The following is a 57,671-nucleotide window of genomic DNA, read 5'->3' as shown; positions in this document are numbered from 1 at the left end:
GATAAGCAGCGCCAAGCTTTTAATTGGAGCCAAGCTGAATTAGTGCATTGGATCAATGGTGATGGTAAACCCCTCGATGGTGTGTTGATAAAACCGACCAACTATCAAGCGGGCGAGCGTTATCCTGTGCTGGTGTACTACTATGAATTGATGACCGACAGACTGCATGCCTTTCCGCAAATGAAGGTTAACCACAGACCTAACTTCGCTTGGTATGTGAATAACGGTTATGCGGTATTTTTGCCGGATATTCGTTTCGATATTGGTTATCCCGGTGCCAGCTCAGTACAAACATTGACCTCGGGCGTGCAAAAGCTTATCGATATGGGCGTTGCCGATGCTAACGCCATTGGTTTACAAGGACATTCTTGGAGTGGTTATCAAACGGCCTTTGCCATCACCCAAACTAAGATGTTTAAAGCCGCGGTGGCGGGGGCGCCAGTGGCGAATATGACCAGCGCCTACAGCGGTATTCGCCATGGCACCGGCATTGCACGCCAATTCCAATACGAAACAGGCCAAAGCCGCATAGGTGCAAGTTTATTTGCAGCGCCACAAAAATACATTGAGAACTCGCCCGTGTTTTATGCCGATCGCATTAAAACACCATTGATGATCATGTTTGGCGATAAAGACGATGCAGTGCCTTGGGAGCAGGGTGTTGAAATGTACTTGGCGATGCGCCGTGCGGGTAAAGATGTGGTGTTTTTACAATATGAAGATGAGCCACATCATCTGAAGAAATACCCTAATAAGCTCGATTACAGCATTCGGATGATGGAATACTTCGACCATTATCTTAAAGGCAAACCCGCGCCAGCCTGGTTAAGCCAAGGCGAAGCCTATGTCGAATATAAAGCCGATGATGAGTAATCGTCTGTTTTAGGTTTATCTATAAGCAAACGCCACCGTAAGGTGGCGTTTTTTATGGCAAAAACGGCGCGAGCTAGCTCATTGAAGTAGTCCTTTTATCCCCTTGGAATTACCATGGCTCACCTGTTTAGCATTAGCGTAGTCTGTATGTTTTAAAGAAATATGTGTCTCGCTTTGGGACAAAAGCGATTAATCTTTTTATCTATTTATGGAGTTTATTGTCATTGTTTCCCCAGTGACTCGCCGTGAATATATCCCTATAGGCTCGACGGCGACATCCATGTCGCCAACGGTCACTGGTACCCCAATGCCAATTTTAACTACCCATTTGCGATATGGACGTAAAAAGCAAAGGGACAAAACCTTGCTAGATTATTCACCCTTCTTAGCCTGATTCGGATTAGCTCTTCTAATAGCAATGCTTCGTTTGGCAACAAACCAACCAATACTCAATATCTCCAGTCGGAATACGCATAACAGGGGCATGAATCAGTTCTCTGGAGATTTGATTAAAAAACCGTCCCAGAATAGCCGCAAACGGGGGATTGGGACGGGGTTTAGCGGCTCGCGTGAATCAGTCTGGTGTAGAGTGATTCACGGGCTCAGTTTTGGAACAGAATGAATTAAGCAAAGTAATCCAATTTAGGAATAAATTCACATGTGATATCGCATTGATGTGCGTAACCTTCCAATTCACAATTTCAGCGCGTTCTTTGAATCTTCGCCATCGTATCAACGAACTTTTCTGGGCACTCAAGCATCGGAGTGTGAGATACACCTTTTAACTCTATCAACTTGAGTGACTTAAATGCTGACTTGAAGCATTGCCATGTATGCAACGGTGCAATACTGAAATCTAATGAGCCATTAATCACTGTCAAGTTTAGGTTATTTGACAATATAGTTAGGTCTATATCGCGAAATAGTTCACCCCATAGTTTATCAAGTAATACCGTATTAGTTTCTACTCCCATCCAAAGTTCCAATTCATCAAATTTTGGATCAGCCCATCTCATAGGACCTAATCTTCGACAAATATGAACAAACTTTCGTTCAGGTTCATTAGTAATGTCGCTCTCAAGCATTGCCATATTTTTTTCTAGTAACTTCCGTCGCTCTTCAGATGCATTTTGGGACCAATGGGCGAACTGTTTTTCTTGCATGCCCCTCGATAAACTTGGTGCAGCACCAACTACAATGACTTTATCAATAATAAGGCTTGTCTGGTTTGCAAAGTGAATAGCCATATACGCATGTCCTGAATGTCCGAACACAGAGGCACTCTTGATATTGAGATGCTGACAGATATGCTCAATGTCGCTAGAAATTACCTCCAAATTTATAGGGCTATCAACACCATCATGTAAGGCAAAACCTCGGTGGTCTAGATACAGACAGGTAAAATGATTGTGTAATGTCTGTGGCATAACTTTCTTGTAATAGTCGACACAACCAATCACAAGTAGGTTTGGGCCTTGACCAAACTGCTCTACCTTGAGTTGATAGCCATCACGTTCAAAAATCATTTGATTTGTATTATTCATATTTATTTGTCTCGCTAAGTCTTTATTACTATACCCCATGAATTATCCAGATAAATAGCTTAATATTGGATTAAGAAATTGAATTTATGGGATAATGAAAATGGATCGAATAGACAACGCTTGGCTATACTCGTTTATTTCTGTGTACGAACAGAGCAGTTTTACCAAGGCATCTGAGCGTTTACTCATTCCAAGTTCAACAGTCAGTAGGCATGTGCAATTACTTGAAACTGAAATTGGCAATAAGCTGTTTTATCGAACAACACGGAAAGTCACTCCAACGCCGAATGGTGAAATGCTTTACCGTGAGATCCAAGCTCCTCTTCGCCAGTTAAATCATGCATTGCAGAGTATTAGCGCATCGACTCAATTGACAAACGGTAGTATTCGATTAAGCACACCTGACATCCCATTTATCGGCGATATCCTTGCCGACTTTGCTTACCACTATCCTAATATTTCTCTTTTTTGTGAACACAGCACCTCGATGGAGAGTGCACTCAATAATGACCCTGACATTATCATTAGCTTTGAACGAGGTAGACTAGATGAAAGTGATTGGGTGTCTAAGCCTCTATGTGAATGGGAAAGTGTGATTGTTGCTTCCACTGCTTGTCTTGAAAGATATGGAACGCCGAAGACCATTGAGGATCTACGAATTATTCCATGCATATCGAGCTACAAGGCCTTTGGTGGCAATCCTTGGATATTCCAAACGTCAGATAAACGCAGTACGCAATCATTAGAAGTAGAATCGAAAGTAAATGTTGATGGTGGTTTCATTGCTAAAGCTTCAGCGATGCGCGGATTAGGTTTCGTTGCGTTACCTAAAGTTTTTTGTACTGAGGAGTTGAATCGAGGTCTGTTGATTGAACAGCATTTAGATTGTCAATTAGCACCGTTAACCATATATATCCATCATCGTTCCATCACCTTTCATACTCATCTTATAATGTTACTGGTGAATTTTATGCGTCAGCAGGTAAATGCATAACTCACTTTGGGCAAAGCTTTGTTAGCCCAAAGCTCATGAAAAATGATCGCGTTCGCGCGTGAATCAGACTAGGCAAGTATGATTCACAGTAACGATTTTTGAACTCCCTCATGGTCAGGTCATACTTTTGGGTATCCATTACTTTATGTATCTCTAACTATCAGACCAAGCAAGAGCTAGCCTTCTCGCCGTGGCAAGCTTTGGGGCAAAAGTTATCTGCTAATAAAAGTAGCGTCTACAGCAAATCAAATTGAAAACTAACCACATCAACAGTTTCACGACTCCTTTAATGAACTAAATAGCTGTTCCGAATAGTAGATCACTGCACTCGTAAGGTTTCTATAAGGGATACGGAACATGCATCGTGCGCTGAGTCTTGTTACTTCAGGCTTTGGTGCCAGATTACACGCATGCCTTACGCCACATGGATTCCGGCAGAATGTAGCACTATTAGGATCAGTTATTTAGAGTACTATTAGACAAAGTAACAAAATGAATAAAAGGCTAGCGATGGGATCCATAGCTAGCCTTAGATAACAAACACCACCTTCCTTAGGCTATTGTTTGCGCACTAGTTTATCCGCGAGATAATCAGCTAATTCAGAAAGAGGGACGTGAGTAATAACGTTATCTTTACGGCACTTAACTGAAACCCTATGTTCAGCCTCCTCCTTATCCCCAACCGTTAAGATATAAGGCACTTTTTGTTTGTGAAACCGTTTCATTTTGCGAGCAACTGAGTTTTGGCTGATATCAACCAGCACTCGCATCTCTCGTGCTAAACATAGTTCGACTAACTGACGGACAAATTGGCTGTTTGACTCATTTACTGAGGCAATAGCAACAGGTACAGGATGCAACCAATCCGGCAGGTTACCCTGTGAGACTTCCAAGAGAATCCCTAGCCAACGCTCGATAGAGCCATACATAGCTTGGTGCATAATCACTGGCCGTTCGCATTCCCCTTGTTCATTGATGTAGTGAACATCGAATCTTTCAGACAAATTAAAATCAAACTGGATAGTGCCACACTGCCAGCGTCTTCCCATAGGATCTGTCAGTGACAGTTCAATTTTAGGACCATAGAAAGCCCCTTCACCAGCTTGATACTCGGCATCGAAACCCTCAATCTGACAGGCTGAATCCAATAGCTTTTGTGCTCGGCACCATTGCTCATCGCTGCCTAATGCCTTCTCAGGTTTAGTCGATATTTTTACGTCTAAATTATGGTAGCCGTAATCAGCATAAACCTGTTTTGCCCGTTGAAGAAAACCACGTATCTCCTCCTCTGCCTGAGACCAACAGCAAAAAACATGGGCATCATCCTGAGTGAACTGGCGTGCGCGCAGGCAACCATTTAACGAGCCAGAGGATTCATTACGGTGCACCAAGCCAAACTCAAATAGTCGCAGTGGCAAATCTCTATGGCTATGTACTCCGCGCTTAAACAGCAAAATATGGGCAGGACAAGACATGGGCTTTAACACATATTCATCGATGTTTTCCTTTCCGCCACCGAAAAACATGTTCTCTGCAAACATGTCCATATGCCCAGACGTTTGCCATAACGCCTTCTTCATAAAAACAGGCGTGTTCACCTCCTCAAAACCATTGCGGCGATACACGCGCCTCATGTGCTCTTGAATATCTCGGAATAATGCCCAGCCATTTGGGTGCCAAAAAATCATGCCTGGTGCCTGTGGTTCGGAGTGAAACAGGTCAAGTTGTTCTGCAATTTCGCGATGTGTTTTCATCATTCTCTCCTGAGTTAAATCTGAGCGAAATACAAAACCAAGGTATAAAAAAACCCTCTGGCGATATCGCTCAGAGGGTTTTTTTAAAGACGCAAAAAACTACCCCCCGAGAATTCTCGTGGTGGTAGTGGTGGTGTTAATTGCGCTTGCGTATATTTTGTTCATGCGCCAGTAATAACAAATCATCGCTATCGCGGCAAGCATTTTGTTTAGAAATACAGAGTATCGCGTTAGCTTCTAGTCACTGCCTCCCATAAAACATAGAGGCATAGCACATCAAGCCATTCTGCTAAGTCATCAGGCATTGGGGCCGTTGGATCACTTTTTAGAGCAATGTATTGAGTTTCGAGTTCGTCATGTCGAGTCGCAAATGAACCTGAATACTATGTGGATCATTACTAAAATTAGGTCAACCCCACAGCACCGAACAGTACAACTTGAGTCGCAGATAAATTGAAAAGGGGCAATTGCTTTTTAGCTGAACGACCGCTAGAGGGATAGTTAGGATTGGCATTGTTGTACCTGTGACCTTTTAAAACATCTAGGTTTTAGTAGAGCCCTTATGGATGCTTCTTGTGAAATAACAGGGTGGCGTGTCACAGGGGAAAATGACGCACACCTGACGATAAAGTTCTCTCGCTTTCAAGCTGTTCTGTAACATAAATGGCAATGTATTGATTTACATTGCCATTTTTGGAAATAGCTTAATAAGCTTTTGATATTTAGCTTAGGGATGATGGTGATATCAGAGCAAAATCAATTTTTGCTTGAGCTTTCGACCTCTTTGGCGGTGCGTCTAACAATATCTGTGCCGGCTTCGAGATACTGTTTATAGGTATCATCGCCCCAGGCCACGAGTTTATTGTCTTTAAAAATCAGCGGGGTGCATTCTTCTTTGCTGGTCACGCCATCGGATTTTTCATGGTGAGTACGATAAAAGAGCACTTGTAGCTGGCTATCCTTAAGGGATTTGGCCTCTGTAAAATCGGCCTTACCAAATAGGGTTTTGACGGCGGAAATATCTTGCCCGAGTGTTAAATCGTTTAATTTCTGGCTGTTATAGACTTGCCTATCTTCCCAATCCATTTCATCTGGAGTGGGCTCATATACGAGCACCACTACGGCGACGAAGGCGACATAGGCGGCAAATATGCTACCAATAATAACCGAGGTTTTTGATTTCATTGAATCTAATTCCTTTGCATATCCAATGTGTTATTTGGCAAATGAATAAAATACGCCTTTGATGACCTGAGGTAAACGGCTTTATTGCAACTTAGTGTTAACAAGAGGCGCTAGTCGACGGGTGGCGTATGAATAGGGCTATTGACCCGAAAATCTTTTAAGTTGATGTTTAAGGGTAAATCGGTTTGTAGTTGGGCTAACTTATAACTGAGGCGTGCTATATCTCGGCCTTCTGCCAATTTTTTTGCTTGTTTGGCGCCGAGATTGGACAAAGAGGAAAACAGTGTCGCTAAGGTTCTAAAGGTTCGGAGTAACTCGGCGGCCGATTTAGGGCCAATACCTGCGATACCGGGGATTTTATTGCCGCTATCACCAGCCAGTGCCATTAAATCGAGAAATTGGTTGCGATCGACTCCCAGTTTTTGTTCAAGCTCAGCGATGTTGAGATATTGCTGATTAAAGTGATCCCACTGGCTGATCCGCGGATGATTGAGTTGGCTAAAACCTTTATCCGTCGACACAATAATGGCTTCACCTTGGGCTTTGGCGGTTTTCATTGCAAGGGTGGCGATAACATCATCGGCCTCAGCAGCGGCATAAATTGATTGGATTTGTAAACTGTTAAGGTGTTCTTGCAATGCCGTTAAGCCCGCCGCCAGTGGCTCAGGCATAGGTTTACGGCCCTTTTTATAATCAGGGTAGAGCTGTTTACGCCAAGAGATCTCATCCCCATCCCAGACGATAGCGACATGGGTTGGGTGGTGAATGCGCAGCAGTTTAGTGCAGGCGACACTCACACGCTCCGTTAAACTGTCCATATCGTTCTCATCTGGGATCGCCGCATAAATCCGGCGGACTAAGTTGAGACCATCGATAATTAAAAACTTATTCATTGGCGGTTTTTGTTTTACTTCACGATTTGATAGCAGGGAACATAAGCGCTTCCCGGCAGTTTCATCCTATGCTGGGCGACAAAGGCCCCCAGCAAATTATCCATCAACTCCATTAAATGCGGATCCCCTTTAATGTGGAAGGGACCTAATTGCTCAATTTGCTTGATGGTGTCAGATTTTACATTACCCGCTACGATACCCGAAAAGGCTTTGCGCAGGTTGGCTGCAAGCTCCGCTTTGTTGGTTTGAAAATGTAAATTTAAGTTTGCCATTACCTCATGGGTGGGAGTGAAGGGCAGTTGAAATTCTGGCTCAATTTTTAGCCCCCATTGATATTGGTAAGCATCTCCTGTGGCACGGCGATGGTTTTTCACTTGCTCCATGCCTTGCTTCATCACCCGAGCGACTTCGGAAGGATTATCAATAATGATTTGGTATTTTTGTTGCGCTTCAGGCCCTAAGGTTGCAGCGATAAACTCATCAATTTTAATAAAATAATCTGCGCTTTCGCTGGGGCCAGTTAATACCAGTGGGAAGGGCGTTTGTTGGTTTTCTTTATTGAGCAAAATCCCCAGTATATACAGCAGTTCTTCGGCTGTACCCGCACCGCCGGGGAAGATAATAATGCCGTGACCTAAGCGTACAAACGCTTCTAGGCGTTTTTCGATATCGGGCAAGATCACCAACTCGTTAACGATTTGGTTAGGCGGCTCGGCGGCGATAATACTTGGCTCAGTGAGACCAATATAACGAGCATTTTTAATCCGTTGTTTAGAGTGACCAATCGCTGCGCCCTTCATCGGGCCTTCCATTGCGCCAGGGCCGCAACCAGTGCAAATATCTAATTCCCTTAGGCCGAGTTGATAACCGACTTCACGGGTATATTGGTATTCGATGGCATTAATGCTGTGTCCGCCCCAGCAAACCACTACATTAGGATCTTTCATGGGCGCAATGGCGCGGGCATTACGCAAAATATCAAACACGACGTTAGTAATGTGGCTAGCATTTGTTAAATTGATATGTTTTAGGGTGTCGTATTTGTCGCTGATGTAGAGAATATCTCTGAGCACCGAAAATAAATGCTCTTGGATCCCAATGATAATTTGGCCATCAACAAAGGCTTGTTCCGGTGGATTGATAAGCTCGAGCTTAACCCCGCGTTCACGTTGCAGTACATTGATGTCGAAGTCGTGATATTGCTCGAATAGTGCTTTAGAATTGTCGGTCTTTAAACCCGCGGCGAGTACCGCGAGTGAGCAGTTACGATACAGTTGATATAGGGCGCTTTTGGCGCTTTTTTTGAGGCGATCAACTTCAAGTTGTGAAAGCTGATCCATGCTGCCCTTAGGGCTGACTTTTACTATCATTTATCACTCCTTCGTATCGACAGGAGTGATAAGAAGCGACGTATAGTCTGACTTAGTTATACGTCAATCACGACCCTGTCTCTGCTTTCATGTTTTGCTTTGTAGAGTGCTGCATCGGCGCGCTCAAAGGTTTCGTGTATGAGCTCATTGCCCATGACTCGTGCAGCCCCTATAGATACTGTAACTGTAATCCGCTGATTTTTAAATTTAAATGGAATATTTTTTACTTTTTCTCTAACTCTGTTTAAAAGTTGAGCGATATCGTTATCGTCAATATCTGGCAAAATGAGCACAAATTCTTCACCGCCGTAGCGGGCGACAAACTCGGTATCCCGTAAAGAATTTTTTAATGCCATGGCGATGACCTGTAGGGTTTTGTCCCCGGTACTGTGGCCAAAACTGTCATTGATGCTCTTAAAGTGATCGATATCTGCAATCGCAATCCATAGCGGAGATTTATGACGTTGATAATTGCGATACTCAAGCTCCATGCGTTCTTCTAGGGCGGCACGGTTAGGTAATTGAGTTAGGCTGTCCAGCAGATTGAGCTTTTGTTGTTCGAAAAGTCGTTCTTTATAGGTATTGGCCTCGTTGCTCAGCTCGTTAAGCTCTTTGCGCATGGTTTCCATCGATTTACGCAGTAAGGCTTGCTCCCGTTGTTCTAAGGCTTCTTTGCGGGCGAGTGCGGAGCGAATCGAATTGAGCTGTTCGGTTAAACGTGCTTTGAGGTCGACAATATCGTCGGTATCGATAATGGCTTCACCCACATTATCGACTCGAGAATTGATTTCACGATTAAGCTGGGTTTTGAGTTGGAAACTACGCTGGTTGTGATTATAGGATTCACTAACGACTTCCCGCACTGCTGCTAAGGCATCGTTTAAGGCGTAGAGAAATTCCTGAGAGGCGGATTTTTCCCGTGCAATATTATCGAGCAGCAGGGATAAAATCGTTTGATAAGCCTCCAGTAAATTATCGATTTCAATATCGGATGCTAGCATTTCTTTAATGACAAGCACTTGATCGCGTTGATCTTTACGGAATTCAATTTCCGAGATCATTTGTGCCAACTCATGGGCGAGTTGTCTGTGCTTTGGTAACACATCTAACTTTTCAGTTTCATTAAACTGTTGCTGTAGGATTGTGTCGTAGAAGCCGATAATTTGTTTTACTTTAGGAATGTACTCCCACACCGTATGGAACGGTTTAGCGAGATCTTGCTTAAAGTAGTTAATTTCTTTTTTGAGCTTTTCTGGTACAGAGTTAACCCGTTGAATTTGGCGGACGACCTGTGCAAGCCCTGCGCGACTTTCTTCAAGTTGTACCATTACGTGGTGGTATTGGCCTTTTAATAGGCGTTCAACATCGACCAATTCAGGTAGGGCTTCATCGACTCGCTCAAAGGTATTTAAGTTATGGCGAAGTTTGGCAAGCTTATTATCCAATTCTAAGTTTTGACCTTTGCAGGCAAGACTTAAATGACCAATAAATTGGAGTAAAGTTTGTAACTTAGCATTTCTATCTTCATTGACTTCATCGAGGGCAAGTTTTGCCGAATGAAGTTTCTGTTGAAGTAATGCAAGTTGTGTAACAGTCGCGTTGGAATCCTTCATCCGGAGTATTTTCCTAACTCTGCAGGGCTAACAAGCAAGACGTCCTCTGTCCAGATTAGCGTTTAACTCATATGCTTCTAATGTTATAACAATGGTCGTAGAGTGCAAATTGCTTTGCTTGTACGATAGTGATTAATTGTCGATATTGATCAAATATTTTCTAACAAATGCCGATTTTGGTTATTTTCCCAGCAAGGCCATACAATATCTTCCTTTATCGCATTCGTCTCGACTCGGATCAGGCCGCGTTCAATACCTTTCTCTAAGTGCAAAAACAGCGGGTCGGCAAACAGTGTCGGTGGTACAAAATCTAATGCTCTGAGACTCACATAATAGCAAGTGTCATTTGGCAAACTTCGTGCACCAGCGAGCGCCATTTGCACGGTTTCAAACAGCAATTTGGGGGCAATGTTAATCTCCGCTTTGGCAAGCAGGGGCAAATTGATAAAGCCGAGATTGAAACTAGGCGTAAATGCTTGTTTATCGAATTGCTGTTGAAGTTGTGTTAACACTTGCTGTGGTTCTACGGCCTCAGTAAACCTGACCGCAAATAAGCCTTGGCGGATCACATAGACGGGCATAAACAGACTATGGCTAATATGGTTTGTGAGCTGACGGGTCATAGTATTGGCAAAATATTGGCCGTGATTGAGGTCAGTCGATATATGGTCGCGAAATTCAATTAAAGCTAGCGCAGTGGTTTGAGTGCTAGGCGGGTTTAGCGTCAGATCGTTTAATAGTGCAGCATATCCCTTATGATGGGTAAAAGGTTCTTCTAAGCTTAATTGAAGCAGCGATGCGTTTTGCTGTTTGCTCTTGCGTCGTTGATTTAGCAAGAAGATAACTGCTATCACCAACAAGGTTATGATAAGACCACTAAATGCCAGGAATTGATTAGTATCCTTAGCGGTTTGAATGGCATCATTTAACTTGCTTTGAATCATATTGAGTTCTAACTTGAGCTGCTGTTCAGCAAGGACTGAAGCAGTGACGCCAGGATCTTTAGCAGTGTCTTTTAATGAGTTGTTTAACTCAATAATCTTTTTTTGTGTGTTGATCACTTTGGCTTGATCTTGCTGTTTTTCTGCCGAAAGGGCGATTTGTGTCAGTGCTGATTTTTGCTCCTCTGGTAGATTTAAATCTGTCGCCAACGCTAAAGCGTTTTCAGCATGCCCCATCATCAACGGCCAATCTTGCTTACCTTGAGCAATTTCACCAATCAGTAATTCGTTATAGACCAAGTAATGATGGCTTTGTTTTTCAGTGAATATTTTATTAGCCATCAACAAATACTTAAGTGCATTCACATCATCATTAAGATGCGAATAAGCTTGACCTAAATTGTGGAAATTAAGCCCTTGAGCGATGTAATTACCGCGTTTAGCATCGAGTTGCTGAGCATTAAGGTAGTAGTCAATGGCGCGGTTCCAATCCCCTTGCTCACCATACACCATGGCAATAACTGTCATACAGCTGGAAAGATAAGTATCGTTGCCTAGCTTTTTAAATCCTGCTGCGGCTTCGTGGGCATTTTTTAACGCTTCATCCCATTGTTTTAAATCACGATACACCTTAGCGAGTTGTAACTGAAGATGCGTTTTCATTGACGGATAATTGGAGCGATTTGATAGTCGAATCGCTTCACTATAATGTTGCAATGATTTGGTTAGTTGTTGATTTTTATTATAGTAGTGCCCTAGTTTCGATTCGGCAGCCGCGATGAGGTAGTCGTTTCTGAGCTTATAAGCAATATCGCGATAAGTGTGAAAATGCATTAGTGCAGGTACATCTTGGCGAATAACCAAGTGCATGCCACCTAAATGTTCATGGATGGTATGTTTTAGCAGCATAGACTCAATATCAACGCTTTCGCTGATCTGTGTCAGTGCTTCGTTATAAAAAGCGATCGCTTCTTGGTATTTTTGTTCGGTGCGGCCGATATAGCGCCCCTTTAGCATGGCGACGGTGGCTTGCTCGAAGGGCGTTTGCGCTATGCTTGCCAGAAGTTCGATTAAGTTGTTTGCGTCTTGAAAACCCACCTTGGTTTTGACATTGGGTTCCAGATTTAACCGTGCGAGGAGTTGCAGTATGTGCTCAAACTCATCACTGCTGTAGCCCTGTTCTTGGGCTGCTCGTTCGAATTGTTCACGGTTCTTAAAGGTGATAGGAAAAGAAATCGACTGATTAAGCCTGTCATACATTTTTTGTGGCGTTTCACGCAATTCTATTTCTTCAGCCTCAAGATCAACCGCCAATGTTTGAAAAGAAATAGATATTAACAAGGTCACGAAAATAACAATGAGTTTATGCATGTGTAGGTGGCCCTATATTCCCTAAGTCAAGGAACTTATTTTGTTAGCTTTTGTTAGCGCCTAATGAGGATGCTACATCGACTTGTTATACTTGGAAAAAATATAAGAAGCATAATAACAGAAGACGGAAGGAAGTCAGAGTGAAACCCAATAGATTATCTATTTTGGCATTAAGTGTATTAGGGTCGGCTAACGTATTTGCCGATGTGGATTACAAAATTGATTTAAGCCAACCCCAACATCATCTTGCACAGGTGAGTGTAACGTTTCCCGAAGCTAAAGCAGGTGAGTTAACGGTTAATCTTCCTGTGTGGCGTACGGGTAAATACCAAGTGTTACCACTATCTGATGGCGTGCGTTTATTCACGGCAAAAGACAGTAAGGGCAATCCACTCCCATGGAAACGCAGTGCTAGTGGCGAGTGGAAAATAGCCTTAGATAATCCAACCAATGTAACCGTGAGTTATCAACTTTACGCCAATGAATTAGGCCAGCGCGTGCGTCATATTGATTCAAGCCATGCTTATCTCGATGCCAGTGGCGTATTAATGTATAGCCCGCAATTTCGAGAAGACCCAGTAGCAGTACAATTAACCGTGCCCGAAAACTGGCAGAGTTATTCGGGCATGTCGTCAGGCAAAATGGCGCATTCATTTATTGCACCTAATTATGATGTGCTAATTGACTCCCCCATTGAAACAGGGGTGAGTACTCACAAAAAATTTAGTGCTAATGGCAAAGACTATGAATTAGTGTTTTGGGGTGAAGGCAACTACGATGCCGATAAGGTGGTGAAAGACTTAACCGCATTGAGTGGCCAAGCTAAAGCGATCTGGGATGATTATCCTTTTGATCGTTATGTTTATATGGTGCATGCCACCAGCGGTGCGGGCGGCGCGACCGAGCACTTAAACTCGACGGTTATTCAACTGCCGCGGTTTAGTTTTCGCGAGCGTAAGGATTACCTACGCTTTATTAGCACGGCGTCCCATGAGTTTATTCATACTTGGAACGTTAAAGCCTATCGTCCGGCAGGTTTGGTCCCCTACGATTATCAGCATGAAAACATGACCGAACTGTTGTGGATTGCCGAGGGATCAACTAGTTATTTCCAAGGGCAATTGTTGCTGCGCGCAGGAGTGATGACGCCAAAAGAATTTTTAGAAGACTTAGCCAAACGTATCGAAAAAAGCGAGCTGACACCTGGGCGTGAAATTCAATCGGTTGCCGAGGCAAGTTTAGGCGAATGGAGCAGTACGGGCGGCGATTATGCGATTAACCACAGTGTGAATATTTACTCCGAAGGTTATTTAGCCTCACTGGCGCTGGATTTCTCTCTGCTGACGGATTCGAATCTTGCCCATTCTTACCGCGACGTGCATCGTAAACTCTATCAGGATTACCGCGTACCTAAGGGGTACACTGTGGCCGATGTGCAGCAAATTCTGAAGGACTTATCGGGTAAGGACTATGGCCCATGGTGGCAAAGTCATGTGAATAGTCCACTGAGCCTTGAGTTTTCAAGCCTGTTGTCTCAGGCCGGATTAGTGATGTCCTACGGTAAAGACGCTAAAGCTGAGCCTTTCACTGGCATGACCTTAAGCAGCGAATATGGCTCTTTAGTGCTTGCCCAAGTATTGCGTAATAGCCCCGCCTGGCAGGCTGGTATCATGGCGGGAGACGAGATTATCGCGATTAATGGCTTAAAGGTGACCGCTCAAGGATTTGATAAGCGCATCAAAGACTTTAAAGTGGGTGATAAGGTCGAAATCACCTTATTTAACAACGATAAAATTAAGCAAGTGGCGTTAACCTTAGGTGAGAAACAAAGCGGCAAGCTAGTGCTCAAAGGCGATGTGAAGGCGACTAAACAGCAAAAAGCCTTCTTCAAGGCTTGGCTGGGCATCGATTGGCCGTTTGATAATAAGGGTGAGCTGCTGACGAAAAGTTAACTTGTTTGCGATTTGAGTGAGTGGGCTTTAGGTTGGCTTATTCGAATCACTACCAATGTGTTACTTCAGTCATAGAGACTAAAAAGGCGCCGCAGTGAACTGAGTCCAACTGCGGCGCCTTTTACTTTTCTAATATTGGCTAGGAAGGAGCCTTGGCCAAATACGATCAGCGTTTTAAGCGTTAAGCTTGAGTCTCTTCAATGCCACCCAATGCAGAAACCAGGGCATGCATTAGTGCGACTAATTCACTGCCCATTAAGGCAAAGTCAGCATCGAGGCGCGCCATCGGATCTTCATTACCCAACTCATCATTACCCGCTCTAAATTCTTCGGAGAATTTTAAGCGTTTCACACTGGCATCGGATTGCAGCAATAGCGCAATCGATTGGCCAAAGTGCAGGGCGAGCTTATGCACTTCTTTGCCGGTTTCTAGGTGGGCAAGTACTTCGTCTTCTTTTAGATCTTGCTGCTTAAAGCGTACTATGCCGCCTTCATCTGCGGCAGATTTCAGCTCAGCTTCATCTTGCATTTCAAAGGGTAATGGTGCGCTGCCATTTTTAAGCCATTCAGTTAATTGGCTTTCAATCGGTGCTTTAAAGCTTAATGGGATCACTGGTAAGCTACCTAAGGCCTTGCGTAATAAGGCTAATAATTCTTCTGCCTTAGTGGCGCTTGAGCTGTCAACGAGGATCATTTCTAGCTCAGGTAAAATCAGTGCGCGTGTTTGGCTGCGGCGCGAAAAAGCGCGTGGCAATAGGCTAGTGATGATTTCATCTTTTAGCGCATCTTTTTCTTTTTTGGCGAGTTTACGATTTTCTTCGTCTTCAATTTGTGCCACTTTTTCTTCTAATGATTCTTTAATTACTTGACCAGGAAGAATTTTTTCTTCTTTAGTGACACAGATTAGATGACGATTGTTGGCACTGTGCACTAAGGTGCTGCCCTGTTTACCTAAGGCATTGGAAAACCCAAATTTGCTGACGTCTTGGCTGCCGCACGGGGAAAATGTGAAATCGGCAAGTGCGGTTTCAAGTGCTTCTGTCTCGATGGAAAAAGGTTTATTGAAACGATAAAGAGTAAGATTTTTAAACCACATAAGATGCGCTCATTGGAAAAATAAAGTCGCAGTTTACGGCATAGTTGCGGCGGGGTAAACCTACCTGAAATCGTTAAATTTTGCCTTGGTTGCAGAATTCATCAAAATGTAACATTGAGAAAAACTAAGCTATAACCCTTGGTGTTAATGGGTTTCGTCTTTTTTAGGTGGTGCGGTTTTATGGTGGTAGTCCTAAGTTGTCACAATTGAAATAAAACTGAAACAGATTCATTGCAAACTTTCGGTCGTTCCAAACCAATAACCAAGACGAACATAACGTCGAAAGGATTAAATGATGAACGTTTTTTGTAAAACTCTACTTGCTTCTGCGCTAGCTTCTGCAACTCTGGCTTCTGCTTATGCCGCTGAGCCACTGACTGTTTATGGTAAGTTGAATGTTACCGCTCAATCAAACGATGAGAAAGGTGACGCTACAACAACTATTCAAAGTAATGCTTCTCGTTTTGGTGTGAAGGGTGATTTCGAATTATCAAGTTCACTTACTGCTTTTTATACTGTTGAGTATCAAGTAGATACTGGCAATGCATCAAGCGACAACTTTACCGCGCGTAATCAATTTGTTGGTTTAAAAGGCGACTTTGGTTCGTTCTCTGTTGGTCGTAACGATACTTTGCTGAAGATTTCTCAAGGTGATGTTGACCAATTTAACGATCTTTCTGGCGACTTAACAAAATTATTTAAAGGTGAAGTTCGTGCTGCGCAAACGGCAACTTACTTAACCCCTTCCTTTGGTGACTTCGTGTTTGGTGTCACTTATGTTGCGGAAGGTAATGATGTTAAAAGTCAATTTGCTCAAGATGGTTTCAGTGCTGCCGCCATGTATGGTGACGCTAAGTTAAAGAAAACTGCTGTCTATGCAGCCCTTGCGTACGATTCTGATGTGTCTGGATATGAAATCGTGCGTGCTAGCTTACAAGCCAAGTTAGCTGGCATCAAGTTGGGTGGTATGTATCAGCAGCAGGAACAAACGTACAAATACAATGCAACAACGGGCGAACCAGTTGAGGTGTCTGCAGACAGTGCGACTGGCTACCTGTTAAGTGTTGCCTATGATATCAATGCTGTGACATTAAAAGCACAATATCAAGACATGGAAGACTTAGGTGATTCATGGTCAGTGGGTGCGGACTACAGCTTAGGCAAGCCGACTAAAGTGTTTGCTTTCTATACCAACCGCTCTTTAGAAGCGAATACAGATGATGATAAATACATCGCTGTTGGTTTAGAACACAAGTTCTAATCTCAGTATTAAGATTGAATTAAGGAAGCTTCGGCTTCCTTTTTTATTGCGATAAACAAACAGTTATATAAACTTAATATGACAATTATCGCTACTATATAGCTTGTGCGGCACACTTATTCATAAATCTGTAATAAAAATGACTAATAATAGCCGTGTTGACATTCACTGACAGAAAATCACCTATGACTGCAAGGATATTGATAGTAGAAGACGAGTTAGCCATCCGCGAGATGCTGACTTTTGTAATGGAACAGCATGGGTTTACCACCTCTGCGGCAGAAGATTTTGATTCGGCCATTGCGCTGCTAAAGGAGCCTTACCCCGATCTGATTTTGTTGGATTGGATGTTTCCTGGAGGAAGCGGTATCCAATTGGCTAAACGCCTCAAGCAGGATGAGTTTACCCGTCAGATCCCCATTATTATGCTCACCGCCCGTGGAGAAGAGGAAGATAAGGTTAAGGGCCTCGAAGTGGGCGCCGATGACTATATCACTAAACCTTTCTCACCCAAGGAGTTGGTGGCACGTATCAAAGCGGTGCTACGCCGTAGCGCGCCGACCCGTCTTGAAGAAACGATTGACGTACAAGGATTGTTACTCGACCCCGTGAGTCACAGGGTGAGTGTTGGTGATACTGTACTCGATATGGGGCCCACAGAATTTCGATTGTTACACTTTTTTATGACACACCCAGAACGCGTCTATAGCCGCGAACAGCTGCTTGATAATGTGTGGGGCACAAACGTATATGTCGAAGACCGAACCGTAGATGTGCATATTCGCCGCCTACGTAAAGCGGTTGAAGAGTCGGGCCATGATCGTCTCATTCAAACGGTTCGTGGTGCGGGTTATCGTTTCTCAACACGTAGTTAGTGCCAAATAAGAGATAGGCACAGGTTAGCTTTTCGGCTATCTTGTGCTCCTCTTATTTAGCCTGATGTTTGGGTTTATTTATGTTCGACTCTTATTCAGGGTACCGGTTGTTTACGCGCTTAGCCGTATTTTTACTGCTTTGTTTGCTCATTGGTTTATTGGTAGGGAAACCCCTCTGGATACTGATCATTGGATTGCTAGGGCTAGTGTTCTGGCATTACCGTCAGTTAGCGCGACTTAATTTTTGGTTATGGCGAGATAGAAAATTAACGCCTCCCCAAGGCACTGGTAGTTGGGAAGGCGTATTTAATGGTATTTACCGCCTGCAAGGTAAAAATCGTCGCCGAGTCGGTCAATTGGCAGCTCTACTTGGGCGTTTCCGTCAAGGCGCTGAAGCCTTACCCGATGCAGCAGTCGTGCTCGACTCAGAGCATAATATCTTATGGTGTAATAAATTAGCTCAGCTGATGTTGGGATTCGTTTGGCCACAGGATAATGGTCAACGAATCGATAATTTAATTCGTCATCCCGATTTTTCTGCCTATATCAAAGCGGCTGAATATAAGGAACCCTTAGAGCTGGCATCGCCAGTATCGGAGCGGCGTTTACTCGAAATTCGTATCATGGCCTATGGCGATCGGCAGTTACTGTTGATTGCCCGCGATATTACACGGATAAGACAACTCGAAGGCATGCGTAAAGAATTTGTCGCCAATGTGTCACACGAACTCAAAACCCCGCTCACTGTATTGCAGGGCTATTTAGAGATGATGCAAAGCATGGCGGAACCCGATTCGATGAACGCTAAGCCCTTAGCCTTAATGCAGCAGCAGACTCGGCGAATGCAGTCGATGGTCGAACAATTACTGGTGTTATCGCGTATCGAAGATGCGGTGGATATTAATCTTGAGAACACGGTAAACATGTCGCAGCTAATGGAAGTCTTAAAGGAAGAAGCTAAAGCATTAGCGCAGGATAAATATGAGTTAAGTTTCCATTGTGAGCCGGGATTAGATTCCCATGGCAATGAGCTACAGCTTAGAAGTGCTTGCTCTAACCTGATTTCTAATGCGATTCGTTACACTGAACCTGGTGGCAAGATTACGGTGCAGTGGCGTAGCGTTGCTACTGGCGGTCTCTTCAGTGTGACAGATACCGGGGAAGGGATTGCACCGCAGCATATCAATCGCTTAACCGAGCGTTTTTATCGAGTTGACAGCGCGCGCTCACGGCAAACGGGGGGCAGCGGCCTTGGTTTAGCCATTGTGAAACATGCATTAAGTCATCATCACAGTGAGCTTAATATCAGCAGTGAATTAGGAAAGGGTAGCACTTTCAGCTTTGTGATCCCGCAGCATTTGATTGAACGTAAAAAATAATTGCTATTTAATGTAACGTTATTTTTTATATTAAAAACAGGTCATTATGGCCTGTTTTTTTCAGACTTCGAAAAGAAGTGATTTTTCAAAAAAATGCAAAAAAGTGTTTTGTCATCTAAGTGTCATATCTTGGACATAGAATTGTCATTGTGGCGATTGATACTGGCTGCGTCTGAAGAAACCTAAGTTACAAATTAGTTAGCTTACAACTGGAGCACATAATGAAACTGAAAAAACTTGTCGGCGCGATGACCCTCACAGCCGCTGGTGTATTCTCTACAACTGCCATGGCAGCTATTGACCCATCTCTACCTACTTACGAGAAAACAAGTGGTGTGTCTGGCAACTTATCATCTGTAGGTTCAGATACTTTAGCCAATATGATGACACTTTGGGCTGAAGAATTTAAACAGATGTATCCAAACGTCAATATTCAAATTCAAGCGGCTGGTTCTTCAACTGCGCCACCAGCGTTGACTGAAGGTACTTCACAATTCGGCCCAATGAGCCGCAAGATGAAGCCTAACGAAGTAGAAGCGTTTGAAAAGCATTATGGCTACAAGCCAACTGAAATTCGTGTTGCAATTGACGCTTTAGCAGTATTCGTACATAAAGATAACCCAATCAAAGGCTTAACGGCTGAACAGGTTGACGGTATCTTCTCTTCTACCCATAAATGTGGTGGTGCGGATATTCAACGTTGGGGTGATTTAGGTCTTAGTGGTGATTGGTCTGCAAAAGACGTTCAATTATATGGACGTAACTCAGTATCAGGTACTTACGGTTACTTCAAAGAGAAAGCGCTTTGTAAAGGCGACTTTAAGGCGAACGTAAACGAGCAACCTGGTTCAGCATCAGTCGTTCAATCAGTATCTCAATCTTTGAATGCGGTTGGTTACTCTGGTATCGGTTATAAAACTGCAGGCGTAAAAGCCGTTGCAATCGCTAAAAAAGGTAATGAGTTTATCGAAGCGACTGCAGAAAACGCCGCTAATGGTACTTACCCATTATCACGTTACTTGTATGTATACGTGAACAAGCAACCAAACAAAGACTTAGCACCAATGGAAAAAGAATTCATCCGTTATGTGTTATCTAAGCAAGGTCAGCAAGTTGTAGAAAAAGACGGTTACGTGACGCTGCCTAAGAGCGTAGTTGCCAAAGATTTAGAACAGTTAGGCATCCGCCTCTAATTCTTTATCGCTAAACGTTAAGGGTCTCTTCGGAGACCCTTTTTGTTTTGGGGGCTAAAACCACCAACGTCAGTATGGGGTTATCATGCTAGGTGATTACTAGCTGGCGCTTACGACTGAAAATAGGCATAAAAAAAGCAACCTAATTAGGTTGCTGTAAATTCCAATTCGGAATCTGGGGACGGTCGCGCTAGAAACCATCGAAAGGAGAATGATGATGAACGAAGAAACTCATTGCAAAGATTCGGTTCATAATATCTGACTCAAGGGCGCGAAATTAGTTCAGCAAAAATAGAAAATTTTTGAAAATATTTTTACTATTTTCCTTATGCATTGAAAAATATGTAAATTTTATTTTTATGAGTTAACTAAAGTCGATTATGGCAAAACTTGGATTCAAGCATTGTTACAAAATGCCGATGCGAGGACAGTTTATTCGATTGCGCGTCGGTAAATCTGCGTCCGATAATATGATTAGATAATTTACCGTTCACAGGTTAGCTAAGTGATGTCATCAGAAAGCCAGCAAATGCCAATCGCTCACGCAGCATGGGATTTAACTCGGGATTACCATTCCTTTGCCAATAGCGACCAAGTGCAGGTCACGCACTTATCCCTCGCGTTGAAAATCGACTTTGCGACTCGCACTTTGCTCGGGGAAGCGGTTCTGTCACTTCGCTACTTTGAACCACAGACTAGCGAGTTATGGCTCGATAGCCGTGATTTACATATTTTATCGGTCACGACAGATACTCAAGAGCCCCTTGAGTTTGTGCTTGAAGTGCCAAATGAAATCCTCGGGCAGAAATTGGTGATCCAGCTACCCGCTGAAAAGTATGAGCAAGTCTGTATTCACTATCGCACCTCGCCAGAAGCTGAAGGGTTGCAGTGGCTCATGCCTGAGCAAACGGCCGGCAAACAGTTACCTTATCTCTTTAGTCAATCTCAGCCCATTAATGCCCGCAGTTGGATCCCCTTGCAGGATACGCCAAAGGTGCGGATAACCTTCGATGCAAAAGTTCAAGTGCCCAAGGGAATGCGTGCAGTGATGAGTGCGATGAACCATCCAGATACACCGCTTGAAGGGATATTTACGTTTGAGATGGAAAAAGCCATCCCAACCCATTTGCTGGCATTAGCGGTAGGTGATTTGGCATTTCAAGCCATAGGCCCGCGCAGCGGCGTGTATACAGAACCTTGCATGTTGGCCGCCGCAGCAACTGAGTTTGCCGATACCGAACATATGCTAGATGTGGCGCAATCGCTATTAGGCCCTTATGCCTGGGGGCGTTATGACATGATCATCTTGCCGCCGAGCTTTCCGTTTGGTGGCATGGAAAATCCCCGTTTAGCTTTTTTAACTCCAACCTTGATTGCGGGAGATAAGAGTCTTGTGTCAACGGTTGCCCATGAGTTGGCACACTCGTGGACGGGCAATTTGGTTAGTAACGCCACATGGCGTGATCTCTGGTTAAATGAAGGCTTTACGACCTATTTCACCAATCGAATTGTCGAGGAAGTCTATGGCAAGGAGCAGGCTGAGCTAGAATGGGTTATTGAATTTGGTCGACTAAAAGAAGAAATGGCCGTTTTACCGTGCCATAGGCAAACGCTACCCGCCAATGTACAACAGGCCGATCCTAATCTGGCCTTTAACCGTTTTACTTATGATAAGGCGTCGATGTTCGTCCATGAATTAGAGCATCGACTTGGCCGCACCGAATTCGATAAGTTTCTGTTTGCCTATGTGCAGCACTTTGCTTTTAAGGCAATTACCACTGAAGAGTTTGTCAAATACGCCAAAGTCGCTTTAGTTGAAGCCTATTCCGATAAGATAAGCGAAGCCGAATTGCTGGAATGGATTTATGGCGAAGGGCTACCTCAAGGTTATGTGGGGCCCACATCGCGAAGTTTAGATAAGGTCGATAGCGCCTTGGAGGACTTTTTAAAGGGCAAAGCGGCTAGTGAGCTTAAGGTGCAAGGCTGGCGTGTCCATCACTGGCAATACTTTCTGACCCAATTGCCCGAAGTCTTGTCTCAGGTGCAATTAATGGATTTGGACGATACCTTTAAGTTAACCGAGTCGAGCAATGCCGAAATTGCCTGCGATTGGTTTAGGGTCGCTATCCGCAATCATTACGATCCCGTGCTGCCTGCTTTAAGCGCTTATTTACAGCGTATTGGCCGCGGCAAGTTTGTCCGTCCGCTTTACGCTGAGTTAAAGATTGCGGGTTATCATGCTGAGTTAAAACAGATTTATGCAAGCGCACGCGCAGGTTATCACCCATCCATTCAAGTACAGTTAGATAGGATGTTTAACTCGTAAAGACAGATAAAAAAAATGGCAACCAAAGGTTGCCATAAGAAAATCAAGCTAGGAGACAAAGGAATTCAGTGCGCTAGCGTGTATTCGATTGCTTCCCAAAAGGGAGATGATGATGAACGACCAACCAATTCGACTCTATGCAATAACTTGAAACTGTTCCATTGAATTAAACGGCATGTTTTATCCATTTAATCCTTTGCTAAACTTTTCATTTAGCAATCAATTGTGCATTAAAGCGGATTTGTTAATCCTTACATATAGTCAGACTAAGGCCTTTTCATAAAGTTCAGTTTGCGGCTAAAAATTTTTGAAATTATTTTCGACCATGCCGACATGCTAAATATAGAAGTCAGTGGATGACTACATTTATTTTACAAATAAAACATAGACATAAAAAAAGGCAACCAATTGGTTGCCTAGTGACCTCTTCCTAGGTCAAGGGGGCCGCGCTAGAAGCCCCTGGGAGAATGATGAACATGAAAAAGACATTCGCTGTTCAATATGTTTGAGGGGCTTATAGGGTTAAAGTTCCATCGAAAATAAAAAATAACTTAACTTTTTATTTAATAGAAAAGTTTCAACGGGATAGCTCGCTGATTACTTTAAAAGCGTTTCTATTTTGTCGCTAATGTCTTCTGGTTTTGTGGTTGGCGCAAAGCGAGCGACCACTTCTCCCTGACGATTCACTAAGAATTTAGTGAAATTCCACTTAATCCGTTCTGTGCCCAATAGGCCCGGCGCTGCTTTTTTAAGATACTGATATAAAGGGTGAGTATGCTCACCGTTTACCTCGATTTTTGAAAATAGGGGAAAACTCACGCCAAAGTTGAGTTCACAAAAGCTTTGGATGCCTTTCTCATCGGCTTTTTCTTGGGCACCAAACTGATTGCATGGGAAGCCTAAAACCACAAATCCTTGTGCTTTATATTTTTGATAAAGCGCCTCTAAGCCTTTGTACTGTGGTGTAAAACCGCACTCACTGGCGGTATTTACAATTAAAATTACTTTGCCTTGATATTGTGCCAGTGCCGTTGGATTGCCTTGAATGTCGTTTGCGCTGTGGCTATAGATAGTCGATGTCATCATTACCTCCTTAGGTGTGATGATTAGCATAAATAATAGTTAAGTTGTTATCAATCAATTTGTGTGCAATTTATTCTGTGTGTTTGCCAATCTTCTTCAATATCAATATAGTTACGCTAATTTTTATCTCAGCAGAAGGGCGTTTATGTGACTGAACATGAAGCCGAATACGAAACAAACACACAGGCCGATGTCGGGCAGGTTGTTCAGCAACTCACTGAAGTTGAAGGTGAAGAACAGGCTGAAGTGTTCAGTGAAATCTTAAATGAAGCAGAGCCTGGTACTATTGCATTAGCACTGGAGTCTTTACCCTTAGACGAGCGTTACGAGCGTTGGCAACAGGTTGAGTTTAGTGACCGTGTAACAGTGCTGAGTTTAATGCGTGCCGATCCGCGTATGGGTATCCTAAAGCAGATGCCCGACAATGAGGTGGATCTGCTATTCGCGCAGCTTAGTCCTGAGGATTTGATTGAGTGGAGTGATTATCTCCCCGAAAGTTTTACCGACCGCGCCTTGGCGCAGATGGGCGAGCGTCAGCGGCAGCGTTTCGAGTTGTATGACCAATATTCGGAAAACGAAATTGGTCGTTATACCGATCATCAAATGTTAGTGCTCAGCGATAAGGCGACTGTGGCTCAGGCGCAGCGGTTTTTCAGGCGAATTGAACTCGACTGTAACGACAACTTATTTATCGTCGATGAGGCGGATAAATACCTAGGTACGGTCAGACGTTATGATATTTTCAAGCATGATCCCTCTGAGCCGCTGATTTCACTGTTATCGGAAGACAGTCGTGCATTAACTGCGGATACGACGCTACTCGATGCCGCCGAGGCGATAGAACATAGCCGCGAAATTGAGTTACCTGTGATCGATGAGGCCGGGGAGCTGATTGGCCGTGTCACCCTGAGGGCTGCGACTGCCTTAGTGCGTGAACATTACGAAGCGCAATTAATGGCGACCGCGGGTATGGATGAGTCCGACGACTTATTCGCCCCAATCATCAAAGGTGCGCAGCGCCGCGCCGTGTGGTTAGGGATTAACTTACTCACCGCATTTTTGGCCTCGGCAACCATTGGATTGTTTGAAAACGTCTTATCTCAAGTGGTTGCACTTGCGGTACTTATGCCGATAGTGGCGTCAATGGGCGGGATTGCGGGGAGTCAGTCGCTCACCTTGATGATCCGCGGTATGGCGATGGGGCAGATCTCTGCGGGTAACTTATTCTCGTTAATGAAGAACGAGTTAGGGATTGGTTTAGTCAATGGCACTCTGTGGGCGATTGTTATTGGACTGGTATCGGGCTGGTGGTTTGCCGACAGCACCATAGGCATAGTGATAGGTTGTGCGATTTTAATCAATATGGCGGTCGCGGCTTTAGCTGGGGTGATTGTGCCTATGGTCTTGCAGCGATTTAACCAAGATGCGGCGCTCTCTGGCTCGGTGATTTTAACCACTGTGACCGATGTGGTGGGCTTTTTCACTTTCCTCGGTATGGCGACGATACTTTATCTTTAAGTGGATTTAGGTTGTTTAACTCATTTGTATGAATCAAAACGATATTCAATTTGTTCTTTGTCAAAACGCGGCCGAATTAGCGGCTGCGGCGGCATTAATTGACCTGCGTGATGACAACGCGCATCCCCTCGACCATCAGGCTTTTGCTCTGTCCCGCGCCGTGATATTGGCGAAGACTCTCGAAGGTGAGATAGTCGGCTGCGCAGCGATTAAGGCCGGTTCTGGCCCGGTAGGGGAACTCGGTTATCTGGTAGTCTCGCCTTTATATCGCCGCCGAGGCATCGCCCAAGGGCTTACCCTTATGCGGATTGAAGTGGCTAAAGCACAGGGAATTGCCCTGTTATATGCCACTATTCGAGATGAAAACAACGCCAGCAGAGTGAATTTACTCAAGGCCGGATTTCACTTTTGGCGTAACTATTTAAGCATTAGAGGAACGGGGAATACCGTGGGTTGGTATTACTTAACCTTATGTGATGAGATTGATATTGAAGGAACGATGCAAACCTTAGTGGGAAATCGTATACCAGCACCTTAATGTGTAAAAATTGTTTTATTTAGGTTTTTCTGATGTTTATTGAAGGTTTTTATTTGGTTTTAAATTCAAAAATATCGGCACCAAAATCCTAAATATGCAGATTTTCTTTTTTTATTCGGTATGATCCGCGCTATTACCCACAGTCATTATTGAGGTGTTTTTATGGCTAAATTCAGAGTAGCAAGTGTCTTATTATTGAGTGCAGCCGCGCTGCAAGTGAATGCGTCAGAATTTAATCTTGGCTTAAACAACGATGTGGTTTCTACTGAGTTAGAGCTGCAAGTGAATAAAGATACTAATGCAGTATTAGGATATATTTATTCGGACGATAGCGGTCATATTGCTCAAGGTGCAATGCACATGACCCACGATGCGGGAGTGCATCATTTTGAAGTGGGCGCTAAGTTAAGCCAGTTATGGGCAGACGATGCGCCAAATGGCAGTACTGTGTCTGTAGGTGGTCGTTATGCGTTAGCCTTAGGACCAAATATTTCTATACATGCTGCCGCTTACTACGCGCCATCGGTATTGTCTTTCGGTAATGTCGATGGTCAGTATGAATTGGATTCTAAAGTGCAATACAACATCAACCCGAATATGGCGCTGTACGTTGGTTATCGTAAAATTGCCTTTGAATACGATAATGCCCGTGATTTTACCTTTGAAGATGGTGCGTACATCGGCGGTAAATTCCGCTTCTAATCGAACCAGTAAATTGGCGACCTAAATGTGTCGCCTCGAATTTAAAGCCGGCCAAGGTTACCTTTGCCGGCTTTTCCATTTGGCTTTGAGCTCGCTGTAGCTTGGTAGGATGGAGGAGAAGAGCACCAGTCCTATGCCAATACACACCACAATGCTTAAGTGCTCATCCAAAAACCACCAACCTAACAATGCGGCAAAAATAAGGCCTGTGTATTCCACTGGTGCCATTTGGCTCGCATCTGCTCGTCGATAGGCATGGATAATCAGGTAGGTCATGCCGATATAAAACACGCCTAAGGTTAAGCCGACTTGAGCGACGGGGAGATTAAAATCTGCGCCCTCGTACCAAGTTGCCGGTATCAGAAAAACCATCGCAAAGGCATTAGACCAAAAGAGTGTTGAAAAGGGATGCTCGTGGGTTGAGTATGCCTTCAAAATCAAGCTGTTTGTTGCCGAAGTCATGGCCCCAAAAAAGGCTAAGCCAATGTAGAGATTAAATTCGGTTGGTTGGCTTATCAGTAATATGCCCGTAAAACCAATGATGCCTGCTACTGTTCGGCGATAGCCTATACGCTCATGTAAAAAGAACGCAGACAATAACAGCAGTAATAATGGCGAGGTATAAATGACTGCGGTGACTGTTGCGAGTGGCAGATGCAATACAGCTAGCATAAAGATAGCATTGCCTAAACCAATTAATAGCGCTCGGCTTAAGTGCACTTTGTAAAAGGGACTTAACTTGAGATTGCCCTGTAAACGCCAGACAAAGGGCAGTACCAAAAGTGTGGCAAATAATTGTCGGTAAAGTACAAGTTGAAACACTGGCGCATTAGTTTCAAGCAACTTAACCAATAGGTTACCGCTGGCTATCAACAATTGTGCCGCTAAAATCATCAATAAAGGTGCCATAGGTATCCATGTTAACGACTGATATTGAGGCTAAAGTGTGGTTCTATAAGTTAACGACTAAAATATCATCATAAGGCATCCCATTGCCGACTAATTTAGTCTAATCAATTGTAAAAAATAAAATGTAGTCATAAAGTTAACACTCTAAATTGATTTTCTGCGTGGAACTAAACGCGGGTATATAAACCAAGATACCAATGAGCAAAACTAACGTGCATAATTTCTGGTGCTTTTTGTTGCTGTTTTGGACATTTAGTCCATTTACCCTTAGCGCTGAAATTGCGTTGGACTCCCCTTATTTATTCCATGCAGAAGATAAGCAGCTCCCGCCTGCCGATTTTAATGAGGTAACTCAATGGATGAGCCTACTCAAAGAAGCTAGCTCTGTGAGTCTGGCTGGTGGCGACTATTGGATGGTGTCTCCAGTGATGGTTAATAGCCGTCAAACTCGTTGGGTAGTCGATGCCAGTAATTCTATTGTTGAATCGGTCGATTATTGGTTACTTGGTAGTGATGGCTCAGTGCAAACTGCCCACAGTGGTTACTATGCACCCTATGAATTTTTATTCGATTACGGTCGCAAGGTTCAACTGAATATTGGGACTGATTATTGGTTGGTGACTCGACTGAGTAGCCGCTATTATTCCTCCGCCCCAGAGCTGGCTTTAACGTCAGAAGAGGTGCATCAGTTAACCAACGACCGTGTGGCCATGGCGATACTGATTTGTTTAGGGGGATTACTGTTTATCGCCTTATATAATATACTGATTTATATCTCTATTTTTGATAAAGCCTTCTTATATTATGGCCTTTATGTATTGGCCTATTTTGGTGGTTGGGCATTAACATTCCATCTACCCGCTCACTTGTTTAACTATCATCAACTAGAACTACATCATCTATTTTTTATCAGTTTGCCGATATTTAATATTATGTTCTACAAGCATTTTTTACAGTTACCTAGCTATTCACCCCGATTGTGGCGACTGAGCCAGTACTTATTAGTTGCTTGTGTTTTAGCCTTGCCTACCAGTATTTGGTTATTGTCCTATACCGCGATTATTGCCTCTGTACTCATTATGTTGTGGATTGCGTTGGCGATTACCTGCGGCAATGTGTGTTTGATGAAAGGCTTTGCCCCAGCGCGCTATTTCATCATGGCCTTTAGTTGTTTGCTGTTGCCTGCGGTGATTATTTTACCGGGCAATATGGGGATTACTCCTGATTTTATTGAGCATGCTGAATTTGCTACTTTGCTCGGCGGCACTGTAGATGCCTTACTGTTATCTCTTGCCTTGGCTAATAAACTTAAACTCCTTTCTGAAGAACGTAAGGCGCATATCGAAGAGTTAGGGATCGCTTGGGAAAAAGCAAGGCTTGATGGCTTAACGCGAGTCGGTAACCGTTATGCCTTTGATGAGTTTATGAATTCTCAATTGGCCTTTTCCAATAAGGTGGTTAACCCTATGGCGTTGGTGCTGCTGAATGTCGACAATCTCAAGATGGTAAATGATACCTTGGGACATCAAGAAGGGGATCGTTTACTACAAAGACTTGTGCAGTTTTTGCAAGCGACCAATATTGCTCAACTCAAAATCTACCGTATTAGTGGCGATGAGTTTGTCGTTATTCTGCCTGCGAGTAGCGTGACAAATTTAGTGAATAGTTTGCGTGAATTAACTGCGCAAGTCGCCGCTGAAGGCTTAAAGGATTGTCATTTTAGTTTTGGCATCGCGATGAATACCGACGTAGCCGAACCCCATGAGTGGCTGCGCTGTGCAGATAGTAGTTTGTATCAGTCTAGGATGGAAAAACGGCGTCAGGAATATGCCGATAGCCGCGTGGGTGAGATCGCTTCCTTTTAAGCTTGAGAACAACTTATAAAACAAATAGAAAGGGCTGCACAATGCAGCCCTTTGGCATTTAGGCGAAGTTTTTTTCGCCTTTGATAATGGCCGGATGACCGCAGATAGCTTTAGCGGTATGCATCCCCGCCATGGTGGCGGCCTCGACACAACCGGCATTGAGGCCGGTTTTAATCCAGTCACCCGTCATATACAGATTGTCGATACCTGTGCCATCGGTGTTGATCCGATATTGTGAGCTGCCTTTAACCGACAAGACATAACGTTCCGAAGGATCCACATTGGCGCGCCAATATTGGCTATCGAATCGCGCTTCGCCTTGGCGGTTTTGTTCATCGTGCAACCATTCCCAGGGGAAACTATCGCCAACATGTTGCCACAGCTTATGAATTTCCATATTGAGCTGATTAATGGCGCCAGCCTTGGCTTCGGCGGTTTTGCGCTGTTGAAAACCGATATCCGTACGTGGTGGATAGGCATCCACGGGCAACGCCGAGCAGAAATAACTGGCATTTTGGGGCTCAAGGTCGCGCCAGTCTTCTTTATCGAGCAATTGATCCATTGATGCCCATGTATCGAAGGGCTCGGTAAAGCCTGATAAGACAGGCTGCTCGCCATCCTCAGAATAATTGGGCCAGCCAATACCATTAAGATCTTGATTCATCCAAAGTTGATAGGCTTGGGTCGCGACTGTCTGCACTTTATCGACACAGGTTTTGAGCGCCGGACTCTGCGCCACGACTTCGCTAGCGACATGGGGGACCGAACCAAGAGACAGACCAAAAATCACTTTGTCGAAGTCCACGCCTTTTTGTAGACGTTTTTTCGGTAGTGCTTGGCCAAATTGCGCCTCGTACAGGTTGTCCCAATCGCTCCAGAAGTGTTCAAGATTAATATCATGGGCTTTTAGCAATGCGGCTTGCTCAGGCTCGAGCTGATCGTAATTTGGGGTACTGGGCCAGCAGGCTAAGCCTTTCACATCAACGAGTGGATTGTAGTCTTTAACCGATGGTGCCAAAGCGACTTGCTCAGTGATTTCAATCGCTTGAATGCTGTTATTGCGACATTCTAAATTATCGACTCGATTGAAAAAGTGGAAATTAACGCCGCGCCGTTTCAGCACTTCATAGTAGGGGGTAAAGACCACATCTCCCATGCCGGCTTGCATTTTCCACATAATCCCGCCTTGATAACACAGGGCGATACGCAGCATGGAGCGAATAATTGTGCCCGCTTCGACATTCGGTTTGTCAAAGTTGCCTTTTTCGTAGGCAAATACCAGATCATAAAAACCGCGTACTGGGGCGCTGTCGACCGTGTATTTTTGGCTGGCGCCGTGTTTGATTAACCATTCGCGGTAATCATAATCGTTGATGGCATCGAAGCCTTTTTCAAACACATCGTCGACAAACATCCCTTTTAAGATGGTTAAGCCTAAATCGACGGCGATATACAGATGGCGCAACTCGTCGTTAGTGTCTAAATGGTCACTAAAGCGTTTAACCAACCTTTGGTGCAGGGCATCGACGGCGGACTCGACTAAACCATCGTCACTCTCGCTGTGGACATGCTCATCGCATTCACGGCCAATCATTTGATTAAAATGGCATTCGAGCTTGTCACCTAGAGCGTCTAGGGATTCCATCGCATCTTCAACCGAATCCTCTAACTTATCCTTAAGTCGTTCAAACCAGCTGGTATCGAGCCAGTTTTTAGGCGTCGCCATGGCTTTTTCATCGGCTTCCAGCAGGGAGTCCATGTCCTTTAGCCATTCTTTTATCCAAGCAAAGGCGGCCTTAACTACCTTCCAGAAGGTTAAAGTTTCGGTGCCATCTCCAGGGATCCCTTGGAGTGTTGGAAAGGTAATCGGCCAGCTAACGGAGCGACCATTAATTTCCTCCTGTAGCACAATAAAGTTATGGGGTTTAAAGGCATCGAAGAAGGTGGCCAGCGGTGCTTCTGGCGGGCGGCCTAATTCTTCATAGGCTTTACGCATCAAGGCGCAGGCATTTTGATAAAAACCAAACCAGATATGCAGGCCATGCTCTTCAATCCTTTGCCCCATCGCAGCATTGCGGCCACTTGCGCCCTTGCCGCCGATTCGCCAGCCTAATTGATAGACATCAATTTCATATTGGTTCTGCCAACCGGGTCTGTCGGTGAGATAACAGGCGGCGGTCATGGCGGCGACGCCTCCGCCGAGAATGGCAATTTTTTGTTTTTTGATTTCAGAGTTATCGACCAGCACTTCGCCAGGTGGCACTTCAAAGTCAAAGTTCACATGGTAGGGCAGTAATACATGCTGCTCGCCAACCTCGACGCCTAGGGTTTCTTTGAGTGGGAAGCTGGCGTTATCAAAAATGGTGGCGACAAAGTCATTTTCTAACAGGGCAACACTGTGCACTTTGTTGACTTGTGCGGGCGATGCAGTAATCGCCTGATAAACCGCTTTTTGGCCTGAAGCGTCCGGAAACTGCTTTAAAAACACTTGGTCGATAGCGGGCTTAAACAGCAAATGGAAGAATTGCTCCTCACCGAGCTTATCCAGCTCTGGAATAAAATCCGTTTGTTCTTTAAAGAGTTGCCAGGTTTGGGCTATGGCTTCTAGCGTGGTGAGGTGCGCCTCGGGCTTGGCATTGCAATTCACCTCAATCAGCGGGTGCATGGCAAGTTCAGTGTCAGGGCTAAAGTGTAAGAAGCTCTTTGTTGCCAGGGATAGGCGGGTTAATGGCTCTCCGACTGCGGGCATAGTGTATTCACACAAATACTTGGGATAACCGAATAACTCGCGGCCATTGATCAGGGCCATCGCATCATTTACCCAAATATGCAGTGGCTGAAAATACACATGGCTGATCGATGCACTGTTGCTATTGTCTTGGCGACCGACCATGACCCAAGTGATGATGTCGGTTTCTTGGATCCAACCCTTGGCCCTGTCGGTTGGGTCTTCTGAATAGGCTTTCTCGATTTGGGTAAAAGTTGTCAGTACAAAGGGTGACAGCACTTTAAAGTACATGGCGCTTCCGGCCACTTGATTAAGGGTTTTATCGATAGAACGCTGTAAGTTGGCGAGTTTTCCCTTAAGAAAAAAACCGTACATATCGGCTTTATTCAATACTAAGGGGGAGTGCATTAACATACTGCCTGGGGGATAGATAAAATCGGGGCGTTGTTTTTCCATGGGATCATCCTTTAAACCCGTAAAGATGTGTAAGGTAGTTTTTGTCGACAAAAAAGCATGAGTAAACCCTAAAGAGCATAGGGTAAATAGGCCAATTAGCCTATTGATTTTACAATTGAATTAAAAGATGAATAGAGGGAAAAACTTAGATTAACTAGCAAGTTGGATTAACTCCAACTTGCTGGGATTTGACTGCTTATAAAGCTCGAATTTGCTAAGGCAAACGGGTCGTAGTTCAGTTACTTCGATTTATGCTGATAGAAATCCACCTCTGCATCATCAGAATAACGGCGCTTAGTATCCCTGCGACGTTGTTTTACGCGTTTGTTTTTTTGCTTACCTTTGACGTTTTCGCCCCATGGCGCATCATCGTCGTCAAATTCATAGGAGTGTGACATGGTCAAAATTCCAAAAATATCTGTGCCATTTTCAGCACCCGATCTTTTTACCCAAAGGTGAGATTAAGCTAAAGCGAAATATTTAATCACTGATGGTGAAAAGTTTTGTCCAAGAACGGGGGCGAGTGATGTAAGCATGGCTTTTAGGCATTTTATTAGGGTATTTATGACTTATCTTAATGATTGTTCTATGAATAAACTTTGTAAGCGACAAACCTTATTAGGAAATATATAAAAAGGCACTCAGGGAAAGAGTGCCAAGTTCTGATAAAAAATAAGGAGTTAGTGCTAGGGCGTGTTGACGTTTCGAGATTAGATTTTGTTCGTTCTGGCAAGCACGTGCTCGCGAAACGAGGAATGATGTGTAGTCATTCTACTCAAATGATGAGCGGCTCTTATGACTGAAAGTAAGAGCAAGGGTTTGCCAGACGAACCCTTCGGGCAGCATTTGTCTGACTTTTCTGCGGCGTTATCGTCCGTTTATGTAGAATAACTACACTGCACGGACTTTACCTTGCATAAAATCCAGCCAAATTGCTGCAAAAACAACCCTGAAACGTCAACACGCCCTAGAGATTGCGCTGCATACGCGCCACAAACATTCCATCTGTGTTGGCTTGGAAGGGCCACACGGTTAACATTTCTGTTTGTTCGCCTGTAAAGGGGTGGCGGATCGGCACTAGGCTGAACTCGGGATGTTGTTGTAAAAAGGCGGAAACTACTTGCTCATTTTCAACCGGTGACAGTGAGCAAGTGGCGTAGACTAAGCTTCCGCCCCGTTTTACCGCCTTACTGCTGCGGCTTAATATATCCAGTTGCAGTGCTGCTTTATCTGTGACGGCATCGAGGCTGTCGAGCCAGCGCATATCTGGGTTACGGCGCCACGTGCCCGTGCAGCTACAGGGTGCGTCGACTAATACCCCGTCAAAATGGTTGGCGTCGACCGGCAGTGCATCACTGCGCCAGCGAGCAATGCTGATGCCGTCAAACTTTGCCCGTTGGGCGCGTTTGCTGAGTTCTTCTAAGGCGTGGGCGCGAATATCCGACGAGACTATGCTGCCCAAAAATGGATTGTGCTTAGCCGTGGCCGTTTGCATCAGTGCGCGCAATTGCAGGGTTTTTCCGCCTGCGCCGCTGCAGGCATCCCACCAATGTTGCCAAGGCTCTGGTGCACAAATTTGACCTATCACTTGTGAGGCTAAATCCTGGATCTCAATTTTGCCCTCTTTATAGAGTGATATTTCATTGAGATTCATGCTCTTAGTGCCAAGATTTATGGCATCTTCAAAATAGGGGCTGAGACTCGCATCAATCTCTAGCGCTTGTAGTTGCTTAACAGCTGTTTGGCTGTTGATTCCCTGTGCACGTCCCCAAATCGGTGGCCGGCTAGACATGGCTTCGATGAGATTTGGGCGCAGCTCTGGGGCAATTGGGCAGACCTGCCAAAACCATTCAGGCAATAAATCCGCGAATTCGAAGGACACTTCGGGAAATTGGCGCCGTACCAGTGCCAATTTATCCGTTAAGCTATTAACGCTAAGGGATTGAAGCTGTTGATAATCAGCTGGCGATTGGGCGAGCTCATGCCAGGCTTGGGCGATATCTTGCCATGGATGGGCTTCGATTAGGGCGCTAGTGCTGAGCATGGCAAAAAATTGCGGCGCCTGTTGATGATCGCCTGCGGCTTTAAACCAGCCCCACCAACGGAACAGGCTAAATAAGGATTCGCGGATGACTTTGCGATCCTTAGAGCCGTGCTTTTTATGTTCCCTAAAGTAGTTTGCGAGCACTCGGTCGGCGGGTTGCTTGGTATTTAAAATCTCATCGAACAATAACTTAATGGTATTGGCATAGCTCATCGCGCGTTTTTGTGCGGGCGTTTGCGGTTCGATATTAAATGCTGAGTGAATAGTGGTAGATGATAAGCCGTTTGGATTGCCCATAAAGTTAGCCTGAAAAGTGGCTCGGCCGAGTGACATCCATCCGATGGGATGAATATGGCCAAGCAAATCAATAAGTGGCGCAGAGTGTAGCAGTTTTGCGCATCGCTAGCAGTAAAAAAGCCCCAATGCAGAGTTGGGGCTTGATGGAGAAAAACGAATGCGCGCGTGAGGAAAGGATGACTTACTTAGTCACCATCTTCTGGATTTGTTTAGCACGCTCTTCATCACTCAATACCGAAGGCGGAGGTGTCACTATGCCTTTTTGGCAAGCAGGCCTAAGGGCTAACTCATCTAACCAACGTTGTAAGTGAGTGAGTCCTTCCATGTTGATGCCGCTCCATTCATGGATGCGCACCCAGGGCCAAGTCGCGATATCAGCAATGGTGTACTCATCACCGGCCAGATACTGATGCTTGGCTAACTGGGTGTTCATCACCTCAAACAAACGTCTGCCTTCTTTTTGGTAACGTTCAATGGCCGCGGGGATTTTTTCAGGGAAGTAACGGTAAAACACGTTAGCTTGACCCATCATCGGGCCAACACCGCTCATTTGGAACATGAGCCACTGAATGACCTGTGAGCGCTTTTTAGGATCGGCTGGTAAGAACTTACCCGTTTTTTCCGCCAGATACAGAAGAATTGCGCCGGACTCGAACACCACAAAGTCCTCGTTATCTCGGTCGATAATGGCTGGAATACGGCCATTAGGGTTAATGGCCAGAAACTCAGGCTGCTTCTGTTCGTTGGTATTGAAATCTAATTTATGCACTCGATAGTCGAGACCCATTTCTTCAAGCGCGATGGAAATTTTAAAGCCGTTCGGGGTCGCGGCGGTATATAAATCAATCATAGTCATCCCTTAAGTCTTAACTGGTTAATGCTTAACTTGGGTGCCCAACGGGCATCGCTGCTAGTTTTTTGGGGTAAGCGACACTATTGCGGGGCGCTGGGCCACTGTCGCAAACCATGCCTGAATATGGGGCAGGGTGTCATCCACCAGAATATCTAAGTTTTTAATAAAGCTAATAAAAACGTATGCAGAAATGTCGGCAATCGTAAAGTTATCGCCCGCAACATAACTTGATTTGGCTAATTGTTGGTCTAAGGTCGGCAGGAAGTCAATGACCCGTTGGCGTGATTCTGCGCCCCAGGCTTCGACGCAATTTTCTCTATCTTTATAGATACCCGTTAGGTTTCTAAAGGCTTGAAAGCCGACCATCAGACCTTGTAATTCAATGATACGTTGCCACATTTCTACTTTGGCACGCTCTAGCGGGCTGTTACCAAATAGTGACGTTTCACTGGGATGGATTTCTTCTAAATAGCGGCAAATAGCCACGGATTCACATAGGTAGCTACCATCATCGAGTTCGAGCAGTGGAATGCGTCCGTTTAAGCTTTTGGCTTTAAATTCAGGGCTGAGATTTTCACCGCCGCGAATATCAACATTCACACGTGGGATATCGATGCCTTTTTCGGCGAGGAAAATACTCACGCGTCTTGCGCTTGGCGTAGGGGCTAATTCATAAAGCTTCATGCTCTTTCCTTCTGTTAATCTTTAAGTTTGGCTAAATAGAGCTTTAACGGAACGATCGGTTAGGATAAAATTTACGCCATATCTAAACGGTCAGTCAAGAATGTTTTGCCGTATGCACTCCGTTTAATACAGGCATCAATGTAGGTTTGAACCATGGCACGCAGTTGTAATTTTGATAGACAAGAAAAGCTCATTCAGGCGATGGAGCTATTTTGGCAGAAGGGATTTGCCGAGACATCGATTGCCGATCTGGTCGAACACTTAGGGATTAATCGCTTCAGCTTGTATAACAGTTTTGGTGATAAACAGAGTTTATATCGTGAATGTTTACGTTTTTATCTTGACCATTATTCCTTTGGGGCAAAGGAGAAAATCCTGCATGCACAGGCGGGATTGAATGAGATCTTGACCTATTTAGCGCGATTTGTGGCCTTGCAGCGCGAGCAAGAGTATGGCTGCTTTATGCAGAATGCAGTATTAGAAAAATGTCTCGATGATGACTGCGTGCAGCAAGAGTGCCAGCGCTTATTTGCCCAGTTGCAGACTAACTTTACCGATGTTTTACGCTACAGTCAGCGACAGGGTGAGTTATCTCAATCGGTTCAGCCTGAGTCGCTAGCGGCTTTTTTAGTGCTTCAATTACAAGGGATTAGAGTGTTAGGTAAGGCGAAGGAATACACCCTGTTGGATAATGCATTTACGGTATTAAGCGAATATCTTAAGAGTCTCGCGCTGACGCCACTTAAGCCCGTCTATGTGAAATAGGGCGTAGGTTAAACCGATAAGTATGAGACCAAGTCAATGCTTGGCCTCGTGAACCGCAAAACTGATGCAACCACTTATACAGAAACTTAAAAGTCCAACTCGAGGGCAAAGCACAAGTAGGCCATTAATTGGCTACAGTGGGCGAATTGTTCGGCGCAGTAGCGGGCGGCATCGGCTTGGCAGAGCCGTTCAAAGGGGACTGGCTTTAGCGCGATAAAGTCCTTACGTTTGAGCTCGGTTAGCATGGGGTGGTGTTTATCGAATCCCTTTGGCGGGCGAGTCAAGCTATCACCATCCATCATAAATCCATGGTCTATTAAGGTTTGCAGCGCCTTTTTGTAGCCATTGGGATTTTCATCAATACAAGTCCGAATCGCATTGAGCGCCTTCGACTCGGGGTGCCAAATACCCGCGGCAATAAAACAACCGTCTTCGGCAATGTGTAAATACAGCCCCGGCGCATGCACATCTTTGCCCTGAAAATGCCGAAACTGGATCCCCACATTGGTCTTGTAGGGTGTCTTATCGTTGCTAAAACGGCTATCGCGCTGCGGGCGCATTAAGCTGCCACCGACTTTTTTGGCTACCGCGGTCAATCTTGGTGAAATCGCAATTATATGAGGCTGAATTTGTTCGATAAAACGCAGTGCGGGCGTTCTGACGTTATCTTCATATTCATCCTGATGAGCTTTAAACCAGTCGCGGGAATTATTGAGCGAAAGCCGTTTGAGAAAATCTAAGCTGGCAGCGGTAAATGCCAACTCGGTTTGAGGTTGTGCGGTGAGCTTAGTCATATCCATAAAACCTTTGAGGTGCTTGAGACTGAGATTCCGACTGTTAGTCAAAACAGGTTAGTGCGAGTTGAACAAATGTGTGTGGATATTGCAAATTCTTCGAGTATTTCCCTGCAGTTACCATCAGGTTGTGATTTACATGTAAAGCCAGGTGAGAATTATTCTCATCTTTGACATTGATGCCTATAATGCCGCCCTATTTTTTACACTATGTAACAGGGGATGGGGAGATGGGATATCAACCTAAGAGCACGATATCAAAAGCAATCATGGGCTGTTTGGGCTTAAGCGTATTGCCCGCGTTGCCACTCAATGCCAAGGAAGTATTAGGAGCGCCTAAGGTCGAGCCAATTGAGATATTACAAGTACATGGCCAGCAATACCGCCGAGCGACCACTATGACTAAGCCGGGCGAGGCGATCATCTCGATGGAGCAAATTGAAGAGATGCAAGCGACCACATTTGCTGAAGTTATCGATGATATGGCCGGTGCCCATGTTGATGGTGGTACTCGCAGTGGCGGCGAGCGCATTAACGTATGGGGATTTGGCGAAACCGAAGATTTCAACATTTATGTCGATAACGCCCCCGTGGGATTTGAGCAGTATCGCTATGGGTCGTTCTTCTTAGATCCCGATTTAATCAAGCGAGTCGAAGTGATTAAAGGGGCCCACGATGTCCGCTCAGGTAACGGCGGCTTTGGCGGCTCCATGTATGTTGTGACTAAATCTGCTGATGATTTTTTAAATTACAATCAAAACCTTGGCGGCCGAGTCAAAGCCAGTTACGCCAGTAATAACGACGCCAAAAGCTACACGGGAACGGTTTATGGACGAGCGAATCAACAACTTTCAGGTTTATTGCATGTCACCCGCCGTGATGCGGGGGATGTGACGCTCGCCAATGGTGAAGCATTTGAATACTCAGGTTATGAGCAAAATAATTACCTTGGCAAACTGGATTATGAGCAAGGTGACCATCAACTCATGTTGAGCCTGACCCATTATCTCGACGAAGGCCGAAAGCCTTGGGCTAATCGCCGCGGTCCTATGCCCGCGATTTCTGATTATAACATCCGTAAATATGGCTCCTATGAACTGGCGCTCTATGCCACCACGGCCTACAACACCTATGAAGACAATACCTGGTCGGCGAATTATCGCTATTCCCCAAGTAATCCTTTAATTGATACCCAAATTGTGGTTTCCCATTCTGCCAATGCACGCCATTGGGTCAGGCCGCCAATCGCGTGGGAAAAGATGACAGTCTCCGTCGGCAACTTCGGCCATGAATCTTGGTTGGATTACAAGCGTGACTACATTGACATCAACAACTTAAGTATTGTTGGTAATCATGAAATCACTACTGGATTGCAGTTCCGCAGTCTCGATAGGGATTCAATGGTCTTTAACAAAAGTTATGAGAAAAATCCCGAGAAAAACTACGGTTGGTACACTCCTTACTATCAGCCCGAAGGGCGTCAGGATACCTATGCAGTCTATTTGCGCGATACGATTAGTGTGACGGATGAGCTGACCATCACTCCTTCGCTACGGTATGACTTTATCTACAGCATTGGCCGCCCCAACATTGCCCCTGATTACAACGATATCGAGGCGGGACACGACTACAGTTCGACCCACCATTCGGGCTTTTCACCGCGATTGGGAATCGACTACCAGTTAACAGCGAATACTCGAGTGAATTTCGATTACGCCTACAGCTTACAAGCGCCAGTGGTCGATGAAATCTATGCGGTGCAATACGCCAAGGCGAGTATTACTGGCACGAGTCGAGATATTGATGTGGAGCGTCTGCACGCCTTTAAACTGGGCTTAATGACGCAGCAAACGAGTCTTTTTGCCGCCCAAGATACGCTTTCAACCCAAGTGACCCTATTTGCCAACTTGGGACGGGACGATATTGCCCAGCGCCGCGGTGCAAAGTCCGACCCAAATCAAGCGATTCAAAGTGGTTATACAAATCTCGACGGTTATGACATCTACGGCGCCGATCTCGAGTCCCAATATCGTTATCAGGATTTCTTCAGTGACTTAGCCGTTTCTTGGTTAGAGGGGGAGCACAGGGGATCGCTCAGAGATAGTCAAGGCGAGGACGAATACCTTGCCAACATTGCGCCGCTGGATATTCGCCTGCGTGTGGGTATGTATATTACTGATGACATTTCAGTTGCTTGGCAGGGGACGTGGTACGATGCGCAGGATAATGTGCCTGAAGGTGATATTTTTAATGCAGAGTCCCCAAGTGAGAATTACTTCTTACAAAATATATATTTAGCCTACGAGCCTCAAGAAACACTGAAAGGGCTCAGCGTGCGTTTAATGGCAAAAAATCTCACAAATCAGCAGGTGACGCCGTTTCTGTCGGATGGTATCCCCGCGCCGGGGCGAGATGTCAGACTCAGTTTAGCTTATGAATTTTAAGGATTAAATGGCAATTCTAAGGGTGAAGAAATAGATAACTCATATAAAAAATAGGGTTATCTTGCCTTCCCCCCTGCCGTGAAAAGCCAATTTATGGCATAATCCGCGTTTTATTACGCATGTAGACAGAAAAAATGACTGAAAATGAATTGCTAACTCGCTGTGGCGGCAAATGTGAACTCTGCGCAAGTGACGTCGAACTCTCTATTTATGACTTACCGGCTTCCGATGGTCATGAAAACGAGATTATGATTTGTGAAAATTGCAGCAGCCAAATCGCAGCGCCGGATACTATGGACATGAACCACTGGCGTTGTCTGAACGACAGCATGTGGAGCCAAGTCCCTGCGGTTCAAGTGATGTCATATCGCATGCTAAAACGCTTAAGCGGTGAAAGCTGGGCGCAGGATCTGCTCGATATGTTGTATCTTGAAGATGATTTACGCGCTTGGGGTGATGCCGAAGCCGCTGCCGCCAGTGATGATACGCCACCGACTTTAGACAGCAACGGTGCCGTGCTTAACGCCGGCGATACCGTGGTCATCATTAAAGATCTTAACGTCAAAGGTACCAGCTTTGTGGCAAAACGTGGCACCGCAGTACGCAATATTTCGTTGACCAACAATCCAGAGCATATCGAAGGTCGTGTGAATGGTACTCGCATTGTGATCCTGACCTGTTTTGTGAAAAAGTCTTAAGTCATTTCGCTTAAACTTGCTTAAACGTAAAACCGCCCAATTTGTATAAATTGGGCGGTTTTTTTATGCAGAATTTAATCTTATCTACCCACTAAAAGTAGCCACATATACAAATCATTAAATTAGGCGATAAAATGGTTAGCATGTGAAGAATCTTTATATAGAGATAAACCTATGGCAAACGACTCGCAACTACTCGACGCAAAGCAAATGTCGGCTTCAGTTGAAGATGGATTAGATAAAATCCTCGGCCAGTGGCGGGCTGAAGGGGTGACAGAGGATTTAGTCCCCATGGCGGTGTTAGGGCGCATCGCAAGGCTGACCAAATATATGGAAAACGCTATCGCCTTATGCCACGGCGAATTTGGCTTAGGTCAGGGGGAGTTTGATGTGCTCGCGACACTCAGACGCTCAGGTAAGCCTTATACTTTATCGCCTTCGCAGCTGTATCAAAGCATGATGTTAAGTTCAGGCGCCATGACCAGTCGTTTAGACCGGCTGGAAAATAAAGGCTTGATTGCCCGTGAGCACTGTAAGGAAGATCGCCGCGCCGTGCATGTTTCGCTCACTTCGGCAGGTAAATCACTGATTGAGGCTGCGCTCCCCAAACATATCCAATGTCAGAGCGCGCTATTATCGGGGGTCCAGACTGCTGAGCGTGTGGCATTGCAGCAAATTTTAAAACACTGGTTAACCCAGTTTGAAGGCGAATAATAGCTTGGGCGTGTTAAGGCTTAATACTAGAGTTATCACATACAGCGCAATGCATATCAGGGAGTGACCATGGTTAAAAAACGCGAAGCGTTTGAGATTGAAGGCAAACGAGTCATTGCGGGTACGCAAATGGGGATTAAATTACCCGCTGCCAAGCTTTATACCGATACCCAACTCGATATTCATGTCGAAGTCTTTCACGGCCTCAAACCTGGGCCGACACTCTTAGTCTGTGCTGCTATCCATGGCGATGAGCTCAATGGTATTGAGATCTGTCGGCGGTTACTTGGACGGGTTAACCCTAAAAATTTAGCCGGTACTCTGATTGTGGTGCCCATAGTCAATGTGTTTGGTTTTATTCAACAATCCCGTTATTTACCCGATAGGCGCGATCTCAACCGTTGCTTCCCAGGCTCCAGTAAAGGGGCGTTGGCAAGCCGGTTAGCCAACCTGTTTGCTACTCAGTTATTAGTCCATGCAACCCATGTGATTGATTTGCATACGGGGGCTATCCATAGAGATAACTTACCGCAAATCCGTTGCGATACCGGTGATGAAACTATGTTAGCCATGGCGAATGCCTTTGGCGCACCGCTTATTATGCACTCTAAGGCGCGTAGCGTGTCGATGCGCGGCTATGCGAATCAGCAGGGCATTCCCTGTATTTTGTATGAGGCGGGCGAGGCGCTGCGCTTTAGTGAGCTTGCAATTAAGTCGGGTCTTAAGGGCGTGCTCAATGTGATGCGTAGCCTTGGTATGCTCAAGGGGCGAGTCAGTAACAAGATTGCGAGTGTCAGTGCGATACGCAGCTATTGGATCCGCAGTGAGTCCGATGGCTTAGTCAATATGAAGCTCAAACTCGGTCAACGGGTTAATAAGGGCTATATTATTGCCCATATTGTCAGTCCGCATGGCGGTGATAGTGTGGCGATCCGCGCGCCAACGGATGGCATTATCATCGGGATCAGTAATATTCCTGTGACGAATGAAGGCGAGGGCATGTTTCATATTGCGCAGTTCGAAGGCGATGAGATCGAAATTGCTAACGAGCAACTCGATGAGTTTTTAATGGAATATGCTTAGGCTGTTATTCTGCTAGTGTTTGCTAAAAAAGCAGCCATCAGTTTACTGATGGCTGCTTTTTTTTATGTGGTTATCTCGGCTCTGATACATTTAGCCATATAAGTATCAATGCACTTATTGCTACAGTGTAAAGCGTTCGACAGAGCGGGTGAGCGAGTGGGCTAACTGAGTCACTTGGTCACTGCGTTTTGCCATATCCATTGCCTCATGGGCATTTTGATCTGCCGCGAAGGCGACCTCCCCCATACTGGACTCAATATGTCGGCTGTAATCGAGTTGTTGGTGGGCTGCTTGGGTAATTTGTAAACTCATCTCATTAATGGCACTGAGTGTGACTTCAATCTGTGCTATGGCATGGTGGAGTGTTTTACTTTGCTCCACACAGTCGTTGGCTTGTGTTTGCCCTGAGCTTATGGCCGTTGAGGCCGTGGTAGTTTCCTGCTGTAACGCTAAGATCATCTGTTGGATTTCGGCGGTTGAGGCTTGTGTCCTTGAGGCTAATGAGCGTACTTCATCGGCAACGACCGCAAAACCTCGACCATGTTCGCCAGCCCTTGCGGCTTCGATGGCGGCATTGAGGGCGAGTAGGTTAGTTTGTTCTGCAATGCTACTAATGGTGGTGAGAATCCCACCAATATTGTGGCTGTGTGCACTAAGGCGCGACATGATAGCAACAGAATCACTTAGCTTTGTGCTTAACTCCGCTATTTTGGCTTGATTATCGGCGGCAATAAGCTGTGCTTGTTGGCTATGTTTCGATGCTTGGGTGATTTCTGTTGCCGAACTACTGGCTTGTTCTGCAACAAGGTTAGAGCTGGTAAACATTTGTTCTGTTAAGGCTTTCGTGCCATTGATGCGCTCAATTTGTGCGGTAGCTGCATTAGCGATGTCTTGACCTTGCTGATGTGTTTGTGTGGCTGAATTATCTAAAGAGTGGGCGTCATTGCTGATATGGGTTAATAATTTAGCCAGATCATCACAAAGAGTATTCATATTATCAATAAGTACCCCAAATTCATCATTGTGACGTTTAGGTATTCTCTTGGATAAGTCTCCCCTTGCAATGTTTGCCAGAGCACTATTTGCCAAGGTGAGTGGTACTAACATGGCCCTTAGGGTAAAGAAGGATATTGAACTGACCATAAACACAAACATGGCTGCTAGTACAATGGCCAATGTTTGACCGCGTTGAATATCGTCATTTGCAATGTTTTGCAACAGACTAAAACGTCTGTCAGCTAGGGCTAATAATTTATCTAACGCAAGGGTATTGGCATTAAATTCTTGTTCCGTATTTTTAAAATGCTGTTCTGCTTGAGTGTGATTATCAACCACTTGCTGTTGTGCCAGATATAGCTCGCCTGGGGTTGAAAGTAACCGATTGAATATGGTGGCTTGTTGCTCAAAAATCTCCAGCAATCCTAGGGTGTTTATCCCCGAAGCTTGTTGTTTTAAAAAGGTAAAGTTAGTACTTAGATTCCCTAGCAATAGGGCTATATCCTGTTTATGCGAGTTTATAGAATGAGAATCCTGAGCATGCGTTAGCTCTGACATTGTGTTGGTTAATGTGTAAAGCATATCGTCAATGCGGGTTCCTGTTCCGATTATCTCCTCCAAAAGTGCCGGATTATCGGGCAATGAGATCGTTTCTAAATCGATCATTGCATTACTTGCTTGCGTTTTTGCCTCAATAAACTGATTAAAAAGTGTTTGATAATGTTGTTTTGCTTGTTCGTTCGCGAGCTTAGCGCTAAACATATCTTGGCTTTGTTGCTGGTAGGCTTGGTAGCGTTTTTGAGCTTCATTCAGTGATGCTTGCATCTGGGGTTGGTCGCTAACCATCTGTTTCAGCTCGTTTTCAATACTTTGATATTTATGCTCTAGCGCATTGAATCCTTTTTGGCTTTGCATTAGCTCTGCGGTGTCATTTTGGCTATGGGCTAAAGTTGCAAGGCGCGACATTTTAACGAGCACAAGTTGTAAGTTATTGCTTTGCTTCTGAACCGGTATGGCGAGTGTCTCGATATTGCTATAACTGATTTGAACTTGATAGAGCGAATAGTAGAAGAAGCTATTGCCAGCTAAGAGCAGGATACCAATTGCGCTGAAGCTTAAGAGCATTTTTTGCTTGATACTGAGTGTTAACATTGAGTCATCGACCTTTTCGTCTATGATGTCAGCCAAATAAGGCGATAACATCGCGTGGACAAGGGAAGAATACGCCGTAGTACAAGTACTTAGTTGCTTGTTTTTATTGGGGTATAAAAATAAGTGTAGCAGAGAGTTGTCAGAGTAAAGTCTCAACGAAGAAGGCTTGGATAATTATGTTGTCCCGCTGATGTTTAAAGGAGCGTTAATGAAAACGGTGATGTTAGAAAATAAGGCTATTGCTCCCAGCAAAATCCTTTGTATTGGGCGTAATTATGTTGACCATATCCATGAGCTTGGCAATGAAATCCCCGATGATATGGTGTTGTTTTTTAAGCCTAATTCGGCCATAAGTACTCAATTAAATTCCCAGCACCTTGGTGAGACGCTGCACTATGAAACCGAGCTGTGTTTTTTGTATCAGCAGGGGCGCTTTAGCCATGTGGGCGTGGGGCTGGATCTGACTAAGCGGGAACTACAGAGCAAACTTAAGGCCAAGGGATTACCGTGGGAAAAAGCCAAAGCCTTTGATGGTGCAGCGCTTTTTAGCCCTTTTGTTGCGATTGATGATCCGAGCGCGCAATTTCAATTTAGCTTAAGTATTGATGGGGTGTTAACCCAACAAGGCGATATTGATTTAATGCTCTATCCGCCGCAAACCATTTTGTCTGAGTTGCAACGCTTTACTAGTTTACAAGATGGCGACATTGTGATGACGGGCACCCCAAAAGGCGTCGGCATCATTCCACCGAATCGCGTCTTTAAGGTGACCTTAGGATTAAAGGATGCGTCACACCAAGTGCCCTTGGTCGAATGTGAATGGCAAAGTCGGTGATGCAATGACGGCGCACTCTGCATCGGCTCATCAGGCGGCAACTGAGCAGGCAATCAAACCCCTTTGGCAATATTTGCTCGCTTTAGGGGCGGAGCCTGATCACTTAGCACTGCTGCTCACCCAAGCAAGGGCGTTTTCATGTCAGCCCGGGGAGCGCTTATTATCCCAAGGCGAGTACCAAACCTTTGCCTATTTTGTGGTGGATGGCATAGTGCGCGCTTGCCACTATACCCAAGAGGGGAGTGAGCGCTGCAAGGAGTTTTACTTCGAAGGAGAGCTTTGTTTCTTATATAGCAGCTGGCTAAAGCAGGATGTTGCGCCCTATCAGTTAGAAACCGTCGGTGCTTGCAGGTTAGTGCAAATACCACTTGCCGTGCTAAATGAGCCATTTATGCAACAGGTACAACTTGCGCTACTTAAACAGCAGTTATTGTATAAAGAACAAAAAGAAGCCTTTTTACTCCTCAATACGCCAGAGCAGCGTTACTTACATTTACTCGAATATTTTCCCCTCTGGGTTGAGCGCTTAACCCATGCCCAACTGGCTAATTATATTGGTATTACCGCCATTAGCTTGTCGCGTATCCGTAAACGTTTACAAGATTCGCCGTAAAATTTCCTGCCAATTAACTTAAGTTAATGCGCCTAAAAGTGATTCCCTTCATGCTCCTTAGCGATTGCTAATTCAAGCAAATCCGTTTGATGTTGGGCGACGTTTAAGCCTATACCGAACTTTTAAGGAGCCTATTGTGGATGCTTTTACTCTGTCGCAATTGTTGGTGGCCATTGCCATCGTATTTGACGTGATATCGTTTCAATTTAAAGCGCGCGAACGCATTGTCGCTTGCTTATTTATGTCGGGGATCTTGATTTCAATCCACTTTTGCTTGTTAGCGCAATGGACTGCGGCGGGATTGATGGGGATTGCCACAGTGCGTTACCTCACCAGTATTTTTACCACGTCTAAAAAGGCCATGTGGGGTTTTAGTGGGGCGGCGGTGTTGATGAGCGGCTTGACCTTCAGCGGGCTTGTGAGTGTGATCAGTTGTATCGGTACACTATTTCAAACCCGTGCGGCATTTTGTCAGCGTGATAAAGACTTGCGGCTACTGATGATAGTCGGCACCAGTTTTTGGTTAGTCCACAATATCTTAGTAGGCTCGCCAGTGGCGGTCTTAATGGAAATGTTGTTTATTGGCAGCAATTTAGTGGGATATTATCGCCATTATTTTCGCGAGAAATTAACCCCATGGTAATGCGAAAGCTGTCGATTAAATCCCCGTCACGGCTTCCATATCGAGTTCGATATCAGTACACCCCTTAGGGCAGAAAATGCCTGCGGCTTGCTCGGCTTTGGCGGTCTCGGGCAAGATGACTTTGAGGGTTTGATTGCAGCTTGGACATTGCACTGGTTTGCCCTTAAAGACGCGCTTAATTAAGTTTTTCTGTTCATTAAACGAGTGTGCCGTGGTTTGGTTTAACACGGCAAATGGGCTAGTAGAGGCATTGGTCATTGGCAATTAAATCCTTAATACTCGATCGTTGTTTAAGACTGCTGGTGTCGTTTAAGCCAAGGAATTATAGCCCGATTGCGAACATTAATGAAAAGGCTGAATCATATATATGCCAGCATGGGTTAACTTGCTGAACTTGTGCTGACTAAAGCAAAAATATGCGATTTTGGCCTTGTAGAAAGAGCGATTTTTTGATGCTATCAGCAAGGCTGGTTTTGCCATCAGCGCAAATGATACAGCACTTAGGCTATTGGGGGAGAAAAATGAGTATGTTTGTTAAAGTCACCATCGCGGCGACAGTCCTAGTGCTGAGTATTCTTGCCGTGGGAGTTTATCGCTTTAACATGACCAATGATGATATTTACATGGTCATGGAAGATGGCCAAGTGTTGCAATACGATGAGGCCATGGCGCAGGCTGATGCTAAGGCAAAAGCCCAAGAAGCCAAATTATTAAGCAGTGAAGATGTGCTTGAATCTGTGGTACCCAGTGAAGTCAAGCCCGTTGCTAATGCCTCGGAAGTGATGCTTAAGCTGTTTAGTTTAAATACCGCTAATAAATTTGAAGTGAGCTTACCGGACAGCCACAAAGCCGTAGTGTTAACCCACTTTATTAACGTTAAACAAACGGAGTTTGCTATTGGGGACTATCAGGATGGCGAGGCTAAAGGCCGAGTGTTATTAGATTATTTACGAGTTACTCCGCTTAATTTTGACCCCGCTTTAGAGCCTGATACCCAAAGTGATGCGCCATTACAGGATGATCCACAGCAGCAAACCATGCCCTTTGTGGCGCCTTTTATTGTGACTAACCAAGGTTCAGGTGTGTTCTGGTATCTCGGCTTGTTTAGCCTAGATTATGGCCAAAATCGTGTGCAGCACCTAGGCAGTGTATTTATTGGCGATCGTATTGAGGTCGATAATATTGAACCTGTTTATCCCTTTGAAGCCCCATTTAAAGTTGCTGTTACTTACCGTGAGAGGGCGGCTGATCAACCCATGACAACACCGCCAACTGTAATTAAAACCCTTAAAATCGGTGTCAGTGAATCAGAAATCAAAGCGCTGCATTAGGTTTAGAGCGGGGCTTATGCTAAGTTAATTTTACCTCAGCTGCGGCTGAGGTATTTATTTCATCTAGCGGCCGGAAAGCGAAGGTTTTGGCATAAAGCATAAAATTAAAACAAGGAGCGTGTTATGGAAATGACCAAAGTCACAGGCAAATTTGATGTTAAGCTCAATCCCGAGAATGCCTATGCCACAGGTGTGGGTGGTGTGAACTTGGGCAGAATGACTTTAGATAAAACCTTTTATGGTGAGCTAGAGGCCCGCAGCCAAGGCGAAATGCTCAGTGCCATGACCGCGGTAAAAGGCTCTGCTGGTTATGTGGCGATTGAACAAGTCGTGGGTAAACTGTGCGGCAGACAGGGCAGTTTTGTGCTGCAACATTTTGGCATTATGACCGATGGACAAAACCGCTTACACCTTGAGGTCGTTCCCCATTCTGGCGCGGGTGAACTCACAGGGCTATATGGCACTATGGCGATAAGCATTGAAAACGGTCAGCATTTTTATGAATTTAGCTTCTGCTTTGAACAGGAAGCCTAAGGCATGATTAACATAACATCGCGCTGATAAAACAAAACCAGCCGAAGCTGGTTTTGTGGTTTTTGCCCGAGTGACTAATACCAACATCTGAGTTATCAAGAGTATCTAGAGCTGAATTAGCAAGGGCTGAATGTTAAGACCATTATGAGGTTTTGACTTTGATCTTATCGACGACCTTTTTCACATCATCGGTATTTTTGGCAATGGTCAGGGCTAATTGACGCTCGGCATCGCTGGCCACTTCACCCTGTAAGGTCACTACGCCATCGGCAACGTCTACATTAATTTGGGTGCCAGAAACGTCGGTCGAGAACAACAGGCGGGTTTTCACCACAGTTGCGACCTTAGAGTCGGTTAAGGTCTTCACTACCTCACTGGTGCTCTCGTTTTCATTCATCACGGTTAATTTGTTTTCAACCCCTTTTACCCCGTCCAAGCTTTTGATCAGCTCCGCTGCGAGCGCCTTATCGACACTGCTCTCCACTTTACCGGTTAAGGTCACATGGCCGTTTTTCACGTCGGTCATAATGTCAAAGGAGTTGAGGTTAGTATTGAGCAACAAAGTCGTTTCGGCCTTGCCATCGAGCCAAGCATCTTTGGCATCGTCTTTCCAATCCTGTGCGGCGGTCACATTTAAGCTGATAGAACCGACAAGTAAGGTGGTTAAGGCTAAAGTTGTCGTGTTTTTCATAATGATATCCTCCGTTGTTATCTCGAAGGGACTAAAGCGTGAATCGTGCCAATATTTTTATCTGATTGATTTTAAGATAATTATATTTGTTTTCGGCTCGTTTCGACTGTTTAATCCAAAAGCAAGCTCGGCGCTTTTTACCGACAAAATGTAAATATTACCGAGGGTGATAAAGCGATTGGGCTTAAGCAAGATAGGCGTTAAGAATCGCCAGATCGCAGGCAACAAAAACGCGGCTCAGTTGGCCGCGTTATTGGCTGGCATTGCTGCCTTACAGGGCTTGGCTACGCAGGTGTAAGGTATCCAAATGGATTTGTAGCCAAGCAATATCCTCGGCCAATTGGCTGATTAACCTTGGGTGATTGGCTTTTTTAATTAACTGTTTGAGGTGGTTAAGGCGCTGACGCTCAAGCTCGCAGAGCACTGTGAGGGCATCGGCGAGTTGCTGTTTAATAAGTAAAGCATCGACATCGGCATAGGGCCGAGTCTGCGACGGCGGCACCGAGTGCGGGCCTATGTACTGTAATGATTGGGCGAGCAGTTGCCTAAATCGCGCCAACATCCCTTGGTATGTGTTGATTTGGGCAATAAAAATGCGTTTTAGGCTGTAGTCATCGACAGTGGTATTGGCCCGAGTATAAAAATCCACGCCGGTTTGCGTCAGCTCGATTAACTCATTAACCAGCTTAATATCGGCGCTCAGCTCGGTCTGATGTTGCGCAACATTAGACGTCATAACGACCTCCTGTGGTAGTTTGGGCAGCTCCGCCGACACGGATTGCCCACATTTTCATGGAAATATCAGTTTCATTCAGCTTCTATGCATATTTCGTTCACTTTTTAATGATAAGTTAATGGTTTGATTTAACTGATGATATTTATCTATTGTCGCCAGTAGGCCGACTATTGTCGGCAACTCTTACCGTTAAGATTGTTAAAGTTTCACAGCTGGCATACAGTGATTCCTTATTCACAGGGAGTGGCACAAGATGATCCGACCAACGCTTTTCTATCATCTACAGGACGTCGAAACCGAGCAGGCATTAGTGAAGCTCGAGGGCGCGCAGACCTACAACAAGCTACGCAGTAGCGATGATTTATCTTGGATTAGTCAGCTGGAGGCCAATCGTATCGATGTGGCGATCATTGAGCTGCCCCGTCTTAGCCGTGAAGATTACTTAGCCTTACTCGAGTCCAGCGCTATTGCGGATGTGGAGTTTATTTTCCTCTCCGACGGCCTGCCGAATCCTCACCTCGATACACTATTGTCCAAATACGCGGGCTACCATTTCCGTAAACCCATCGATATGTCCTTGCTGTGCGAAACCTTAGCCGATTTTGCCCAGCATCTGGTTGCCAATACCTCGACGCGCATTCGTCCCTATGCTAGCGAGTTAGACCAATATGGTTTGCTGGTGGGCTCCTCGTTACCTATGCACCGTTTGTACCGCACTATCCGCCGCGTGTCGGCCGCCGAGAGCAATGTGTTGATTATCGGTGAGAGTGGCGCGGGTAAAGAACTGGTCGCCAATACCATTCACTTAGCCAGCCCGCGGGTGAATAAGCCCTATATTGCGATTAACTGCGGCGCCTTGAGCCCAGAATTGGTCGATAGTGAACTCTTCGGCCATATTAAAGGCGCCTTCACCGGCGCGACTCGCGATCACCAAGGGGTATTTGAGCAGGCCGAAGGCGGCACCTTATTCCTCGATGAAGTCACCGAAATGCCCATCGAGCATCAAGTTAAGCTATTAAGAGTGCTCGAAAATAATGAATATCGTCCCGTCGGCAGCCCTAAGGTTCTCAAGGCCAATGTGCGCATTGTGGCGGCGACAAACCGCGATCCTTTAGTGGCGATTGAGCAAGGGCAACTGCGGGAAGATTTGTACTTTCGTTTAGCGCATTTCCCCATTCAAGTGCCGCCATTGCGGGAGCGCGGGGAAGATATAGTCGGACTTGCGAAGCATTTTCTGGCCTATCGCAATGCGGCGGAAAAACAGAGCAAAGTGTTCTCGTCCTCAAGTTTAGAGGCGATTGCGGCCCACGCTTGGCCGGGGAATGTGCGCGAGTTAAAGCATGCTATTGAGCGCGCTTATATTCTGGCGGACCATGAGATTACCCCTGAGCATTTACAGCTGACGCCCAGTGCGGAAAAAGAGACGACTGCGGAGGAAAATGTGGTGATCCCCCAAGGTATGCGCCTTGAGGAGCTGGAAAAAATCGCCATTTACCAAGCGCTTGAAACGAGTCAGGGCAATAAAACCGACACCGCCGAGCAGCTTGGTATCAGTGTAAAAACCCTCTACAACAAGCTCAGCAAGTACGAGCAACAAGTCGAAGCGGGTGAGCCGACGGCGGAATAGTGCTGATTATCAAATTAATATTGAAACAGAGCCGATTTTTACACTATTTTTTTTGTAAATAATAACTCCTATTCTACAGCCCTTAAACAGAAAAGCGGAGATAGAATATGAAACACTTATTTACGACAGCATTATGGCTTTCTTTGACTGCCAGTAGTTTTGTAAACGCTACCCCAGCGGTAGGAAGTCTTGAAACAGTCGCTGAATTGCCAATACGACCTGGCAATGTCAGTGTCACTGCACAAGGTCGGATTTTTGCCACGGTACATCCACTTGATACGCCGTCAGGTTTACAACTGATTGAAGTTAATCGTGAAACCAATGCTTACAAAGCTTGGCCTTCAATGGATTTACAAAAAGCTTCGACTGCCAATATGACTCAATTTGATACCTTATTAGGGATTGCTCAGGACAAAGCTGGACACCTCTGGACCGCAGATATGGGGTTAGAATTAGGTCAGACGAGGATTTGGGGATTCAACATTAAGGATGGCAGTCTATATAAACAAATTGTCCTACCACAAGCACTCGCGCCCAAAGGCAGCTTTATGCAGGATCTGGTTGTCGATTCACAAAAAGGCTGGATTTATTTAGCCGATATCGCCAACCCAGGCCTCTTAGCAGTGCGTATCGACGATGGTCATACCGTACGTTTTTCAGGTCATAGCTCGCTGCAGGCCGAAGCGGATGCAGTAATGAACATAGATAACAAAACAACATTGTTTAATGGCAAGGTTGCTAGTGTCGCGGTCAATCCCATCAGTTTATCTGCCGATGGAAGTACACTCTATTATGGTGCAATGAATGGTACTCACTGGTATCAGTTATCGACTGCGGCTTTACAAACAGGCAATAATGATAAAATTATCGCGACTGTAAAATTAGTCGGAGCTAAGCCAGTGTCAGATGGCGCTGCAACGTCCAAACAAGGTAATCATTACTTCACCAATTTGAACCACAATGCCATATCTATGTTAGATAACAAAGGTACGCTATCAACAGCGGTCAGTTCTCCACTACTGGATTTTCCCGATAGTGTGCAATTTGGTGAAACGGGCTGGTTATATATTTCAGTGAATCAATTGCATAAAGCAAAAGCCTTTAATGGCGAAGCTGAAACAGCCAAACCACCTTATCGCATCATGCGACTCTGGACTGGTGAGGATACCGCTGCGGGTCAATAACACCTTAGCTGCAACTGCAAAGTTGCAGCTTTTCGTTGCAGTATGAGCGATATCGCAACGGTTATTTCCATTGATGTGAGTCGTTGGTTTAACTCGAAAGGATCTAAAAATAAGTTAGGTGTTGATTGTGTAAACTATCAATGCCTCATATTGTTACTAGCACAGGTCAATTTGAGATGGTGAGATAATTTTTGGAACAAGGAACAAGTTCAGTGACACTTAATCAACCTCCTAAGAGTGCGCTTTATCTCAAGGCGTTGAGTACCCAGTACCGACCTCTACTGTGGTTTTTTGCCGTTGCCTTGTTAGTGCTTGGATTGCTTTGTGCGAGGGCGGCCTGGTTACAACCCGAGCCCGTGTTACGGCTTGTGCTTGGTTGGGTGGCATTTTTTCTGTTGTTCCCTGTACTGCCGCTAGCGTTAGTTCGGCAACAATCTTGGTTAGATACCGAGCGACAGCAATTGTGGCTCGGTAAAGGTGTATTCAATGGGAAGTCGCCTGGATTGTGGCGTTGGCGCGCCTATGCCTTTTCAGATATTAATGCTGTGCAACTCTATCTGCTACAAACAACCCATTGGCACCAGCTCGACCGTAACCGCCAAGCGGAAGATACGGTCGATCACTATCTCGCCTATTTACAAGTGCAGCAGCCTAAAGGGAGTCAATTGAAATTGGCTAACAGCACTGACAAGCAGGAATTACAGCAAGTTTTGCAGCAATGCGCGCAAGCGATAGGCTGTAAGTTTCAGGATTTTAGCAATAGTCCTCAAAAATCCCACCCCAAAGTGAGTGAATTTAATTTTATGCGAGTGCTTATTGCGCTTGCTGTTTTTATCTTAATAAACATCGCGATAGTGTCATTTACGTGATTTTTGGGTCGATAGCATTTTCAGTCGATTCTTGATAAGGCACAAACACCTTCAAAGAGGCGGGCAGGATATCAATATTGAGTTCCTCCGGCTCACAAATCTCGCCATCAATCACATACTTGCATTGGGGCTGACTGCTGATCTTCACCTTTTTCGCGTGGGCATGTTTCACTTTGCCTGTGTTGGCCGAGGTTCCAGAGTCGCTATTGGCGGCCTCTTTAATCCAGCCGGTAAAAGCCAGTTCAGCCAAACTGATAAGCTGTTCATTCGGCTCATTATTTGAATCTAACCAAGTGATATCCAACAAGCCGTCGGTCATATTGGGTTTGCCCTTACCTTGGGCGAGTAAGCTGGTAAAAGGCGCGGCATTGGCAACCACTAGGCTGTGGGTTTGCACTGTCATTGGGGCTTGGTCATCTAAAGTTAGCTGCAACTCGAGGTTGGTGTTGGTGTTCACCGCGCGCCACAAACCATCGAGGTAGGCGAGTTGGCCGAGAGCATTTTTACGCTCGCGGCTCGCCGACTCAATCATTTGCTGCTCAAACCCAATGCCGACCAGCAGCAACACCAGTCGCTCATTGCAACGCGCCGTGTCTATGGTCTGTGTCTGGCCTTGGATAATATTATCAAGGGCTTGGGAGACAGCATTCAGCTTACTGCTTAAACCAAAGAGGGCGTGTGACAGGGCATTGGTGGTGCCTAACGGGATAATGCCTAAGGTGATATCGGTGTCGATAATCTCCGCAGCGACCTCAGTGACTGTGCCATCGCCCCCGCAAGCGATGATGATATCGGCGCCCTGAAGCCGGGCTTTTTTCGCTTGGGTTTGGGCGCTAATCTCTGGCGTGGTGAGCGCTAACTGCACCTCAAAATAGCGTTTCAGTTCAGTACAAATTTGTTCGCCATGGGTCTGCCATTTACCCGCGCCAGAGACGGGATTGGCGATAATCCAGGCTCGCTTATGCAGTTTGATTTCCCCTTGAGTGTACATCTGCTCCAGCGCTTTAAGTTGCCAGCGATTTAACCCTGCGGTTTTACGAATGCTTTTAATCTGTTGCAGCACCTCGGCAAAGCTGAGCTCGGGGCGGCGGCACACAAGATAAGCGGCCAGCACCATTACGGATCGCCCGCGGCCGAGCGCACAGTGGATTAATACCCGCTTTTGGGCGCGTACTTGACGGTGTAACCAGTTAATCGCCTGATTTAATTGGGCGCTAGTCGGCACACTGTGGTCAAGAATAGGGATATTCAGATAGTCGATATGATCCTCATACAGGGACACATCGAGGCCGTCAAATTCGGCGGTGACATCTAAAATGGCGGTAATGCCATAACGATTTAGTTTAGGTAAATCGGCAGCGCTTAAGCGGCTACCCAAGTACAGATATTTATCAATGGCTTGCATTGAAGGCACGCTATCACGGCGCCGCGCCCAGAGATTATAGAGTCGGCATCCTAGTAAAAATGGAATAAAGCCCCAACGAATATACCAAGGGATGGAACCATCCTGACGTTTTCTAAAAATACTGGCGAGATTAAACCAATAGGCCGAGCCGACAAGGGCGAGGGATAGGCTGCTCCATGCCCAAATAAAGGTGAGGATAGGGGAGTGCCCCGTTACGGCGAAATAGCCAAATAACAGCGCTCCGAACAGGTAGAAATACTTAATGTGGATCCTACTCAGCATTGGCATCTCCTCCATCGATAAACGGCGAGCCTCAGGGAAACCCACTTTATCGTAACCAATGACTGTCGCGATAAAGTGGCTCGGTGGTACTCAATTGAACTGTGGTTATCCTGATAGGCTCGTTTGTGGGACTCACTACTCGCTGTCATCCGTTTTAGCAGCGCGTATCTTTCGCTTTAACGCCTTCTTTCAGTTCTTCACAGGCATCTTCAATTGCATTGCCGGTATCAGTGATGGCTTCATCGATTTTTTCGCCTGCATCCTCGGCGTGGTTGTCGCTACAGGCTGACAATCCAAAGGTTAATAATAAGGCTAAAAATGCAGTGGTAATTATGGTCATAGGTTTCATATTGATTCTCCTTTTATCCAATTTAAGCGCGTGGTGCCTTGCCCTTAAGGGCATTGACCAGCAGGGAAATCACAAGTAATACAATAAATAGGAAGAAAATAATCTTTGCGATCCCCGCTGCGGCGCCAGCGATCCCCGTAAATCCAAACAGTCCGGCGATAATGGCCACAACCAGAAACATTAAGGTCCAACCTAACATAGCCGCCTCCTTTGTCTTATTTCGGTTTTTCTGTCTTCTCTCACTCTGCATGTTTACGTCGAGTGAGCTAGTGGAGTTCGTTGTTGAGAGCTAGTGAAGTAAGTTGAATGTGCTAAGTTGCGTCTTACATACCGTTATCACTCAATCCCGCAATAAACTCACAAAGGAGATATTGCGAGCTTAATGCCAACTTTGAAATTCTTGGTTAATCTACTGATTATTAGTGTAATTTTTAAATGTCGTATTGGCGGGAGTATTTGCTGATATAAGCGAGATAGGCAATTTTTACCTGCGATTCGGTAAGAGTTGCCATTAGAAAATTGTGAGAAACAGCATAATGGCTTTGGAGGAGTCCGAGAGGGTATGATGTTGTTGGTTTAGAATGGGTAGTAATATTTTCTGTCCAGAATTTTCACCTTAGCTGATAGCTACTTATTGGTGTTAGTTCGAAAACTATCACTGCTGAGTACCACCCAAGCACTACGGGATGACTTATCTCGTCCGAAACATGCCATTCTTGAATTAAATTAACTCAATTTATTGCCTTGGATACTGTCTCGCGTTCTGATAACTCTCATTCAAGTCATTTAAAGCAAGAGCAATTTGTAGGTGAATTAAAGATTCTACATTTATTTTTTAAAAGATAATTTTTCATCTTCACAGTGGTCGTGATTTTTATACTAATGATGTATTTTATGTACTAAGGCTACATGGCAATATTATATCTTTAATAGAGTTTGGACGAAATTGTAAATGAGGATGTTAAAGTTTTTTCATGGTGTTTTTTTAATTTTTCCGCTTATCAGCTTTTTTTCATATGGTTCCATAACCTCAAAGACTGCAGCATACGTATGTCATAATTGTAGCAATGCAGATTTTATTAGCTTAGTGAAAAAAGAGGCTCTTTCGAATAACTGTAATTTTACAACATCAAAAGGAGGGGCTTCTCAAGACGAAAAGGGTTGTTATAAGCAAAATGAAAAAATGATTGTAGTAAATCCCACTGCAAAAATTGCAAGCAAGTTTATTGTCCAATCCACGGGAAAATTGGGTGGCAGTGAGATAAAGTCATTACCATTAACACAAGGTGAGAAGAATGATTTAGACATATTTTATCAAATTGATAATTCATTCATTCAACTTAGTTCGAAATCAATTGTGACTTATGCTGGAGAATATGATAACAGCAATTTAAATAAGAAAACGCCATCTGCAAAGTTTGATCAAAAGTTTGATTATAATAAAAATGCCCAGTGTAGTATGTCATCTTTCCCAACTGATTTTTTTACATCAAAAGATTATAAACAACGAGTGTTAAATGAGCTTGGTGCTTTAATGAAGGCAAGTTTAAAGGATCTAACTTGGACGCAGTTTGTTGGTGACTTTAAGGATAAAGATCTGACAGGGCTGAATCTAGAGCTTACTGATGT

Annotated in this window: 49 protein-coding genes (1 of these 49 running past the window's edge); 26 read left to right on the top strand and 23 right to left on the bottom strand. The window is 45.0% G+C overall.

Annotated features, from left to right (window positions below; genetic code table 11):
* On the top strand, window positions 1-873 hold the 3' portion of the coding sequence (locus MMG82_RS13045) for a prolyl oligopeptidase family serine peptidase (RefSeq protein WP_047533335.1). The gene continues 1,944 nt to the left of window position 1, outside the view; the window shows 873 of its 2,817 coding nt (coding positions 1,945-2,817); its start codon lies beyond the left edge, outside the window; the stop codon is at window positions 871-873.
* Between the two features lie 701 nt (window positions 874-1,574).
* On the opposite strand, the gene MMG82_RS13040 is transcribed toward MMG82_RS13045, so the two are convergent.
* Window positions 1,575-2,456, bottom strand: coding sequence for an alpha/beta hydrolase (locus MMG82_RS13040; protein ID WP_197062262.1), 882 nt, complete (start codon window positions 2,454-2,456; stop codon window positions 1,575-1,577).
* Between the two features lie 61 nt (window positions 2,457-2,517).
* Between MMG82_RS13040 and MMG82_RS13035 the strand changes: the two genes are divergently transcribed.
* Window positions 2,518-3,411, top strand: coding sequence for a LysR family transcriptional regulator (locus MMG82_RS13035; protein ID WP_012089968.1), 894 nt, complete (start codon window positions 2,518-2,520; stop codon window positions 3,409-3,411).
* Window positions 3,412-3,968: 557 nt separating this feature from the next.
* On the opposite strand, the gene thrS is transcribed toward MMG82_RS13035, so the two are convergent.
* The 6 genes from thrS to MMG82_RS13005 form a co-directional block, all read right to left on the bottom strand.
* Entirely contained in the window at window positions 3,969-5,168 is a 1,200-nt protein-coding gene (thrS, locus tag MMG82_RS13030) for a threonine--tRNA ligase (RefSeq protein ID WP_241406944.1), read from the bottom strand.
* Window positions 5,169-5,921: 753 nt separating this feature from the next.
* Window positions 5,922-6,350, bottom strand: coding sequence for a DUF3192 domain-containing protein (locus MMG82_RS13025; RefSeq protein ID WP_241406943.1), 429 nt, complete (start codon window positions 6,348-6,350; stop codon window positions 5,922-5,924).
* 110 nt (window positions 6,351-6,460) lie between these two features.
* The gene (gene xni, locus MMG82_RS13020; RefSeq protein ID WP_047538689.1) at window positions 6,461-7,243 is read right to left on the bottom strand and encodes a flap endonuclease Xni; all 783 of its coding nucleotides are present in this window, start codon (window positions 7,241-7,243) and stop codon (window positions 6,461-6,463) included.
* Window positions 7,244-7,257: 14 nt separating this feature from the next.
* Window positions 7,258-8,613 carry a nucleotide 5'-monophosphate nucleosidase PpnN gene (gene ppnN / locus MMG82_RS13015; RefSeq protein ID WP_241406942.1) on the bottom strand — a complete coding sequence of 452 codons (1,356 nt, stop codon included), beginning with the start codon at window positions 8,611-8,613 and terminating at the stop codon, window positions 7,258-7,260.
* Between the two features lie 56 nt (window positions 8,614-8,669).
* Window positions 8,670-10,226 (bottom strand): GGDEF domain-containing protein, encoded by a 1,557-nt coding sequence (locus MMG82_RS13010; RefSeq protein ID WP_037416573.1) that lies wholly within the window; start codon window positions 10,224-10,226, stop codon window positions 8,670-8,672.
* Between the two features lie 149 nt (window positions 10,227-10,375).
* Window positions 10,376-12,538, bottom strand: a complete 2,163-nt coding sequence (locus tag MMG82_RS13005) for a tetratricopeptide repeat protein (RefSeq protein WP_144375541.1) — start codon at window positions 12,536-12,538, stop codon at window positions 10,376-10,378.
* A gap of 140 nt (window positions 12,539-12,678) precedes the next feature.
* Between MMG82_RS13005 and MMG82_RS13000 the strand changes: the two genes are divergently transcribed.
* Window positions 12,679-14,490 (top strand): PDZ domain-containing protein, encoded by a 1,812-nt coding sequence (locus MMG82_RS13000; RefSeq protein WP_047538682.1) that lies wholly within the window; start codon window positions 12,679-12,681, stop codon window positions 14,488-14,490.
* 181 nt (window positions 14,491-14,671) lie between these two features.
* Here MMG82_RS13000 and rdgC read toward each other — a convergent pair whose 3' ends face one another.
* The gene (gene rdgC / locus MMG82_RS12995; protein ID WP_037416582.1) at window positions 14,672-15,586 is read right to left on the bottom strand and encodes a recombination-associated protein RdgC; all 915 of its coding nucleotides are present in this window, start codon (window positions 15,584-15,586) and stop codon (window positions 14,672-14,674) included.
* Between the two features lie 292 nt (window positions 15,587-15,878).
* Between rdgC and MMG82_RS12990 the strand changes: the two genes are divergently transcribed.
* The 5 genes from MMG82_RS12990 (at window position 15,879) to MMG82_RS12970 (ending at window position 22,620) form a co-directional block, all read left to right on the top strand.
* Complete coding sequence (locus tag MMG82_RS12990) at window positions 15,879-16,847, top strand: porin (protein WP_172590069.1); 969 nt, start codon at window positions 15,879-15,881, stop codon at window positions 16,845-16,847.
* 185 nt (window positions 16,848-17,032) lie between these two features.
* On the top strand, window positions 17,033-17,722 hold the full coding sequence (gene phoB / locus MMG82_RS12985; RefSeq protein ID WP_011071727.1) for a phosphate regulon transcriptional regulator PhoB: 690 nt from the start codon (window positions 17,033-17,035) through the stop codon (window positions 17,720-17,722).
* 80 nt (window positions 17,723-17,802) lie between these two features.
* Window positions 17,803-19,101, top strand: a complete 1,299-nt coding sequence (gene phoR, locus MMG82_RS12980; protein ID WP_047538675.1) for a phosphate regulon sensor histidine kinase PhoR — start codon at window positions 17,803-17,805, stop codon at window positions 19,099-19,101.
* A gap of 221 nt (window positions 19,102-19,322) precedes the next feature.
* Entirely contained in the window at window positions 19,323-20,294 is a 972-nt protein-coding gene (locus MMG82_RS12975) for a phosphate ABC transporter substrate-binding protein PstS family protein (protein ID WP_037416594.1), read from the top strand.
* A gap of 508 nt (window positions 20,295-20,802) precedes the next feature.
* Window positions 20,803-22,620: a M1 family metallopeptidase gene (locus MMG82_RS12970; protein WP_047538671.1), complete on the top strand. Its 1,818-nt coding sequence runs from the start codon at window positions 20,803-20,805 to the stop codon at window positions 22,618-22,620.
* Between the two features lie 597 nt (window positions 22,621-23,217).
* On the opposite strand, the gene MMG82_RS12965 is transcribed toward MMG82_RS12970, so the two are convergent.
* A complete protein-coding gene (locus MMG82_RS12965; protein ID WP_037425797.1) occupies window positions 23,218-23,703 on the bottom strand; it encodes a glutathione peroxidase in 486 nt (161 codons plus the stop codon).
* A gap of 147 nt (window positions 23,704-23,850) precedes the next feature.
* Here MMG82_RS12965 and MMG82_RS12960 point away from each other — a divergent pair, with 147 nt between their 5' ends.
* The 3 genes from MMG82_RS12960 to MMG82_RS12950 all read left to right on the top strand — a co-directional run bounded on the left by MMG82_RS12960 (window position 23,851) and on the right by MMG82_RS12950 (window position 26,461).
* Window positions 23,851-25,221, top strand: coding sequence for a magnesium transporter (locus tag MMG82_RS12960; protein ID WP_037416602.1), 1,371 nt, complete (start codon window positions 23,851-23,853; stop codon window positions 25,219-25,221).
* Window positions 25,222-25,249: 28 nt separating this feature from the next.
* A complete protein-coding gene (locus tag MMG82_RS12955; RefSeq protein WP_037425794.1) occupies window positions 25,250-25,759 on the top strand; it encodes a GNAT family N-acetyltransferase in 510 nt (169 codons plus the stop codon).
* Window positions 25,760-25,921: 162 nt separating this feature from the next.
* Window positions 25,922-26,461, top strand: coding sequence for a YfaZ family protein (locus MMG82_RS12950; RefSeq protein ID WP_037416607.1), 540 nt, complete (start codon window positions 25,922-25,924; stop codon window positions 26,459-26,461).
* A gap of 57 nt (window positions 26,462-26,518) precedes the next feature.
* Here the strand turns inward: MMG82_RS12950 and MMG82_RS12945 are convergent, their stop codons facing one another.
* Window positions 26,519-27,370 carry a DMT family transporter gene (locus tag MMG82_RS12945; RefSeq protein ID WP_037425791.1) on the bottom strand — a complete coding sequence of 284 codons (852 nt, stop codon included), beginning with the start codon at window positions 27,368-27,370 and terminating at the stop codon, window positions 26,519-26,521.
* A gap of 197 nt (window positions 27,371-27,567) precedes the next feature.
* Here MMG82_RS12945 and MMG82_RS12940 point away from each other — a divergent pair, with 197 nt between their 5' ends.
* The gene (locus MMG82_RS12940; protein WP_240292271.1) at window positions 27,568-29,235 is read left to right on the top strand and encodes a GGDEF domain-containing protein; all 1,668 of its coding nucleotides are present in this window, start codon (window positions 27,568-27,570) and stop codon (window positions 29,233-29,235) included.
* Window positions 29,236-29,293: 58 nt separating this feature from the next.
* Here MMG82_RS12940 and MMG82_RS12935 read toward each other — a convergent pair whose 3' ends face one another.
* From MMG82_RS12935 to MMG82_RS12915, 5 genes are all read right to left on the bottom strand, one after another.
* Window positions 29,294-32,419 (bottom strand): NAD(P)-binding protein, encoded by a 3,126-nt coding sequence (locus MMG82_RS12935; protein ID WP_241406941.1) that lies wholly within the window; start codon window positions 32,417-32,419, stop codon window positions 29,294-29,296.
* 239 nt (window positions 32,420-32,658) lie between these two features.
* Window positions 32,659-32,817 (bottom strand): small highly charged protein, encoded by a 159-nt coding sequence (locus MMG82_RS12930; RefSeq protein WP_037416614.1) that lies wholly within the window; start codon window positions 32,815-32,817, stop codon window positions 32,659-32,661.
* A 569-nt stretch (window positions 32,818-33,386) separates the two neighbouring features.
* Complete coding sequence (locus MMG82_RS12925; RefSeq protein WP_241406940.1) at window positions 33,387-34,760, bottom strand: RsmB/NOP family class I SAM-dependent RNA methyltransferase; 1,374 nt, start codon at window positions 34,758-34,760, stop codon at window positions 33,387-33,389.
* 181 nt (window positions 34,761-34,941) lie between these two features.
* On the bottom strand, window positions 34,942-35,610 hold the full coding sequence (locus MMG82_RS12920) for a glutathione binding-like protein (RefSeq protein WP_037416621.1): 669 nt from the start codon (window positions 35,608-35,610) through the stop codon (window positions 34,942-34,944).
* A gap of 60 nt (window positions 35,611-35,670) precedes the next feature.
* A complete protein-coding gene (locus tag MMG82_RS12915) occupies window positions 35,671-36,297 on the bottom strand; it encodes a glutathione S-transferase (RefSeq protein WP_055646820.1) in 627 nt (208 codons plus the stop codon).
* 153 nt (window positions 36,298-36,450) lie between these two features.
* Here MMG82_RS12915 and MMG82_RS12910 point away from each other — a divergent pair, with 153 nt between their 5' ends.
* The gene (locus MMG82_RS12910; RefSeq protein WP_240292268.1) at window positions 36,451-37,062 is read left to right on the top strand and encodes a TetR/AcrR family transcriptional regulator; all 612 of its coding nucleotides are present in this window, start codon (window positions 36,451-36,453) and stop codon (window positions 37,060-37,062) included.
* 86 nt (window positions 37,063-37,148) lie between these two features.
* Here MMG82_RS12910 and MMG82_RS12905 read toward each other — a convergent pair whose 3' ends face one another.
* Window positions 37,149-37,856, bottom strand: a complete 708-nt coding sequence (locus MMG82_RS12905) for a DUF2461 domain-containing protein (RefSeq protein ID WP_172590063.1) — start codon at window positions 37,854-37,856, stop codon at window positions 37,149-37,151.
* A gap of 230 nt (window positions 37,857-38,086) precedes the next feature.
* Here MMG82_RS12905 and MMG82_RS12900 point away from each other — a divergent pair, with 230 nt between their 5' ends.
* From MMG82_RS12900 to MMG82_RS12885, 4 genes are all read left to right on the top strand, one after another.
* Complete coding sequence (locus MMG82_RS12900) at window positions 38,087-40,300, top strand: TonB-dependent receptor (protein WP_241406939.1); 2,214 nt, start codon at window positions 38,087-38,089, stop codon at window positions 40,298-40,300.
* A 134-nt stretch (window positions 40,301-40,434) separates the two neighbouring features.
* A complete protein-coding gene (locus MMG82_RS12895) occupies window positions 40,435-40,998 on the top strand; it encodes an alkylphosphonate utilization protein (RefSeq protein ID WP_037416634.1) in 564 nt (187 codons plus the stop codon).
* Between the two features lie 174 nt (window positions 40,999-41,172).
* A complete protein-coding gene (locus MMG82_RS12890) occupies window positions 41,173-41,712 on the top strand; it encodes a MarR family transcriptional regulator (RefSeq protein ID WP_241406938.1) in 540 nt (179 codons plus the stop codon).
* Window positions 41,713-41,781: 69 nt separating this feature from the next.
* A complete protein-coding gene (locus tag MMG82_RS12885) occupies window positions 41,782-42,795 on the top strand; it encodes a succinylglutamate desuccinylase/aspartoacylase family protein (protein WP_037416636.1) in 1,014 nt (337 codons plus the stop codon).
* Window positions 42,796-42,915: 120 nt separating this feature from the next.
* Here the strand turns inward: MMG82_RS12885 and MMG82_RS12880 are convergent, their stop codons facing one another.
* Window positions 42,916-44,943, bottom strand: a complete 2,028-nt coding sequence (locus MMG82_RS12880) for a methyl-accepting chemotaxis protein (RefSeq protein WP_241406937.1) — start codon at window positions 44,941-44,943, stop codon at window positions 42,916-42,918.
* 208 nt (window positions 44,944-45,151) lie between these two features.
* On the opposite strand from MMG82_RS12880, the gene MMG82_RS12875 reads away from it, so the two are divergent.
* From MMG82_RS12875 to MMG82_RS12865, 3 genes are all read left to right on the top strand, one after another.
* Window positions 45,152-45,778 carry a fumarylacetoacetate hydrolase family protein gene (locus MMG82_RS12875; protein ID WP_241406936.1) on the top strand — a complete coding sequence of 209 codons (627 nt, stop codon included), beginning with the start codon at window positions 45,152-45,154 and terminating at the stop codon, window positions 45,776-45,778.
* Window positions 45,779-45,782: 4 nt separating this feature from the next.
* Window positions 45,783-46,391 (top strand): Crp/Fnr family transcriptional regulator, encoded by a 609-nt coding sequence (locus MMG82_RS12870; protein WP_224022175.1) that lies wholly within the window; start codon window positions 45,783-45,785, stop codon window positions 46,389-46,391.
* A gap of 136 nt (window positions 46,392-46,527) precedes the next feature.
* On the top strand, window positions 46,528-47,034 hold the full coding sequence (locus MMG82_RS12865; protein WP_188871032.1) for a YgjV family protein: 507 nt from the start codon (window positions 46,528-46,530) through the stop codon (window positions 47,032-47,034).
* A gap of 15 nt (window positions 47,035-47,049) precedes the next feature.
* On the opposite strand, the gene MMG82_RS12860 is transcribed toward MMG82_RS12865, so the two are convergent.
* Entirely contained in the window at window positions 47,050-47,292 is a 243-nt protein-coding gene (locus tag MMG82_RS12860; protein ID WP_037416640.1) for a hypothetical protein, read from the bottom strand.
* Window positions 47,293-47,555: 263 nt separating this feature from the next.
* On the opposite strand from MMG82_RS12860, the gene MMG82_RS12855 reads away from it, so the two are divergent.
* Window positions 47,556-48,365, top strand: a complete 810-nt coding sequence (locus MMG82_RS12855) for a hypothetical protein (protein ID WP_241406935.1) — start codon at window positions 47,556-47,558, stop codon at window positions 48,363-48,365.
* A gap of 123 nt (window positions 48,366-48,488) precedes the next feature.
* Window positions 48,489-48,899 (top strand): DUF3224 domain-containing protein, encoded by a 411-nt coding sequence (locus MMG82_RS12850; protein WP_047536299.1) that lies wholly within the window; start codon window positions 48,489-48,491, stop codon window positions 48,897-48,899.
* Window positions 48,900-49,041: 142 nt separating this feature from the next.
* Here MMG82_RS12850 and MMG82_RS12845 read toward each other — a convergent pair whose 3' ends face one another.
* Together MMG82_RS12845 and MMG82_RS12840 are read right to left on the bottom strand one after the other, a co-directional pair.
* Window positions 49,042-49,590: a BON domain-containing protein gene (locus tag MMG82_RS12845; protein ID WP_037425750.1), complete on the bottom strand. Its 549-nt coding sequence runs from the start codon at window positions 49,588-49,590 to the stop codon at window positions 49,042-49,044.
* 271 nt (window positions 49,591-49,861) lie between these two features.
* Window positions 49,862-50,326, bottom strand: coding sequence for a hypothetical protein (locus tag MMG82_RS12840; RefSeq protein WP_047536301.1), 465 nt, complete (start codon window positions 50,324-50,326; stop codon window positions 49,862-49,864).
* A 253-nt stretch (window positions 50,327-50,579) separates the two neighbouring features.
* On the opposite strand from MMG82_RS12840, the gene MMG82_RS12835 reads away from it, so the two are divergent.
* The 3 genes from MMG82_RS12835 to MMG82_RS12825 all read left to right on the top strand — a co-directional run bounded on the left by MMG82_RS12835 (window position 50,580) and on the right by MMG82_RS12825 (window position 54,006).
* The gene (locus tag MMG82_RS12835; RefSeq protein WP_047536303.1) at window positions 50,580-51,953 is read left to right on the top strand and encodes a sigma-54 dependent transcriptional regulator; all 1,374 of its coding nucleotides are present in this window, start codon (window positions 50,580-50,582) and stop codon (window positions 51,951-51,953) included.
* A 107-nt stretch (window positions 51,954-52,060) separates the two neighbouring features.
* A complete protein-coding gene (locus tag MMG82_RS12830; RefSeq protein ID WP_172591388.1) occupies window positions 52,061-53,137 on the top strand; it encodes an L-dopachrome tautomerase-related protein in 1,077 nt (358 codons plus the stop codon).
* 212 nt (window positions 53,138-53,349) lie between these two features.
* Window positions 53,350-54,006, top strand: a complete 657-nt coding sequence (locus MMG82_RS12825; RefSeq protein ID WP_047536305.1) for a hypothetical protein — start codon at window positions 53,350-53,352, stop codon at window positions 54,004-54,006.
* On the opposite strand, the gene MMG82_RS12820 is transcribed toward MMG82_RS12825, so the two are convergent.
* The 3 genes from MMG82_RS12820 to MMG82_RS12810 all read right to left on the bottom strand — a co-directional run bounded on the left by MMG82_RS12820 (window position 53,999) and on the right by MMG82_RS12810 (window position 56,241).
* Window positions 53,999-55,693, bottom strand: a complete 1,695-nt coding sequence (locus tag MMG82_RS12820) for a diacylglycerol kinase family protein (protein ID WP_047536307.1) — start codon at window positions 55,691-55,693, stop codon at window positions 53,999-54,001. The two genes, MMG82_RS12825 and MMG82_RS12820, sit on opposite strands and share 8 nt — an antisense overlap.
* A gap of 154 nt (window positions 55,694-55,847) precedes the next feature.
* Window positions 55,848-56,042 carry a hypothetical protein gene (locus MMG82_RS12815; protein WP_023267356.1) on the bottom strand — a complete coding sequence of 65 codons (195 nt, stop codon included), beginning with the start codon at window positions 56,040-56,042 and terminating at the stop codon, window positions 55,848-55,850.
* A 22-nt stretch (window positions 56,043-56,064) separates the two neighbouring features.
* Window positions 56,065-56,241 carry a DUF1328 domain-containing protein gene (locus MMG82_RS12810; RefSeq protein WP_011626732.1) on the bottom strand — a complete coding sequence of 59 codons (177 nt, stop codon included), beginning with the start codon at window positions 56,239-56,241 and terminating at the stop codon, window positions 56,065-56,067.
* Between the two features lie 759 nt (window positions 56,242-57,000).
* Between MMG82_RS12810 and MMG82_RS12805 the strand changes: the two genes are divergently transcribed.
* A partial coding sequence (locus tag MMG82_RS12805; RefSeq protein ID WP_241406934.1) for a hypothetical protein occupies window positions 57,001-57,671 on the top strand: 671 nt, incomplete at its 3' end.

Origin of the sequence: Shewanella sp. MM_2022_3, assembly GCF_022557375.1 — a bacterium.
GTDB lineage: Bacteria > Pseudomonadota > Gammaproteobacteria > Enterobacterales > Shewanellaceae > Shewanella > Shewanella xiamenensis.
The sequence above is the reverse complement of the archived record's forward strand: the minus strand, read 5'-3'. Positions and strand labels throughout refer to the sequence as shown.

Excerpts from the sequence above, each read along its gene's own strand:
- MMG82_RS12950 (WP_037416607.1), top strand. The coding sequence starts at position 25,922 with ATGGCTAAATTCAGAGTAGCAAGTGTCTTATTATTGAGTGCAGCCGCG.
- MMG82_RS12905 (WP_172590063.1), bottom strand. The coding sequence starts at position 37,856 with ATGACTAAGCTCACCGCACAACCTCAAACCGAGTTGGCATTTACCGCT.
- MMG82_RS12875 (WP_241406936.1), top strand. The coding sequence starts at position 45,152 with ATGAAAACGGTGATGTTAGAAAATAAGGCTATTGCTCCCAGCAAAATC.
- MMG82_RS12990 (WP_172590069.1), top strand. The coding sequence starts at position 15,879 with ATGATGAACGTTTTTTGTAAAACTCTACTTGCTTCTGCGCTAGCTTCT.
- MMG82_RS12945 (WP_037425791.1), bottom strand. The coding sequence starts at position 27,370 with ATGGCACCTTTATTGATGATTTTAGCGGCACAATTGTTGATAGCCAGC.
- ppnN (WP_241406942.1), bottom strand. The coding sequence starts at position 8,613 with ATGATAGTAAAAGTCAGCCCTAAGGGCAGCATGGATCAGCTTTCACAA.
- MMG82_RS12870 (WP_224022175.1), top strand. The coding sequence starts at position 45,783 with ATGACGGCGCACTCTGCATCGGCTCATCAGGCGGCAACTGAGCAGGCA.
- MMG82_RS12855 (WP_241406935.1), top strand. The coding sequence starts at position 47,556 with ATGAGTATGTTTGTTAAAGTCACCATCGCGGCGACAGTCCTAGTGCTG.
- MMG82_RS12815 (WP_023267356.1), bottom strand. The coding sequence starts at position 56,042 with ATGAAACCTATGACCATAATTACCACTGCATTTTTAGCCTTATTATTA.
- MMG82_RS12965 (WP_037425797.1), bottom strand. The coding sequence starts at position 23,703 with ATGACATCGACTATCTATAGCCACAGCGCAAACGACATTCAAGGCAAT.
- MMG82_RS12975 (WP_037416594.1), top strand. The coding sequence starts at position 19,323 with ATGAAACTGAAAAAACTTGTCGGCGCGATGACCCTCACAGCCGCTGGT.
- MMG82_RS12830 (WP_172591388.1), top strand. The coding sequence starts at position 52,061 with ATGAAACACTTATTTACGACAGCATTATGGCTTTCTTTGACTGCCAGT.
- MMG82_RS12810 (WP_011626732.1), bottom strand. The coding sequence starts at position 56,241 with ATGTTAGGTTGGACCTTAATGTTTCTGGTTGTGGCCATTATCGCCGGA.
- MMG82_RS13005 (WP_144375541.1), bottom strand. The coding sequence starts at position 12,538 with ATGCATAAACTCATTGTTATTTTCGTGACCTTGTTAATATCTATTTCT.
- MMG82_RS12835 (WP_047536303.1), top strand. The coding sequence starts at position 50,580 with ATGATCCGACCAACGCTTTTCTATCATCTACAGGACGTCGAAACCGAG.
- MMG82_RS12915 (WP_055646820.1), bottom strand. The coding sequence starts at position 36,297 with ATGAAGCTTTATGAATTAGCCCCTACGCCAAGCGCAAGACGCGTGAGT.
- MMG82_RS12910 (WP_240292268.1), top strand. The coding sequence starts at position 36,451 with ATGGCACGCAGTTGTAATTTTGATAGACAAGAAAAGCTCATTCAGGCG.
- MMG82_RS12840 (WP_047536301.1), bottom strand. The coding sequence starts at position 50,326 with ATGACGTCTAATGTTGCGCAACATCAGACCGAGCTGAGCGCCGATATT.
- rdgC (WP_037416582.1), bottom strand. The coding sequence starts at position 15,586 with ATGTGGTTTAAAAATCTTACTCTTTATCGTTTCAATAAACCTTTTTCC.
- MMG82_RS12885 (WP_037416636.1), top strand. The coding sequence starts at position 41,782 with ATGGTTAAAAAACGCGAAGCGTTTGAGATTGAAGGCAAACGAGTCATT.
- xni (WP_047538689.1), bottom strand. The coding sequence starts at position 7,243 with ATGAATAAGTTTTTAATTATCGATGGTCTCAACTTAGTCCGCCGGATT.
- MMG82_RS12970 (WP_047538671.1), top strand. The coding sequence starts at position 20,803 with ATGTCATCAGAAAGCCAGCAAATGCCAATCGCTCACGCAGCATGGGAT.
- MMG82_RS13040 (WP_197062262.1), bottom strand. The coding sequence starts at position 2,456 with ATGGGGTATAGTAATAAAGACTTAGCGAGACAAATAAATATGAATAAT.
- MMG82_RS13025 (WP_241406943.1), bottom strand. The coding sequence starts at position 6,350 with ATGAAATCAAAAACCTCGGTTATTATTGGTAGCATATTTGCCGCCTAT.
- MMG82_RS12850 (WP_047536299.1), top strand. The coding sequence starts at position 48,489 with ATGGAAATGACCAAAGTCACAGGCAAATTTGATGTTAAGCTCAATCCC.
- MMG82_RS12925 (WP_241406940.1), bottom strand. The coding sequence starts at position 34,760 with ATGGGCAATCCAAACGGCTTATCATCTACCACTATTCACTCAGCATTT.
- MMG82_RS12930 (WP_037416614.1), bottom strand. The coding sequence starts at position 32,817 with ATGTCACACTCCTATGAATTTGACGACGATGATGCGCCATGGGGCGAA.
- phoB (WP_011071727.1), top strand. The coding sequence starts at position 17,033 with ATGACTGCAAGGATATTGATAGTAGAAGACGAGTTAGCCATCCGCGAG.
- MMG82_RS12895 (WP_037416634.1), top strand. The coding sequence starts at position 40,435 with ATGACTGAAAATGAATTGCTAACTCGCTGTGGCGGCAAATGTGAACTC.
- MMG82_RS12935 (WP_241406941.1), bottom strand. The coding sequence starts at position 32,419 with ATGGAAAAACAACGCCCCGATTTTATCTATCCCCCAGGCAGTATGTTA.
- MMG82_RS12890 (WP_241406938.1), top strand. The coding sequence starts at position 41,173 with ATGGCAAACGACTCGCAACTACTCGACGCAAAGCAAATGTCGGCTTCA.
- MMG82_RS12860 (WP_037416640.1), bottom strand. The coding sequence starts at position 47,292 with ATGACCAATGCCTCTACTAGCCCATTTGCCGTGTTAAACCAAACCACG.
- MMG82_RS12920 (WP_037416621.1), bottom strand. The coding sequence starts at position 35,610 with ATGATTGATTTATATACCGCCGCGACCCCGAACGGCTTTAAAATTTCC.
- MMG82_RS12955 (WP_037425794.1), top strand. The coding sequence starts at position 25,250 with ATGAATCAAAACGATATTCAATTTGTTCTTTGTCAAAACGCGGCCGAA.
- MMG82_RS13010 (WP_037416573.1), bottom strand. The coding sequence starts at position 10,226 with ATGAAGGATTCCAACGCGACTGTTACACAACTTGCATTACTTCAACAG.
- MMG82_RS13035 (WP_012089968.1), top strand. The coding sequence starts at position 2,518 with ATGGATCGAATAGACAACGCTTGGCTATACTCGTTTATTTCTGTGTAC.
- thrS (WP_241406944.1), bottom strand. The coding sequence starts at position 5,168 with ATGATGAAAACACATCGCGAAATTGCAGAACAACTTGACCTGTTTCAC.
- MMG82_RS12845 (WP_037425750.1), bottom strand. The coding sequence starts at position 49,590 with ATGAAAAACACGACAACTTTAGCCTTAACCACCTTACTTGTCGGTTCT.
- phoR (WP_047538675.1), top strand. The coding sequence starts at position 17,803 with ATGTTCGACTCTTATTCAGGGTACCGGTTGTTTACGCGCTTAGCCGTA.
- MMG82_RS12940 (WP_240292271.1), top strand. The coding sequence starts at position 27,568 with ATGAGCAAAACTAACGTGCATAATTTCTGGTGCTTTTTGTTGCTGTTT.
- MMG82_RS12880 (WP_241406937.1), bottom strand. The coding sequence starts at position 44,943 with ATGTTAACACTCAGTATCAAGCAAAAAATGCTCTTAAGCTTCAGCGCA.
- MMG82_RS12900 (WP_241406939.1), top strand. The coding sequence starts at position 38,087 with ATGGGATATCAACCTAAGAGCACGATATCAAAAGCAATCATGGGCTGT.
- MMG82_RS12820 (WP_047536307.1), bottom strand. The coding sequence starts at position 55,693 with ATGCTGAGTAGGATCCACATTAAGTATTTCTACCTGTTCGGAGCGCTG.